The 57,671-nt window shown below is 35.6% G+C and carries 57 protein-coding genes, 2 pseudogenes, 1 riboswitch and 1 other annotated feature (1 of these 61 cut by a window edge); of the genes and pseudogenes, 39 read left to right on the forward strand and 20 right to left on the reverse strand.

The genetic code is table 11. The annotated features are described in order from the left end of the window. The first annotated feature begins 635 nt into the window (after positions 1–635). Positions 636–822: riboswitch (Lysine riboswitch) on the forward strand. 117 nt (positions 823–939) lie between these two features. From ACIQ7T_RS15965 to ACIQ7T_RS15980, 4 genes are all read left to right on the forward strand, one after another. Next, positions 940–1,806, forward strand: a complete 867-nt coding sequence (locus tag ACIQ7T_RS15965; protein WP_402871479.1) for a transporter substrate-binding domain-containing protein — start codon at positions 940–942, stop codon at positions 1,804–1,806. 171 nt (positions 1,807–1,977) lie between these two features. Then, on the forward strand, positions 1,978–2,703 hold the full coding sequence (locus ACIQ7T_RS15970) for an amino acid ABC transporter permease (protein WP_402871482.1): 726 nt from the start codon (positions 1,978–1,980) through the stop codon (positions 2,701–2,703). Between the two features lie 12 nt (positions 2,704–2,715). After that, complete coding sequence (locus ACIQ7T_RS15975) at positions 2,716–3,447, forward strand: amino acid ABC transporter ATP-binding protein (protein WP_402871485.1); 732 nt, start codon at positions 2,716–2,718, stop codon at positions 3,445–3,447. Positions 3,448–3,755: 308 nt separating this feature from the next. Further along, complete coding sequence (locus ACIQ7T_RS15980; RefSeq protein ID WP_402871488.1) at positions 3,756–3,953, forward strand: DUF6501 family protein; 198 nt, start codon at positions 3,756–3,758, stop codon at positions 3,951–3,953. Between the two features lie 57 nt (positions 3,954–4,010). On the opposite strand, the gene ACIQ7T_RS15985 is transcribed toward ACIQ7T_RS15980, so the two are convergent. From ACIQ7T_RS15985 to ACIQ7T_RS15995, 3 genes are all read right to left on the reverse strand, one after another. Then, positions 4,011–5,078: a toxic anion resistance protein gene (locus ACIQ7T_RS15985; RefSeq protein WP_370081501.1), complete on the reverse strand. Its 1,068-nt coding sequence runs from the start codon at positions 5,076–5,078 to the stop codon at positions 4,011–4,013. After that, on the reverse strand, positions 5,075–5,725 hold the full coding sequence (locus tag ACIQ7T_RS15990) for a 5-bromo-4-chloroindolyl phosphate hydrolysis family protein (RefSeq protein ID WP_370081499.1): 651 nt from the start codon (positions 5,723–5,725) through the stop codon (positions 5,075–5,077). Before ACIQ7T_RS15990 ends, ACIQ7T_RS15985 begins: the two co-directional genes overlap by 4 nt. A 584-nt stretch (positions 5,726–6,309) precedes the next feature. Then, the gene (locus ACIQ7T_RS15995; protein WP_370081497.1) at positions 6,310–6,756 is read right to left on the reverse strand and encodes a DUF4362 domain-containing protein; all 447 of its coding nucleotides are present in this window, start codon (positions 6,754–6,756) and stop codon (positions 6,310–6,312) included. 652 nt (positions 6,757–7,408) lie between these two features. Here ACIQ7T_RS15995 and ACIQ7T_RS16000 point away from each other — a divergent pair. From ACIQ7T_RS16000 to ACIQ7T_RS16010, 3 genes are all read left to right on the forward strand, one after another. Next, entirely contained in the window at positions 7,409–7,765 is a 357-nt protein-coding gene (locus ACIQ7T_RS16000; RefSeq protein ID WP_370081495.1) for a VOC family protein, read from the forward strand. A 465-nt stretch (positions 7,766–8,230) separates the two neighbouring features. Then, entirely contained in the window at positions 8,231–8,497 is a 267-nt protein-coding gene (locus ACIQ7T_RS16005) for a hypothetical protein (RefSeq protein WP_370081493.1), read from the forward strand. A gap of 175 nt (positions 8,498–8,672) precedes the next feature. After that, entirely contained in the window at positions 8,673–8,825 is a 153-nt protein-coding gene (locus ACIQ7T_RS16010) for a hypothetical protein (protein WP_370081491.1), read from the forward strand. Positions 8,826–10,262: 1,437 nt separating this feature from the next. Here the strand turns inward: ACIQ7T_RS16010 and ACIQ7T_RS16015 are convergent. Both ACIQ7T_RS16015 and ACIQ7T_RS16020 read right to left on the reverse strand, forming a co-directional pair. Continuing rightward, positions 10,263–10,544, reverse strand: coding sequence for an acylphosphatase (locus ACIQ7T_RS16015; protein WP_370081489.1), 282 nt, complete (start codon positions 10,542–10,544; stop codon positions 10,263–10,265). Between the two features lie 44 nt (positions 10,545–10,588). Continuing rightward, a complete protein-coding gene (locus ACIQ7T_RS16020) occupies positions 10,589–12,316 on the reverse strand; it encodes a methyl-accepting chemotaxis protein (protein WP_370081487.1) in 1,728 nt (575 codons plus the stop codon). A 127-nt stretch (positions 12,317–12,443) separates the two neighbouring features. Here ACIQ7T_RS16020 and ACIQ7T_RS16025 point away from each other — a divergent pair, with 127 nt between their 5' ends. Both ACIQ7T_RS16025 and ACIQ7T_RS16030 read left to right on the forward strand, forming a co-directional pair. Continuing rightward, positions 12,444–12,725, forward strand: coding sequence for a DUF1033 family protein (locus tag ACIQ7T_RS16025; protein WP_402871496.1), 282 nt, complete (start codon positions 12,444–12,446; stop codon positions 12,723–12,725). 225 nt (positions 12,726–12,950) lie between these two features. Then, on the forward strand, positions 12,951–13,151 hold the full coding sequence (locus tag ACIQ7T_RS16030; RefSeq protein WP_049665398.1) for a cold-shock protein: 201 nt from the start codon (positions 12,951–12,953) through the stop codon (positions 13,149–13,151). Positions 13,152–13,407: 256 nt separating this feature from the next. On the opposite strand, the gene ACIQ7T_RS16035 is transcribed toward ACIQ7T_RS16030, so the two are convergent. Then, positions 13,408–14,211: a S1C family serine protease gene (locus ACIQ7T_RS16035; protein WP_402871499.1), complete on the reverse strand. Its 804-nt coding sequence runs from the start codon at positions 14,209–14,211 to the stop codon at positions 13,408–13,410. A gap of 314 nt (positions 14,212–14,525) precedes the next feature. After that, entirely contained in the window at positions 14,526–15,521 is a 996-nt protein-coding gene (locus ACIQ7T_RS16040; protein ID WP_402871502.1) for a S66 family peptidase, read from the reverse strand. Positions 15,522–15,741: 220 nt separating this feature from the next. On the opposite strand from ACIQ7T_RS16040, the gene ACIQ7T_RS16045 reads away from it, so the two are divergent. Next, positions 15,742–16,215: a DinB family protein gene (locus ACIQ7T_RS16045; RefSeq protein WP_402871505.1), complete on the forward strand. Its 474-nt coding sequence runs from the start codon at positions 15,742–15,744 to the stop codon at positions 16,213–16,215. A gap of 428 nt (positions 16,216–16,643) precedes the next feature. On the opposite strand, the gene ACIQ7T_RS16050 is transcribed toward ACIQ7T_RS16045, so the two are convergent. Further along, positions 16,644–17,252 (reverse strand): TetR/AcrR family transcriptional regulator, encoded by a 609-nt coding sequence (locus ACIQ7T_RS16050; RefSeq protein WP_370081477.1) that lies wholly within the window; start codon positions 17,250–17,252, stop codon positions 16,644–16,646. Positions 17,253–17,421: 169 nt separating this feature from the next. On the opposite strand from ACIQ7T_RS16050, the gene ACIQ7T_RS16055 reads away from it, so the two are divergent. Further along, the gene (locus ACIQ7T_RS16055; RefSeq protein ID WP_402871508.1) at positions 17,422–19,002 is read left to right on the forward strand and encodes an AMP-binding protein; all 1,581 of its coding nucleotides are present in this window, start codon (positions 17,422–17,424) and stop codon (positions 19,000–19,002) included. A gap of 20 nt (positions 19,003–19,022) precedes the next feature. Continuing rightward, positions 19,023–20,366: an MFS transporter gene (locus tag ACIQ7T_RS16060; RefSeq protein ID WP_402871511.1), complete on the forward strand. Its 1,344-nt coding sequence runs from the start codon at positions 19,023–19,025 to the stop codon at positions 20,364–20,366. A gap of 90 nt (positions 20,367–20,456) precedes the next feature. On the opposite strand, the gene ACIQ7T_RS16065 is transcribed toward ACIQ7T_RS16060, so the two are convergent. Further along, the gene (locus ACIQ7T_RS16065; RefSeq protein ID WP_370081471.1) at positions 20,457–22,061 is read right to left on the reverse strand and encodes an ABC-F family ATP-binding cassette domain-containing protein; all 1,605 of its coding nucleotides are present in this window, start codon (positions 22,059–22,061) and stop codon (positions 20,457–20,459) included. A 265-nt stretch (positions 22,062–22,326) separates the two neighbouring features. Between ACIQ7T_RS16065 and ACIQ7T_RS16070 the strand changes: the two genes are divergently transcribed. From ACIQ7T_RS16070 to ACIQ7T_RS16085, 4 genes are all read left to right on the forward strand, one after another. After that, positions 22,327–22,716, forward strand: coding sequence for a hypothetical protein (locus ACIQ7T_RS16070; protein WP_402871514.1), 390 nt, complete (start codon positions 22,327–22,329; stop codon positions 22,714–22,716). Between the two features lie 79 nt (positions 22,717–22,795). Further along, positions 22,796–22,975, forward strand: a complete 180-nt coding sequence (locus ACIQ7T_RS16075; RefSeq protein ID WP_370081467.1) for a hypothetical protein — start codon at positions 22,796–22,798, stop codon at positions 22,973–22,975. Positions 22,976–23,052: 77 nt separating this feature from the next. Next, a complete protein-coding gene (locus ACIQ7T_RS16080) occupies positions 23,053–23,547 on the forward strand; it encodes a riboflavin biosynthesis intermediates N-glycosidase (protein ID WP_370081465.1) in 495 nt (164 codons plus the stop codon). A 29-nt stretch (positions 23,548–23,576) separates the two neighbouring features. Then, a complete protein-coding gene (locus tag ACIQ7T_RS16085) occupies positions 23,577–23,747 on the forward strand; it encodes a hypothetical protein (protein ID WP_370081463.1) in 171 nt (56 codons plus the stop codon). Between the two features lie 402 nt (positions 23,748–24,149). Here ACIQ7T_RS16085 and ACIQ7T_RS16090 read toward each other — a convergent pair whose 3' ends face one another. Beyond that, a complete protein-coding gene (locus tag ACIQ7T_RS16090) occupies positions 24,150–25,103 on the reverse strand; it encodes a serine hydrolase domain-containing protein (protein ID WP_402871519.1) in 954 nt (317 codons plus the stop codon). Between the two features lie 346 nt (positions 25,104–25,449). Here ACIQ7T_RS16090 and ACIQ7T_RS16095 point away from each other — a divergent pair, with 346 nt between their 5' ends. Then, on the forward strand, positions 25,450–25,599 hold the full coding sequence (locus tag ACIQ7T_RS16095; protein ID WP_402871522.1) for a hypothetical protein: 150 nt from the start codon (positions 25,450–25,452) through the stop codon (positions 25,597–25,599). 771 nt (positions 25,600–26,370) lie between these two features. Here ACIQ7T_RS16095 and ACIQ7T_RS16100 read toward each other — a convergent pair. The 3 genes and pseudogenes from ACIQ7T_RS16100 to ACIQ7T_RS16110 all read right to left on the reverse strand — a co-directional run bounded on the left by ACIQ7T_RS16100 (position 26,371) and on the right by ACIQ7T_RS16110 (position 28,427). Then, positions 26,371–26,565 (reverse strand): sigma factor, encoded by a 195-nt coding sequence (locus tag ACIQ7T_RS16100; protein WP_370081457.1) that lies wholly within the window; start codon positions 26,563–26,565, stop codon positions 26,371–26,373. Between the two features lie 286 nt (positions 26,566–26,851). After that, the gene (locus ACIQ7T_RS16105) at positions 26,852–27,253 is read right to left on the reverse strand and encodes a YhfM domain-containing protein (RefSeq protein ID WP_370081455.1); all 402 of its coding nucleotides are present in this window, start codon (positions 27,251–27,253) and stop codon (positions 26,852–26,854) included. A gap of 140 nt (positions 27,254–27,393) precedes the next feature. After that, positions 27,394–28,427 (reverse strand): annotated as a pseudogene (locus tag ACIQ7T_RS16110) (IS1595 family transposase). A gap of 207 nt (positions 28,428–28,634) precedes the next feature. Here ACIQ7T_RS16110 and ACIQ7T_RS16115 point away from each other — a divergent pair. From ACIQ7T_RS16115 to ACIQ7T_RS16125, 3 genes are all read left to right on the forward strand, one after another. Continuing rightward, on the forward strand, positions 28,635–29,663 hold the full coding sequence (locus ACIQ7T_RS16115; RefSeq protein ID WP_402871526.1) for a hypothetical protein: 1,029 nt from the start codon (positions 28,635–28,637) through the stop codon (positions 29,661–29,663). 80 nt (positions 29,664–29,743) lie between these two features. Further along, positions 29,744–29,964, forward strand: a binding site (T-box leader). Between the two features lie 337 nt (positions 29,965–30,301). After that, a complete protein-coding gene (gene argS, locus ACIQ7T_RS16120; protein ID WP_402871529.1) occupies positions 30,302–31,981 on the forward strand; it encodes an arginine--tRNA ligase in 1,680 nt (559 codons plus the stop codon). A 92-nt stretch (positions 31,982–32,073) separates the two neighbouring features. Next, positions 32,074–33,303 carry an MFS transporter gene (locus ACIQ7T_RS16125; protein WP_402871532.1) on the forward strand — a complete coding sequence of 410 codons (1,230 nt, stop codon included), beginning with the start codon at positions 32,074–32,076 and terminating at the stop codon, positions 33,301–33,303. Positions 33,304–33,423: 120 nt separating this feature from the next. On the opposite strand, the gene ACIQ7T_RS16130 is transcribed toward ACIQ7T_RS16125, so the two are convergent. Both ACIQ7T_RS16130 and ACIQ7T_RS16135 read right to left on the reverse strand, forming a co-directional pair. Then, complete coding sequence (locus tag ACIQ7T_RS16130) at positions 33,424–34,413, reverse strand: alpha/beta fold hydrolase (protein WP_402871534.1); 990 nt, start codon at positions 34,411–34,413, stop codon at positions 33,424–33,426. A gap of 3 nt (positions 34,414–34,416) precedes the next feature. Then, a complete protein-coding gene (locus ACIQ7T_RS16135) occupies positions 34,417–34,965 on the reverse strand; it encodes a MarR family winged helix-turn-helix transcriptional regulator (protein ID WP_402871537.1) in 549 nt (182 codons plus the stop codon). Positions 34,966–35,378: 413 nt separating this feature from the next. Between ACIQ7T_RS16135 and ACIQ7T_RS16140 the strand changes: the two genes are divergently transcribed. After that, on the forward strand, positions 35,379–36,539 hold the full coding sequence (locus ACIQ7T_RS16140) for a TcaA NTF2-like domain-containing protein (RefSeq protein ID WP_402871540.1): 1,161 nt from the start codon (positions 35,379–35,381) through the stop codon (positions 36,537–36,539). 8 nt (positions 36,540–36,547) lie between these two features. Then, positions 36,548–38,323, forward strand: a complete 1,776-nt coding sequence (recQ, locus tag ACIQ7T_RS16145; RefSeq protein WP_402871543.1) for a DNA helicase RecQ — start codon at positions 36,548–36,550, stop codon at positions 38,321–38,323. A gap of 72 nt (positions 38,324–38,395) precedes the next feature. On the opposite strand, the gene ACIQ7T_RS16150 is transcribed toward recQ, so the two are convergent. The 3 genes from ACIQ7T_RS16150 to msrA all read right to left on the reverse strand — a co-directional run bounded on the left by ACIQ7T_RS16150 (position 38,396) and on the right by msrA (position 41,492). Further along, a complete protein-coding gene (locus tag ACIQ7T_RS16150) occupies positions 38,396–38,743 on the reverse strand; it encodes a VOC family protein (protein WP_370081439.1) in 348 nt (115 codons plus the stop codon). Positions 38,744–38,882: 139 nt separating this feature from the next. Further along, positions 38,883–39,983, reverse strand: coding sequence for a saccharopine dehydrogenase family protein (locus tag ACIQ7T_RS16155; protein WP_402871547.1), 1,101 nt, complete (start codon positions 39,981–39,983; stop codon positions 38,883–38,885). A gap of 987 nt (positions 39,984–40,970) precedes the next feature. Further along, positions 40,971–41,492: a peptide-methionine (S)-S-oxide reductase MsrA gene (msrA, locus tag ACIQ7T_RS16160; protein WP_402871549.1), complete on the reverse strand. Its 522-nt coding sequence runs from the start codon at positions 41,490–41,492 to the stop codon at positions 40,971–40,973. A 176-nt stretch (positions 41,493–41,668) separates the two neighbouring features. On the opposite strand from msrA, the gene ACIQ7T_RS16165 reads away from it, so the two are divergent. The 12 genes and pseudogenes from ACIQ7T_RS16165 to ACIQ7T_RS16220 all read left to right on the forward strand — a co-directional run bounded on the left by ACIQ7T_RS16165 (position 41,669) and on the right by ACIQ7T_RS16220 (position 50,614). Beyond that, entirely contained in the window at positions 41,669–42,619 is a 951-nt protein-coding gene (locus ACIQ7T_RS16165) for an LCP family protein (RefSeq protein ID WP_402871552.1), read from the forward strand. A 64-nt stretch (positions 42,620–42,683) separates the two neighbouring features. After that, the gene (locus ACIQ7T_RS16170; RefSeq protein ID WP_370081431.1) at positions 42,684–43,883 is read left to right on the forward strand and encodes an AI-2E family transporter; all 1,200 of its coding nucleotides are present in this window, start codon (positions 42,684–42,686) and stop codon (positions 43,881–43,883) included. Positions 43,884–44,023: 140 nt separating this feature from the next. Beyond that, positions 44,024–44,389 (forward strand): cupin domain-containing protein, encoded by a 366-nt coding sequence (locus ACIQ7T_RS16175; RefSeq protein WP_402871555.1) that lies wholly within the window; start codon positions 44,024–44,026, stop codon positions 44,387–44,389. 179 nt (positions 44,390–44,568) lie between these two features. Further along, positions 44,569–45,522, forward strand: a complete 954-nt coding sequence (locus ACIQ7T_RS16180) for a helix-turn-helix transcriptional regulator (RefSeq protein WP_402871558.1) — start codon at positions 44,569–44,571, stop codon at positions 45,520–45,522. Positions 45,523–45,586: 64 nt separating this feature from the next. Then, the gene (locus ACIQ7T_RS16185) at positions 45,587–46,150 is read left to right on the forward strand and encodes a GyrI-like domain-containing protein (protein ID WP_402871560.1); all 564 of its coding nucleotides are present in this window, start codon (positions 45,587–45,589) and stop codon (positions 46,148–46,150) included. Positions 46,151–46,250: 100 nt separating this feature from the next. Continuing rightward, a complete protein-coding gene (locus tag ACIQ7T_RS16190; protein WP_402871563.1) occupies positions 46,251–46,670 on the forward strand; it encodes a DUF1801 domain-containing protein in 420 nt (139 codons plus the stop codon). Positions 46,671–46,699: 29 nt separating this feature from the next. Further along, a pseudogene (locus tag ACIQ7T_RS16195) lies at positions 46,700–46,798 on the forward strand (hypothetical protein); the annotation flags it as partial. A gap of 248 nt (positions 46,799–47,046) precedes the next feature. Next, positions 47,047–47,574 (forward strand): TetR/AcrR family transcriptional regulator, encoded by a 528-nt coding sequence (locus ACIQ7T_RS16200; protein WP_402871566.1) that lies wholly within the window; start codon positions 47,047–47,049, stop codon positions 47,572–47,574. 73 nt (positions 47,575–47,647) lie between these two features. Next, positions 47,648–48,841, forward strand: a complete 1,194-nt coding sequence (locus tag ACIQ7T_RS16205; RefSeq protein WP_370081419.1) for an MFS transporter — start codon at positions 47,648–47,650, stop codon at positions 48,839–48,841. A 278-nt stretch (positions 48,842–49,119) separates the two neighbouring features. Then, entirely contained in the window at positions 49,120–49,359 is a 240-nt protein-coding gene (locus ACIQ7T_RS16210; RefSeq protein WP_370081417.1) for a DUF2798 domain-containing protein, read from the forward strand. 364 nt (positions 49,360–49,723) lie between these two features. After that, positions 49,724–50,104, forward strand: coding sequence for a hypothetical protein (locus ACIQ7T_RS16215; RefSeq protein WP_402871570.1), 381 nt, complete (start codon positions 49,724–49,726; stop codon positions 50,102–50,104). 39 nt (positions 50,105–50,143) lie between these two features. Beyond that, complete coding sequence (locus tag ACIQ7T_RS16220; protein ID WP_402871573.1) at positions 50,144–50,614, forward strand: NUDIX hydrolase; 471 nt, start codon at positions 50,144–50,146, stop codon at positions 50,612–50,614. Between the two features lie 30 nt (positions 50,615–50,644). Here ACIQ7T_RS16220 and ACIQ7T_RS16225 read toward each other — a convergent pair whose 3' ends face one another. Further along, on the reverse strand, positions 50,645–51,820 hold the full coding sequence (locus ACIQ7T_RS16225) for an aminotransferase class I/II-fold pyridoxal phosphate-dependent enzyme (RefSeq protein ID WP_402871576.1): 1,176 nt from the start codon (positions 51,818–51,820) through the stop codon (positions 50,645–50,647). Between the two features lie 222 nt (positions 51,821–52,042). Here ACIQ7T_RS16225 and ACIQ7T_RS16230 point away from each other — a divergent pair, with 222 nt between their 5' ends. Further along, positions 52,043–52,858, forward strand: a complete 816-nt coding sequence (locus ACIQ7T_RS16230; RefSeq protein WP_402871579.1) for a hypothetical protein — start codon at positions 52,043–52,045, stop codon at positions 52,856–52,858. 46 nt (positions 52,859–52,904) lie between these two features. On the opposite strand, the gene ACIQ7T_RS16235 is transcribed toward ACIQ7T_RS16230, so the two are convergent. Further along, positions 52,905–53,699 carry an enoyl-CoA hydratase/isomerase family protein gene (locus tag ACIQ7T_RS16235; RefSeq protein WP_402871581.1) on the reverse strand — a complete coding sequence of 265 codons (795 nt, stop codon included), beginning with the start codon at positions 53,697–53,699 and terminating at the stop codon, positions 52,905–52,907. Between the two features lie 344 nt (positions 53,700–54,043). On the opposite strand from ACIQ7T_RS16235, the gene ACIQ7T_RS16240 reads away from it, so the two are divergent. The 4 genes from ACIQ7T_RS16240 to fdhA form a co-directional block, all read left to right on the forward strand. After that, on the forward strand, positions 54,044–54,919 hold the full coding sequence (locus ACIQ7T_RS16240) for a tyrosine-type recombinase/integrase (RefSeq protein ID WP_370081405.1): 876 nt from the start codon (positions 54,044–54,046) through the stop codon (positions 54,917–54,919). A gap of 548 nt (positions 54,920–55,467) precedes the next feature. Next, positions 55,468–55,956, forward strand: coding sequence for an RNA polymerase sigma factor (locus tag ACIQ7T_RS16245; RefSeq protein WP_402871584.1), 489 nt, complete (start codon positions 55,468–55,470; stop codon positions 55,954–55,956). Next, on the forward strand, positions 55,943–56,599 hold the full coding sequence (locus ACIQ7T_RS16250; RefSeq protein WP_402871585.1) for a zf-HC2 domain-containing protein: 657 nt from the start codon (positions 55,943–55,945) through the stop codon (positions 56,597–56,599). Before ACIQ7T_RS16245 ends, ACIQ7T_RS16250 begins: the two co-directional genes overlap by 14 nt. Positions 56,600–57,031: 432 nt before the next feature. Further along, positions 57,032–57,671 carry the 5' portion of a formaldehyde dehydrogenase, glutathione-independent gene (gene fdhA, locus ACIQ7T_RS16255; protein WP_402871588.1) on the forward strand. 575 nt of this gene lie beyond the right edge of the window, so only the first 640 of its 1,215 coding nucleotides appear in the window; the start codon lies at positions 57,032–57,034; the stop codon falls past the right edge of the window.

Consider the following 57,671-nt stretch of genomic DNA (forward strand, 5'->3'; position numbering starts at 1 on the left):
AAGAGCTAAAGTGACGGATAAAGCATTCATAGCGACGGAAAGAAAAGCTGAATCGACGGAAAGAAAAGCCAGAGCGACGGTAAGAAAACGAATCGATGGATAGAAGAGCTAAAGTGACGGAAAAAGTATTCATAGCGACGGATAGAAGAACCAAGGTGACGGAAAGAAAAGCCAAAGCGACGGAAAGAGAACGAATCGATGGATAGAAGAGCTAAAGTGACGGATAAAGCATTCATAGCGACGGAAAGAAAAGCTGAATCGACGGAAAGAAAAGCCAGAGCGACGGTAAGAAAACGAATCGACGGATAGAAGAGCTAAAGTGACGGAAAAAGTATTCGTAGCAATACGGATTTTCCAAAGAATCGGCTTTTCATTTACATTATTATAACTGCATCCAAGTATATAAATTGGGTAAAGTTCGTATAAAGAAGCATAGGCGACTTTACGGATTCTTTCGGCAATGCGACAGTCTTAATTATTTTCAACTTTGCAAAAGTGTATATAAGGCATTAAAAGGATAAAAAACCCTAATATTGTAATTAATCAGAAAAGTAATAAAATTATCTTGACGAACACATTAACTTTATAGTAGTATCTTAATATCAATTAAATATACAAACCTCACATTTATCCTATTGTGAGGTAGAGGCGCGGTATTTATTAGTTCATTGTTGAGTACAAGCAAACGAAGACGCAATGGAGAAGGAACTATCGCCGAAGTATAAAAGGAGCTCGTACTTTTATGCTGGGTCTGCAGTGAATAAGTGCAGGACTGTCCTAGTAAATTACTTTCCAGGTTTACTAGGTTGTGCTATCTCGGAATGTTTGGAATTATAGTGAGGATTTGGGCAACTGTTAAAAAAGATAAGACCTAAGTTCAGAACTTAGGTCTTTTTTGGTACAGTTGTCTTATTTTTTTACAGAAAAGGGGAGATTTACATGAAAAGAAAATGGTTGGTATTAATGTTGACCGTCATGACTGCAATTTTGCTAGCAGCTTGTGGTGCTGGTGACAAAAAGGCTACGACGTCATCTAGTAATGACGGTAACAAGACGAGTACGGAAGAAGGCGGCGGCCAATTCCGTATTGGGATGGAAGCTGGTTATGCTCCGTTTAACTGGACACAGCAGGGTGATGCAAATGGCGCAGTAAAAATTGCGGATAATGCAGAATATGCGGGTGGTTATGATGTGCAAATGGCGAAAAAAATCGCTGAGGGCTTAGGAAAAGAATTAGTTATCGTAAAATTGGAATGGGATGGCTTAGTACCAGCACTACAGTCCAATAAAATCGATGCAATCATTGCTGGTATGTCACCTACTAAAGAGCGTAAGCAAACAGTTGACTTCACTGAAAACTACTATACATCTGATTTTGTTATGGTCATAAAAAAAGGCAGTAAATATGAAAAAGCAACTTCTATCCAAGATTTCTCTGGTGCTAAAATTACATCACAATTAAATACATCTAACTACAATGTTATCGATCAAATCAAAGATGTAAAAAAACAAACTGCAATGGATAACTTCCCAGCAATGCGCGTTGCATTAGAAGCTGGAAAAATTGACGGCTATGTAGCTGAACGTCCAGAAGGTATTTCAGCTGCTGCTGCAAATGATAAGTTCGCGTATGTGAAGTTTGAAAAAGGCTTCAAAACAGATATTTCAAATACATCCATTGCAGTTGGTTTACGTAAAGGCGATGCAAATCTTGAAAAAATCAATGAGATCTTAAAAGGTATTTCTGAAGATGATCGCCAAAAAATTATGGAAGAAGCCATTCACCAACAACCAGCAGCACAATAACATGATGGCACGGGCTATCTGCTAGTCCGTGCCATCTCATTACAATTTATAATCTTTCTAAATAATAATAATGTCTGAGCTAAAAGTTTCATAAAATAAAAGAAACAAAGGCTCCATCCAAGACAGGATACTGTAACGAACAAGCAACACGACGTTGTTAGGAGGAACATCATGAGTTTTGATTGGATTATTTCTATTGTTGAGAACAACTGGCAAATGTTTTTACGAGGTGCGTATTATACATTACTTATTTCTATTAGTAGTACAATTATTGGTGCACTTATCGGATTTTTCATCGGAATTATGCATACCATTAAGGTTCGTAAAAAAGGTGTAAAGTTCTATAGCTTAAAGCTCATTAATTTTATACTAACATGCTATGTCGAATTTTTCCGTGGTACACCAATGATTGTACAAGCAATGGTTGTATTTTTCGGATTAGATATTGCATTTGGCATTGATATGCACTTTATTACGGCAGGTATTTTAGTTGTTTCATTAAACACAGGTGCTTATATGACTGAAATTGTTCGCGGTGGTATTGTATCCATTGATAAAGGGCAGTACGAGGCTGCATCGGCAATTGGTATGAACCATTTTCAAATTATGCTACATGTTGTATTACCACAAGTTGCGCGAAATATATTGCCTGCAACAGGTAACCAATTAATTATGAATATTAAAGATACAGCAGTATTAAACGTTATCGGGGTTACGGAATTGTTCTTCCAAACAAAATCGATCGCGGGTAATAACTTCCGCTATTTTGAATCCTTCTTTATAGCTTGTGTCCTTTATTTCATCATGACATTCACAGCATCGAGAATCTTACTGTATATTGAAAAACGACTGGACGGACCAGATGCCTACCAAAAAGAACAGAAAGAAGCAGTATAGGGGGACGAACAAGTGACAATTATTAAAATAGAGCATTTAAGTAAATCATTTGGTCGTAACCAAGTGTTAAAGGATGTAAATTTCCAAGTAGAAAAAGGTGAGGTTGTCTGCTTAATCGGTTCTTCTGGATCAGGTAAATCAACATTACTACGCTGCATTAATTTACTGGAAACACCAAGTGGTGGTCAAATTATTTACAAAGGTGAAAACATTTTAGATGAAAAGCATAATATCCAAGAATACCGTACACATTTAGGTATGGTATTCCAGCAATTTAACTTATTCAACAATCATAATGTGCTAAAAAACTGTACAGTTGGTCAAATGAAAGTATTAAAGCGTTCAAAGGCAGAAGCCGACAAAGTTGCTTTAAAATATTTGCAGATTGTTGGTATGGATCAATACGTCAATGCCAAGCCACGACAACTATCTGGCGGTCAAAAACAGCGTGTAGCGATTGCACGAGCATTGTCAATGAGCCCAGATGTAATGCTGTTTGATGAACCGACGTCAGCACTGGATCCAGAGATGGTCGGTGAAGTGTTGAAGGTAATGCGCCAGCTAGCGGATGCCGGGAATACGATGTTAATTGTTACACATGAAATGGAATTTGCCAAAGAAGTAGCGGATCGCGTCGTATTTATGGATAAAGGTGTAATTGTAGAGGAAGGACCACCATCACAGGTATTAGTAAACCCTCAGAATGAACGGACAAAAGAGTTTTTAAAACGAACATTAAAATAACGTTCGATTACAATAACAAAAAAAGTGAGTCCAAATTAATGGGCTCACTTATTTTCTAGAATTCCATTCTGCGTATAAAATAAAGCAAATTGCAAATGCAACGGCTAGGATAAAAAACCATTGCGGTACACTACCAAAGCTCATAGAAACACCTCGAAGTAAAAATTTTTATTATGGATATGGTTAAAAAACGATAGTTATGGAGAAAATATGATCTTCTATGGTTTTTTTCTCCACAAAAGTTCAAAAATATTATAAAATAAGCAGTAGACATTAGCTTCGTGCTAGTAAAGAGAGGTAGAGAGATTATGTTACATTTAAAATGGAAAGATGCTCCAACAGTACGCACAGTTACTTGTAAGCATACTAATGCATCAAAATATTTAGTTTCAAACGTATTAACAGTAGGGAAACAATATGATGTGAGAAATGAAACAGAAGAATTCATTTTTATTATCGATAACACTGGTAATATCGGTGGCTACTATAAAGATTATTTCGAATAAAAATCAAAGGGTGGTTCAGATTTTTCTGAGCCACCCTTCTTTGTTGGAAAAAAGGAATCATTCCTTCTTAAAGGTCTTCAAGTCAGCTACATCCTGTAATTGCTGTTTTTCCTGTTCTGTAGCTGTATGAAGGGCGAAGACGTCTTTGATAGCTGTCTTCAGCTCATGTTGTGTTTCTTTGAATTTCGATACTTGCTGTTCAAAGGAAGGACTCGTAAATCGATCATTTGTACGAGATAATCTTTCTTCTAGCTGCGCGTAGTGATGATCCATATGCATAGATAACATCATGGCCAACTGATTTTTCCAAAGCGGAATAAGGGTAACAATTGAAAATTCAATTTTTTCCGCTAACGATTGATTAGACTGCTGAATCATCCGGATTTGTGGCGCAGTTTGTAAGGCAACTTGCTGCGATACTTGTAAGTCATAAATACGTTGATCTAGACGTTCGATTTGAGCGGCAAAATCATTAAGCTGTTGGATAGCTAGTGGCTGTTTCGTTGCTTGTACACTAGTCACTTTTTCAGGAAGCTCAACTTCAATGGCTTGCTGCTTCTTCATTTGTCCGGCTGCAATAGCAGTCGCTAACTCCTCAAAGAATCCTCGATTATGTGAATAAAGTCCTTCTAACATTTCCACATCTCTTATCATTTGAAGCTGTGCACGTTCGAGCTGAACACCAATGCGTTCTACTTGGATACTAATACGTTCAAACTCCGTTAATGTTTGCTTAACAGTTGGCCCAATTTTACCAAACATTTTTTTAAAAAAGGACTGCTTTTTTGGTTCTAATGCGTTAGGGTCCACACGGTCTAACGTTTGCATTAATGAGTCTAACATTTGGCCAATTTTTGTGACGTCTTTTTGTTTTACTTGTGCAAGCATTCGATCAGCAAATTGAGAAAGGGATCGCTGTGAATCCTGCCCTAAAGACAGGACTGACTCGAAGTTTGTTAGATCAAGCTGACTAGCGTATAGAAGTGCACGACTTTGTGCAAGAGGCGATAGCGTATCATACGTCGCCATCGCCTCATTATTTGGAGTTGTTTCTAAATAAGTTTGCACAAGTGGGGAAAGACCTTGTATTGTATTTAGTTGAAATGCGTGATCATTTGCTGTCATTTATCATCGCCTCGCCACTCCAATTGTTCTTTTCGTCTTAAATTGGAACGATTCGCAAATTCGATCTCCATTTGAAGATGGTCAATATCGTTGGAAAGCGCATCCTTTAAATCAATTTGAATCGTATCATTTAAATCTGTAAGTGTTTCTCTTGTTTTCGATAATGTAATTTGGATTTCCTTGTCCTTCACAGGCTGTCTCGATAACATCGTATATTTATCCGTTAATTCGACAGCGGAAGGGAGATGTGCATAAAAAAATTGTTCAACATTATAAAATTTTCGTGGATCTGTTTTAACTACTTTCACGATATTTTTTGAAATACGTGTCATTTCAAGTAATTGCTTAAATGCAGAAACAGAACGTACACGTAAGTAGTTTTGACTTAATGTTTGAATATTTTTATTGGCTGCTGTAAGTTGTGTATCAATATGTTTGTATTCTTCTTTTGTTATACCTGCTATTTGCATGAACTTCTTTTTCTGTCTATATTTCAACAACGCCGTACTCGACGCGTATGTTCCAGCAAATAATAAACCACCAAGGAAGTATCCTGGACTTGCCGCAATTGCTGTGATAGAAACAGTTGTGAGAGAAATTAAGAAGCTAGCGGTATGTCTAGAGAAAAACTGTCCGACACTGAGCATGTTTCTTCCTCCTAGCATTTAAATATGTCTATATTCTTATACGAAATAATCGACATAAAGTTTCAATGAAATAATAATCCTTACATAAATTTTACTGCTATTTGTAAAGTTTCTCAATGATATTACTTAAGAACAAGAAAATCCTTTACTTATTAGAAAGAAAAGGGGACAGACGAATAAGAAATCGAACTAAGTTTCCGGCATTGCTGTTTCATCTATTACTCGGGTAAGTAATAAAAGGCTTATTTGGATTAATCGATTTCATTATATATATTGTATTCAAAATTATAGTAATTCGCGAATTGCTTCACACGTTGTTCGTCAATTTTTTCTCTCTTAATAGGTTAAACATTAGTATTGTTTTTTCGTCTGTTGTTGATTCCTCGACATGAGCGTTAAAATTATTTTATAAAATTAAAAAGCGTATTCGAGATTTTATTCTCAAAATACGCTGAGTAGTGATACTCGTTAATTTTAAGTCATTCATTAGATTGAAAATGTTTTAATTGTTCTGTCGAAAGAGTCGTCCCATCCACCTGCTTGAGGAAGTAGAATTCTTTCGGTAAATTCGTTAAAAAACACACCTATTTTTCAATTACTAAAATAGAGCTATTTTCTATTGGAGGCTCACAGTCTCTAAGAAGATAATTTGTACTTTCATTCGTTTCAGCGGTATCAATTAAAGAGCATGCTGAATGAATGATACTTCCTTGACCAAATTGATCTCTGCGGCTGTCATACGTTGATTTTATTATTTTCCCATCGTACTTAAGTTCATGAAGTATTGGGTCACCTTCTATAGTATATTTAACCACTCTAATACTATCTTCTTTCCCTAGTTGTACATTACGGAAAAAATCTTCAAACCTTTCTAGATTTTTTATTTCACCATGCGTGTCTACAATATCTTCTGGAGTTGAAATGTAAGGTGAAGGTTCATCATTAACATTCATATCAATATCAGTCGAGCTATTTACACGATCGCAACCAGCAATTAAAAGTATAAAAAATAAAACGGTTAGCTTTTTCATGGCTATACACCCCTTCATGTATTTAGTCGTTTGTTCATAAAAAAATGTTCCATACCCGTATCAGTCAAAATAAAAAAGACACCGTTTCAAATAGTAACGTGAATTATAGTGGGGCGGTTAAAATATTTATTGAGCTAAGGTTATGCAATTAGTAAAACATATGTCAACAATAAGAGGAAATCCCTTCCTTTTGTCGAAAAATAGAAGTGAAAGGGGAATAGCTTTATGAAATCGATATTAATTAAAATTAAAGAACAATTCAAAACTAGTTCACCAAAAATCCCTAATAATGCATGTTATTTTTGTAAACGCAAAGCACCAGATTTACGAAATTACAGAAATGAGAAGAACAAAAAAATTAAGGTGTGTTATTTATGTGTTGAATATGCTGAGAGACGAGCTTTTCGTAAATAAAATTTTGCCATTGCCCTTCTGCATTAATTGTGGAAGGCTTTTTTATTCAATGAAGGAAGAAATGTAATGGGAAAATAAAAGCACGTTATTAGAATTAACTTTTAGTGCATATGAATTGGATGGTTTGGACATGGTCGAAACCGCTGAATTTGTCTTAAGAGTTGAAAAATATTACCATATATTCTATTGTTTTTTATATACCTAAAAGGTAATTACAGGAATAATAGGGGGATGAATTATGAGTCAAGTTTGTGTGATCAGCATCTATGTACCTAACATTGAAAAAGCAATTGATTTCTATACGACTGTTTTAGGTTTTGAGGTAAACAAACAATACGGACCCAAAATCGTGACACTTGTTCACGGAGATTTACCTTTAGTTTTAGAAGAAGCGAAAAACTCTAAATCCATTCCAAAAGATACTTTAGGTGTGGTTTTAGCTTTAAAGACAGAGGACATTCATCAAACAGTCAATAAGTTAAAATATCATAATGTTGAGTTCATTACAGATGAGCCGGTGGATTGTCCTCCTGGAAAAGTTATTAGCTTCAGAGATCCTTTCGGGAATGTCTTAGAGTATTTACAATTTATTTAGATAATATATAGATTAAAATATTTCAGGAAGTCACATCTAACAAGGTGTGGCTTTTTAACAGTGTTTTATGTAGCGAAAGAAAATCAAGGCAATCGGAAAGGAGCTAATAAAGGATGTTAGCCTAAATCATCACATCCATGCGATAACGGCAAACTGACCTGCATCGTGTTGGCCTAATCATAAAGCCAATCCCGTACAACATTGTTTATCTGCGCGAAAGCTAAGGGTCAGTGGCAAATGTTTTCTGTGCGAAAGCGAAGCGTCAGCGGCAATTTTGCCTAGGTATAATTGATTTTCATTTGAATGAAAAATAACATTGTTAAATATGTTAAACAACTTTATAATAGTGTTAATTAAATCCAATTGTTAAAATTTTTTCATGTCCTAAGGTGTTTTTCAATTTCTCACGTAACAAAGATTGCGCCATAAAGATGACTTCATAGGTAAAAAGGGAGAGTCTACCATATGCAAAAAAACACAAACAATAAGATTGAGCTCATTGATACTAAAATAATGTTAGAGAAATACAAGGAAGAAATAGAATTAATTCAAAAATCATTAAAACAACTTGAGTTGGAAATTAGTAATTTGCAAAGTGAAGGTTTAGTTGAAATAGAAAAGTTGACAAACGACTTAAGTAAGTTACAGTTACTTTCAACGAGTATAAAATTTAAAGCTAAATGTCTTACCTGTAATAACAGTAAAACCATAGAGACATTAACGACTAAATAGAATATTGATATCAAGTCACATTTAATTTGTTGTGGCTTTTTATTACGCTTTATATTTCTGGTGATGACATTTCGTTCCATGTATTCTATGATTAGTGTGGAAGGTGGTGCCAAAAATGAGAGGAAATTTAGAACAGATTACAATCAGTTTTTGTGAACAAAACGGAGATGTAATTATGACGTATGACATCAACAACTCTCTATCAGCTCTGATTCCGAACGTTGGTGATGTAGTTAATATTGATGATAATTACAGGGCAGTAAGTGAAAGAGCTTTTACTTACAGTCCAAGAAGTATTACAGTTACAATCTATTTAGAAGAATTATAATCAGGACTTCAAGGTCACACTCATTATGGTTGTGGCTTTTTTTATGCAGGTAACTATAAATTACTGGCGGAGCGAAGCAATACCTGCGAAAGCAAGGTAAATACCCGCGGAGCGAAGCAAGGCGAATACTCGCGGAAGTAAGGTAAAAACTCGCGGAAGCAGAGCGAATACTCGCGGAGCAAAGCAATACTCGCGGAAGCAGAGCGAAAACCCGCGAAAGCAAGGTGAATACTCGCGGAAGCAAGGCGAATACCCGCGAAAGCAAGGCAAATACTCGCGGAAGCAAGGCGAATACTCGCGGAAGCAAAGCAAATACCCGCGGATCCAAACGAATAACATCCTTAGTCACATCTAACAAGGTGTGGCTTTTTATTGTGCAGACAAAGTCCAACGGAGGATATATTGAGTGGATTTTGCGAGTAGAATTATGAGTAGTAGGGAACAAAAGCATAGGGAACGACTGGTCGTTTTATAACGGTTAAATTAGTAGATCTAAAATAGATAATTTGCTAGAATGGCGAATGTGACTAAAATAGAAATAATAGTTATAATATGGAATCTGTTTTCATTTCTCCCGAGTATAAGAAAACCTATGTGAAAGAAGTCGGACAAAATTAATTATTACTGTAAATGTCAAAATAACAATATACATTTTTGCTCATCCAAGCATGTACGTTTTCGATTACTTTTCTATTTAAGTGTGTGAATAATTGCAACTTCGCACGGAGCGTGTACTCGCATGATTCGATTGACTGAACTCATCTATATTAAGGGCTGGTTAACCGGTCAAAGCAATCCATGCTCGCCATGATGGGTGAACACCTTTTTTAATAAAAATAGCGCATTATGAAATACCACCTGTTATTAATCAATACGGAAGTGTCCTACATGCGCCAATGATTGCATACAGTGTTTGGAAGTATACATTTGAAAGGATGTGAGGGCAAATGAAAGTAACGGTTAAAGAATGGCGTGTAATGTCTGATCACAACAAACAATTACTTTTAAATGCGGTAGCAACTAAATAAAACATAGATGAAAAGAGGAATGAGAACATGCTGCAACAAACACAACACGTACTTAGAAAAAGTAGTGCTAGAAAGTAATAACAATGTTGATAGTTTATCTGCACAAATAGTTCAATGAATAGTTGTCCAATAGGCAACGACTCATTCATTTAATAGATAAAAATAATGAAATCACTCATAAAAGTTGGCATAAGAACAGTGGAATGGTGTGAGCAGCCACTTTAGAAATTCAAGATACATTAAAATTATTTGCATTTGCTACGGAAGGGTATTCCCAATCCAAATTAATAAAATATAATTTTGCCCCCAGCAACGTCATTTTAGATAAACCGTATTCATTCAATGTTAAAAATAGACGAAAAGCTTGATAAACTTTAGTATTACAACAATACAAAAAAGAGGAGCCAGACTAAACAATGTCTGACTCCATGCGTGTATAACCTTTTAAATCATCAAAAAGCTCTAAAGTAAATGAATTGGAATCTGCTTGAGGGCTAACACCCTTTTGAACGAATACTAAGAATTCATCTATCGCTTTTTTTGATCCTTCTACTTCAACCTCAATTTGATCTTGATTATTTAGTTGACAGTATCCTTTTAATCCTAGCTCAATCGCTTTCTGTTTAATGAAAAAACGATAGCCAGTCCCGTAAACATCACCGAAAAATTTAATTAGCGCTCGCTTGTTCAAGCTAACACCTCCTACTAGTTAAGAGGGGAAAACCCCCTTGGTGCTTAGTGCATTACACGTTCTTTTTCTAAATATGCAATTAGATTATTGATAAAATAGAGAACTTGCTTAGAAGCTTGATCTACTTCTTTTAAATGAACTTCTGCCTGCTGAATATTCCCAGCCTTATAAGCCACCGCTGCTAACTTCGCCGATTCATGAACACGTAAATGATAGGCGTCTAATTCACGGTACTCCTGTAAGTGTCCGAAACGTTCTACGGTGCGAGCAGATGTATACCATTTACCAAGACGGCAGTCTGTATGTGAAGAAACATCACTTGGTTCGACATTTTCAAGACCGAGGAACATATTATAAATTCGCCATTTCCATAAAATATGATCGGCCTTTGATAATTGTAAAAGTGCAATGGACGAAAGCTGAACATTATTATTCTCAATAATATCATTGCGGAAACGATTAATTTCTTTCCCTAATGAATGAATATCACTAGATGTGTTATGACTATATTCGCGAATGTCATCTTGAAGGTTAGAAATCTCAATCATTCTTGCTGATACTTCATCAATAGCTGCAGCCTGTTCCTGTGATATCGCAGCTGTATTTGTGACATCCAGATTAATACCTTCAATGGCACTAACTATCGCATTTAATAATGGTAACGATTCTTTAGCCTCTACAGTTGCATCTTTAATAATTTCAGTCGTTTCTGTTATTGAGTTTGACACATCGTTTGAATAGCTCTTTAAATGATGTACATTTGCAGTTACTTCACTTAGCGCTGATACCGTTCCTTCAGCAAGCTTTCGAACTTCCTGCGCAACTACGGCGAAGCCTTTACCATGTTCACCTGCTCGTGCAGCCTCAATAGAAGCGTTCAAAGCAAGTAAATTCGTTTGATCGGCAATTTGGTTTATTAACGTTACAACATTTTCAATATCATTTACCCGCTTTTGTAATTCTGAAAAGGATTCAACAATTGATGTAAATGTTTCTTCTGTTTTAAAGATTTCAGAAAGGGCATGCTCAATTGCATTTTTTCCTTGTACAGCATGATCAACAGATTCAGTTGTTTTTTCAGAAATACGAGAAGACATTCGAGCAACCTCGTTAATAGAAGCGGCAATTTCTTCAGTTGCTGCGGTAGAAGACTGGATTTCTTCGTTTTGTTTATCTAAGCTAAATACTAAATCTTTCATATACATGATTTTTGCGTTGACATCCATTAAAGAGGAAATTTCAGCGACAACATTTTCAATAGTACGTTCTGTTAACACTTCGATGAGTAATTCCTGGTCAACGTTAACAGCTGATTGGAAAGATTTCATATATTCAAATGCCTTATTAGGTTTTAAACCAAAATTATGTAAAATGTATGTAGTAATATAAAATGCAAATTGATTGAAGACGACGATTAACTTACCCGGCTCATATTGATTCTTTCTGAACAAATTGAAAAATTTAACGGTTTCATCCACATATTCATCATCACGAGTAGCTAGGAAAAATTGAGTTAAGTATCGATTAATATTTTCTTCACTAATCGTTAGCTGAGAGGAAAGAGAGATTTCTCTTAAATAGTTATTAAAAATTGCATTCATCGACGGCGTGATATCTTTTAATTTATTGTAGAGAGTTTTTAAATTCTCTTCATCTTGAGTATTGAAATGGTTAAATGCAAGTGTTTTATTAAAACGACCTGTAGCATTTAAATTTGTACCACGCTTTAATAATTCATCGAGTTCGGCCTTAGGTCGAATACTTGAAAACATAAAAAAAATACCTCCAAAAATTATGAATAATAAGGTAATAGTACCATAAGACAGAGTGTTTTAATAGACATTTCAAATGTGTTTGCTAAAATGAAAATATCTTATTACAGCAGGGAATGTGGCAAATATGTATACAATCATTTACATGAAAGCTGATTATGAGCCTTGGTGGAAGTTTGAAGGCTGGGAGGCTTTTATTCAAACAAATGAAACATTTGAATCGGAGGAGCAATTTGAGGAAGCCTTACAAAGAAAACTAAAGCACTTCCGTTTAACATATGACAATGAGGCAACGAAAGAAGAGGGGTTTTGGGCATTCTGGTCAGAGGATGAAAGTGTTTTTTGCGAAGCCTGTGATGATGATGTACAAATTTATCACGGTATTATCGCTTTGAGATCTGAGTCATAGAAATAAAATTTTGACATTTTAAAAAAAATATTTTTTCTTTATTTGACAAAATTATGAATGGCGGTTATACTTAGGTTAACAATTTAATTGCTTCACCGGTAACATGAATTCACATATTACAAAAAGTGATCGCGTTAGTTCGGTACTCTTTGTAATATGTGAATTTTTTTCATTCGCTGAAGAAATTACATATTGTTCACTTTTATTTTTTGGAGGTTTTCTTAAATGAAACAAGGTACAGTAAAATGGTTTAACTCAGAAAAAGGTTTTGGATTCATCGAAGTAGAAGGCGAAAACGACGTATTCGTACACTTCTCAGCTATCGGTGGCGAAGGTTTCAAAACTCTTGACGAAGGTCAAAAAGTGGAATTCGAAGTTGTAGATGGCAACCGCGGACCACAAGCTGCTAACGTAACTAAACTTTAATTCTCAGTAATTAAAATTACTTTCGTTAAATTAAGGCATCCTATTGATATAGGATGCCTTTTTTTTATGCTTCGAACATTTGAGAGTTACAACATATGATTATTAGTGACTTGGTATATGAAAGAGTGTAGATCCTACCATTCATGCAGATCAAAAATCAAGTTTCTCAATTCTGTACAAATAAAAAAATAATTTTATTATGTAAACAAAAGTAAGAGCTCGTCTCATTCATGAGGACAAGCATCTTTTAGGGGAATTATTTACTTAATATGCGTTGAAGCACTTCAACAGGTATAAACAAACCGACACGACCATATGGATCATTTTTCGCCGTTGCAAAGACGATTCCGATAACTTCACCAGCAGCATTAATGACAGGACTGCCACTATTTCCCCGATAAACAGGGGCTTTCATCATCATAACAGGCTCCTGCCAATCCTCAAGGTGTGTTGATTCCAGTAAAGTACCTTCATTTGCGATGCCTGTAAACGCTAGTGGATTACCAATGAAATAGACATGCTCATTTTTGCTATAGGTAGGATTTTCAGCGAGTGAGAGGGAAGGTAACTCATCACCCGTTACTTGTAATAATGCTAAATCTACGTCCGGGAAGCTTTGCAGTAACTTGGCACCCATTAAACCTTCCTCAGGGAAAATGACGAATAATGATTGAGCATCTTCTACTACGTGTGCATTGGTTACGATAAGTCCATCTGAAGAAATTGAAAAACCAGTGCCTTTACTAGAACCTGTAGATATCTCTACAACAGCTTTTTTATAGGTTTTTATATCTTCTTCCGCTGATAGCCGAGCAGACACCTTCAAAAATTCAAGAGCTGGAATGGAGTATATTTGAAAGATAAGTGCAAATGTATTCAAAAACAACACAAATGCCATACTCCAGACAATCCATTTGACAATCGGTTTTTGTTTTTTAGGCTTTTTTCCTTGCAGTTGTTCTTCTTGTGCCAATGCCTTTTGTTGTTCAGCGAGGACAAGCTCAATCAATTCTTCTTCTGTCAATTCTTCATCTGTTGTTGATCTATGTATATCATTCATAAAAACCCTCCTTACCCAAAATGAAAAGCGCCCAAGTAGGACACCTGTAAAGTAATTCTTATTCAATTTTTTAGGGTCGAGGAAATGACGAAAGGTCCTAATCAGTTGTCATCATTGTATATTTATACGATAAGGTCAATATTTTAACAAAATATTGCGTTGACGCCATTATCCTCTGAGTGTGTTAGCTGAATAACATCATAATAGACAGTAACTCCAGTAGTGATTGATGTCGTAGTTTAATTATGGTTCATACTTAGACTACTTCAACTATTTGTCTTCATTATACGCGAAGTATATAGGTTATACGAATGTTATGAAAACCAGGTTTCTAGAAAGGTAATCTCTTTGCTAGTTGCATTGACACGTACACGTAAACCGATGGGCATAGCATGCAGGGGATGAGTGTGACAGCAATCAACATCAGCGATAATAGGTATAGTACGTCCATCTAGCTGCTCTAGCAACACATCATAAGGCTTTCTTCCGGTTCCTAAATCATCATATTGTTCATGTTTACCTAAAATAATTGCAGAAGCTTTGTCGAAAATGCCGTGTAGCTTTAACATAGCAAAGTTTTTCTCAACAACCGCAATTGTTTTAGAAGTATCTTCAAGAAGTAAGATATCTCCTTCATTAACGTGAGGGAAGTAAGGTGTTCCAATGAAGCCGTACATCGTATTTATATTTCCACCTATTAAACGACCTTCAGCAATGCCAGGTTGTACGGTAATCCATGAATTATGATGTTGAGTTTTTTCAGTTGTTTTTTCTAACCAGTTTAGCCGGTCATCTGTCCAAATAGGTGGGATTGGCATGGTATAGGGAATTGATAATGAATGTAAAAACAAATCTTTAAAATATTGCTCCGTATAATGGACAAAAGGTGGAAATTCACCAAATGTAGAAGCAACAGAAGGTCCATAAAAGACAGGAACTCCAGTCTTTGCATACATTGCAAGGAGTATAGCGGTCACATCAGACAATCCTATAAGTATTTTTGGATTCTGCTTAAATGCTTCGTAGTCTAGATAGGGCAGCAGACTATTGGCGTTAGTACCACCCATAGTTGGTAAGATCATTTTGATGTGGGGATCACGAAGTAGGGCATTTAGCTCTGCTGCACGTTCTTTCGGTGTACCGGAGCGATAAAAATCTTCTCTTCCAGTTAACGAGCCTTCTTGTATAGTAAAGCCGAGTGCTTGCAGACGTTCCTTGCCTCGTTCATAGCGAGTCTTTGCAATAGTTGTAGCTGGTTTGGAAGGCGAGTAAATGCCAATGGTATCGCCTCTTTTTAATGGGGAAAACATAAAATACCTCTTTCAATTTAAGATAAAAGCTATTATACATGATTTTACAATTTAAAGAGTCGTATACTTGTTTTGACGAAAGAGATGTAAAAAGTAACTGAAATGAATAGTTATAACAGAGCTGAAAATAATAATATTATGTAAACTTTATGCTAGAAACTTGTAAGAGAGTTTAGAATTTAATATGATAGATATGAATTTATGAAATGGGGGCGTTTAAATGTATCGTCATGTAGATGACTTTTTAAATGAGTGGTCAGCATCAGCACAAGGTACTCTTCAAGTATTAAAAGCTATAACAGATGACAAGCTAGAGCAAAGCATAGTGGAAGGTCATAGCTCACTAGGTTGGTTAGGTTGGCATTTAGTTGGAGCTGCTGGTTATTTCAGTTATTTAGCAGGTTTAAAAGTGCCAATGACTCGACAAGAAGATCCAGTTCCATCTACAGCTGCTGAAATTGTAGCTGCTTATGAAAATGTAGCAAATAGTGTGAAAGAGGAAGCGGCAAAGCTATCAAATGAAGACTTGCTGGAGGAAGTAAAAGGATTCACTGGACCAATAGCTAGAGGTGCATTATTACGTGTAATGGTCGATCATCAAACACATCACCGTGGACAAATGACGGTGCTCCTACGTCAAGCCGGTTTACCAGTACCAGGCGTATTGGGGCCAACAAAGGAAATGCAAAAGTAAACGTAAATAGGCTGGGACAAAACTGTTCAAAACCTTAAGCGCGAGAAATCAATTTTCTCGCGCTTTTTTTTATTTTGCCTTGAAAATATGCTTATGTCTTAAGTGATGCAAATAGTGTCGCTTGAAGGTAGATATCGATATTTTTCGAAAGTTGGGTGATAAATTAAAAAAGTTGGTCAATAAACAATCAAAAGTTCTCGATATATCTTAAAACTGTAGCTAGCTCCTTAAAAATTATTGTCGCTGTCGTTCCGCTCCGCTGCCGCTGCACTTTCGCGACAGAAAAATTTTCTATAAAAAGATAGTTTGTGAGAATGAAGAACAATTAAATATAACGAGAAAATAGGCCAATCTAATTTGAAAGTGAATAGGAAATGCCTATTTTTGCTTTGAAGTAGAATAGGTAGCTTTTTATAGGCTACTTATTTTTAATTGGATTTCACCTTAGTTAACAAACCATCTAAAAATATTGCAATAAAGCCTTTGCTTTCTTGTAATAAATCAAAATCTTTTCCAAAGACTAACCAGTCATATAATGAACCTCGCATACAACGACTAATGTAAATTACGGTTTGTTGAATATTTATTTGTGCAGATAATTCTCCATCTTTAATAGCCTTTTGTATAAATGAGTTTAAAATTTTATACAATTCTCGTTCAGAATTGGAAAAGAAATTTTCTTCGTTTTCAATTAAGCCACTTTTGTAAACAGAACGCATTAAATCCATTCCTAAATCATCTTTTAAATATTTCATTTGTGCATCAATTAATGAGATGACCTTTTCCTTGAAGCAAAGATTGGCAGGCAGTGTTGCTGTAAATTCCTCGTAAAAGTGATCAATTTCTTTAAATTTTTCTAAGAAAATATCGTATTTAGAAGAGAAATGACCATAAAAAGCACCTTTTGAGCTTTTGCTTTTTTGCACAATTTCATCAACCGTTACTTGATCAAAGCCTTTCGTTTCGAACAATTTAAGTGCTGTTAAATAGATATGTTTTTTCGTTTCTTGAGCCTGCTGTTTTCGTGTCTTTTTCATTTTCTGCATCACCTATTTCCCACGAGATATTCTATTTAACTTTAGCATAATACTCGTTCATGTAATTATATTATTTTCAGAATTGTTAGAAAAAAATATTGACAAATAATTGTTTTGCCGATTAATATACAGACTATAGTCTATGAAACAGTTAAAGAGGGGGGATAACATGGATTTAATTGGGAATAGAACATTGCGCTCTGTTATAAGGGAGAGAATAGAGCAACAACCTGAAAAAAGTTTTATTCGATTTGAGGATAGTAAGGGAAACTATTTTGAAAAAAATTATGGGGATTTTTATCAGGAGGTTATTCGCTTAAGTAATGCACTTCTTAAGCTTGGTATCAAAAAAGGGGATCATGTTGTGTTACATTTACCAAACAATATGGAATTTTTCACAGCATGGTTTGCTTTAGCAGAAATTGGGGGCATTATGGTGCCAACTAACATTTTATCACCAGCAGATGAAATGGAATATATTATTTCTCATTCTGAAGCTGTCCTCATTATTACTGAAGAGGACTATGTCGAAAAGTTTGTCAGTATTAAGTCTAAAATACCGACTATACAAAATATTATTATTACGAGACAACAAAATAGCTCTGAAGGTATCTTATATTTCTCAGAGCTCATTAAAAATGCAAGTGATAACAATGTACATTTCCCAACAGTTTCGTCAGAAGATATTGTGGCATTGCTTTATACATCTGGAACAACATCAAGACCTAAAGGCGTTCAAGTGACACATGCCAATTATATTTACACGGGTGAGTTAATGGCTCGTTCAATAGCTTTAACACCTGAAGATCGAACATTTATTGTCTTACCGCTTTTCCATGGGAATGCCCAATACTATTCAACGATGTCAGCCATCGTGGTAGGGGCAAGCATTGCAGTTACTGAGAAATTTAGTGCTTCACGTTATTTTAAACAAGCAAAGGCATTAGGCGGAACAGTTGGTTCTTTATTTGCTGCTCCTATTCGTATGATTTTAGCAAAAGATTACGAAAAAGAGGCGAAGGATAATCCTTTACGACTTGTCCTTTTTGCACAGACAGTTGCAGAACGCCAATTAGTCCAGTTTGAGGAGCAATTTGATGTGAAGTTATTGCAACTGTACGGTTTGACCGAAACAGTGGGGATTCCACTGATAAATCCTCTATTTGGAATACAGAAAAATATGAGCATTGGTAGACCAAGCATTGGTTATGAGGTTCAGCTTGTAGATGAACATGGAATTCCTGTAAATCAAGGGGAGATTGGTCAAATTGCCGTTAAAGGGATACCAGGAAGAACCTTAATGAAAGGCTACTTTAAAAACAAGCAAGCGACAAACGACACTATCAAAGATAACTGGATACTAACTGGAGATAACGCACGAATTGATGAAGATGGTTATTTCTATTTCGTTGATCGAATAAAGGATATGATTAAACGCTCAGGTGAAAATGTGGCAGCGAATGAAGTGGAGAGTGTATTAACAGAGCATCCATTAGTATTTGAAGCAGCCGTCATTGGTGTACCTGATGACATGCGTGATGAAGCTATTAAAGCGTATGTTATTTTACAAGCTGGCGCTACTATAAGTGAAGAGGTATTGATTGCACATTGTCGGGAACGCCTCGCGAAATTTAAAGTGCCAGATAGTATTGAATTTGTGACTGATTTTCCACGTACTCCTGTTGGAAAAATTCAAAAGCATGTTTTACGTAACGCATTTTTAGTTGAAGTGAATGACATAAAAAATTGAATGTAGAGAGAAGGGATTCTATGAAAAATGTGAAGATATTATTAGCAAGTTTAGCAGGATCAGTCATTGAATGGTACGATTTTTATTTGTATGGTACTGCAACGGGATTAGTTTTTACAACGCTTTTTTTCCCTTCGACTAATCCGGCAATCTCGATTTTAATTGCATTTGCTACGTTTGGAGCTGGATATGCAGCTCGTCCAATTGGAAGTTTAATTTTTGGACATATGGGTGATCGTGTCGGAAGGAAAGCCTCGCTTATGCTTACTTTAATAGGAATGGGCGGTAGTTCTTTTTTGATAGGTTTATTACCTACATATGCACAAGTGGGATTACTCGCACCAACGCTTTTAGTAATTTTGCGACTTATTCAAGGGATTGCACTTGGTGGTGAATGGGGAGGTGCCGTGTTACTAGCTACTGAATCGGCTACAAAAGGGGTACGTGGCTTTTTTGGTTCTATTCCACAGCTTGGTGTACCAATCGGTTTAGTTTTAGGAACATTTAGTTTTACACTTATTTCTTCATTAACGACAGAAGCTCAATTTATGGCATGGGGTTGGCGTTTACCATTTCTATTTAGCGCAGTTTTAATAGTACTGGCTATATGGATTCGAAGCGGAATCGAAGAAACACCTGAATTTAAACGTAAAAAAGACAATGGTGAATTAGCTAAATTACCAATTGTCCAAGTCTTCAAATATAACAAAAAAGATATTTTCCGCATTATAGGATTAAAAATAGGGGATGGATTCTTTAATGTGTTTTTAATGTCATTTATTTTAGTGTATGCAACTACGTATATTGGCTACACAAGGGATGTCGCATTGTTTGCACTAACATTAAGCTGTGCAACAATGATTGTAACAATGCCCATTGTTGGATATTTTTCAGATTTTATAGGTCGAAAGAAAATTTATATTGGTGGCCTTATCACAATGTTACTGTTAGCGATTCCATATTTCGTATTGATTCCAATCAATTCAACTTATTTCTTTATGTTGCAAGTCATTTTACTTGGTGTCGTATGGGCAGCCATTTTCGCGACTCAAGGTACGTTTTTCTCTGAATTATTCCCAGCGAATGTTCGCTATACGGGGCTATCCTTTGGCTATCAAATCGCTGCGGCAATCGTCGGATTTGGACCAATGCTATGGACATCTTTAGCAACAGAATACGGGGCATCCCCGTATTTATTTGGTGGATTAATGATGGCGGGGCTATTGTTATCACTGCTACTTGCAGTATTTTCACCAGATACACGGATGATCTCACAATATGAAGAAACTGCCGAGAAGGTACAAGAACATGAACGCATGTCAGATGCTCAAGTGGAAGTAGCAATGACAACTACGTCAAAGTAATAGTTAACATTACAAGTGCGCCTAATAGCTAGACTCATTAATAAAATAACAGGGTTCTCCTTTTTGAATAGGAGAACCCTGTTTTGTTCATTAGTTTAAGCCTTGGCTATCTTTCCACTCTAGGAATTCATCATAAGTTAATAGTTTATCTAAAATTGTGCCGTCTTCACGGATTTCGATCACACGGTTTGCAATTGTTTGGATGAACTGATGGTCATGAGATGTGAAAAGCATCGCACCTTTGAAGCGCATAAGTCCTTCGTTTAGTGCTTGGATTGACTCAAGGTCAAGGTGGTTCGTAGGCTCATCCAGTAAAATAACGTTTGCTGTTGCAAGCATCATTTTTGACAGCATACAACGAACTTTTTCGCCCCCTGATAAAACTGAAGGAGATTTTTTCACTTCTTCACCAGAGAATAGCATACGACCTAGGAATCCGCGTAAGAAGCTTTCAGTTTCATCATCAGGAGAATATTGGCGTAACCATTCCACTAATGATTTCTCTGAACCTTCGAAGTATTTATCGTGATCATTTTCAAAGTAGCTTTGAGAAGTTGTTACGCCCCATTTGAACGTACCAGCATCTGCTTTTCTTTCGTCCATAAGAATATCAAGAAGAGCCGTTTTTGCCATTGGATTACCAAGTAAAATGATTTTATCTTCTTTGTTCATTGAAAAGCGAATATCTTTAAATAGTGTTTCGCCTTCATTGCTTGCTGTAAGGCCATCCACTGTTAACACATCATTACCGATTTCACGTCCAGTTTGGAAGTTGATGAATGGATATTTACGGCTAGAAGGTTTAATGTCGTCAAGCTCGATTTTATCCAGCATTTTTTTACGAGAAGTCGCTTGGCTTGATTTTGAAGCGTTCGCAGAGAAACGAGCAACGAATGCTTGTAGCTCTTTAATCTTTTCTTCTTTCTTCTTGTTTTGGTCTGCCATCATTTTTTGTGCTAATTGGCTAGACTCATACCAGAAGTCATAGTTACCAACATATAATTGGATTTTAGAGAAATCAAGGTCAGCAATATGTGTACATACTTTGTTTAAGAAGTGACGGTCATGGGATACGACAATAACCGTATTTTCAAAGTTAATTAAGAATTCTTCTAACCATTGGATTGCTTTTAAGTCAAGGTGGTTGGTAGGCTCATCTAGTAATAGAACGTCTGGTTTACCAAATAGAGCTTGTGCTAATAATACTTTGACTTTGTCAGAACCTTCAAGGTCAGCCATTAGCATATAGTGAAGCTCGTCGCCAATCCCTAAACCGTTTAATAATGTTGCTGCTTCTGAGTCAGCTTCCCAACCATTTAGGTCAGCGAATTCACCTTCTAATTCAGCAGCACGCATGCCATCCTCATCAGAAAAGTCTTCTTTTGCGTAGATAGCGTCTTTTTCAGCTTTTACTTCCCAAAGACGTTTGTTCCCCATAACTACTGTATCTAATACATTGAATTCATCGTATTCAAAGTGGTTTTGTTTAAGGACTGATAAACGTTCGTCCTTACCCATTGATACGTGACCTTCCTGTGCTTCAATTTCACCAGAAAGGATTTTTAAAAAAGTTGATTTACCAGCACCATTTGCCCCGATTAAACCGTAGCAATTCCCCGGTGTGAATTTTATATTTACGTCTTCAAATAGTTTACGATCGCCATAGCGAAGACCTACATTACTTACTTGAATCATGCAAGTTCCTCCTTTTTTCACAATGGCACTAGTATATCATGAAATATGTACCAGAGTCTATAAACATTATTAAATCAACGTTTAACGTTTATGGGTTGTCAGGTGTTTGAGTGGAATAGGGGAGGGGGGATAATGCGATTCGGAAATACGTATCGACAACAAAGTAAGGTTTTAAACGTTTCTAGGGGAAAGAACAGTAAGTAAATGAAATTGATTTATCCCTAATTTATTACCTTTTAATATTTTATTGAAAGGAAGATGCTAAATGTCTAGAAAAGTAAAAGAATTGAGAATGGATGATGTTGTTTTTAAGCCTAGCTTACAACCTAAGCAATCAGGAGGTAATACCACCAAACGTAAGCCCGATTCAATCCCAATAGATCAAGCACTTGAAATAGTAAACCGACAAATGCAATTACAAGGGCTAAGACATAAGACTTTGTTGACTTATAACCAGACGATGCAAAAATTTGTAGAGTTTTTAAAAATTGAGACGGTAGATGATATTAATAAAGAAGGATTTATGGATTGGTTAGAATCACTCAGTCATTTAGACAAGACAACTCAACTCAACTCAACTCAACTCAACTCAACTCAAGCTAACAGATTTATGATGAGTTGTACGCATGAACTTCTTGATAAGTTAGAAACTTAAAAGATTATAAAAGAGTATGAAGTGATTAAGTTAGATGAGAAACGTAAGCAACTATTATTTGAGGTGGAAGGATAGAGATATGGATAAAATGGTGGAATATATAAAATTAATTATTACAAAGAAACTATATGGGAAACAATTAGATGCTATTCATGATTACATGAAAGAACTAGAGTTATGGTCAATGTCAGATAAAAGTGGGTTACCAAGTAAACGTGAGGATGTTGATTGGCAGTTGTTTGAACCAAATGTAGTTTAATATTACTTACTAAATTTTATTATAATGACAAACACTTCCTATTAACTTACAATTGTGGGTAGATGGGAGGTGTTATTATGAAAGAAACTAATGAATTCGTATTCTTTTGGGGTAAACAAGATGTATTTTCAAATTTTTATTATTCACCATTCAAGCACCAAAATCAGTTATTCAAATGGAGCGAACAAGCAGTAATGTATCGTAAAGCTAAATTGTTTGGTGCAGAGAAGATTGCTCAACAAATTATCCGTGCACAAACTCCAGACGAATGTAAAAAGTTGGGAAGAAGTCGTCAAATTCCGTTTGATGAGAATATTTGGTCAGAAAATCGGGAGAAGATTTATTACGAAGTGTTGTTAGATAAATTCTCTAGCCCAAAACTCAAATCGATTATTCTTAATACAAAAGATAAAACTATGGTTGAAGCTAGTCCTTACGATAAAATTTGGGGCATCGGAATGGATTGTAATAATCCTAATGCTACAAATCCTTCAAAGTGGAAAGGATTAAACCTTTTAGGTAAAGTACTAGAAAAAGTAAGAGAAGAGCTAAATAAAAGGAATCAATTATAGAAAATACATAACTAAGAAGAAGATTAATTATGGAAAATGGAATTGTTTTTGTACAAAGTGAATTCATGAGAAATGAAAACGTTTATCGTGATGAAGTTTTAGAGAAGGTAAAAGCTGTTTCAATGATTGGTGAGAATTTAGAGGTTACTCTACAAATGGCTGCTGAATATTACGAAGTAAATGTAGAAACAGTTAGATAAGCAGTTAAGCGTAATAGAAATGAGTTTAATGATTACGAAGAACTAAGGTAATAAAGCCACACTCGTAATGAGTTGTGGCTTTTATGCAATATAATTCAATCTAATCGAAAGCTTTCTGATTCTCTTCTGATTCTGTTAAAATCATGCCTAGTCAATAATCCATGTCTGTTTAAAAGTTGTAATGAAGGTAGTGTAGCTAGGTCTGGTACATCTTGTACTAGACCGTTTAACTCCTTTTACACCTTACCTTTCAACAAGGTATAGATTTACACTTACATTAAGATTACAATATTTGTAACTGCGGATGGGAGTGTAAAGTATGTCTAGTGAAAAGAATCCATTTAAAGAATGGATTAAGGAACATGAAAATAAATTATCTTTTATCAAATTTGAGAAAAGGAATTAAAGTTTCTCTTCCCATATCCAAATTGGTTGCTGAAGAACGATGGATGTAAGATTACGGTTGATTCTTTTTGAATTAACTGTCATCTCATTGCTAAGAACGATCACAGTTAACTCCTCGTCATTTAGCCGTGTAACATAATGACGGAAACCGCTCGGATATCCTCCTGGATGTCCAACTGCTTTTTTCCCCATGACATCTTGAGTATACCATCCATAGCCATATTGATTCGGAAACTTTTTAGCATGGGTCGTACTAATCAGTTCTGATGTTTCTTTGTTTATCAATACATTATTACGCAAGGCTCTGTCAAACAGTTCTAAATCTTCAGCAGTAGAAATGATATCCCCAGCTGCGTACGCTGCAGAATTATGTATTAAGGGTCCGATTTTCCCATCTACATGTCCTTCCGCTTTCGGTATGCCAGCGGGAACCGTAAACATAGAATTAAACATGTTGCTCGGTTCAAAAATATTTTCTTCTATATAATTTGCATATGACTGTCCGCTGACTTTTTCAGTAATTAGCCCTAACATTACATAGCCAGTATTACTGTAACTAAAGCTTTTACCTGGGGTAAACTCTAATTCAGAATCTTTAATGGTATTTACAATATCATGTGGATTCCATTCTTTGCTGTAGTCAAATTTGAAATCCTTCTTTAGATAATCCGGAATTCCTGAGCTATGACTTAATAGATGACTTATTGTAATAGTCTCTCCATTCGGAAAGTCTGGGAAGTATTGCGAAATTGGATGATCTAAGTTTAGAAGATCCTTTTCTACTAATTGCATGACTGCTACTGCAGTGAATGTTTTAGATAATGAAGCAATCTGATAGAGCGTGCTTGGGCTATTAGGTAAATCAGTGGCTGCCAATCCGTAACCTTTTGTAAATAAAACTTCACCTTCCTTTGCAATTAGGACGGTTCCCTGAAATTTTTCATTTGTCAAATATTGATCAATTTTTTCATATGTATACCTCTCAATCTATTTCTTTATAGCTTATCAACAATTCCTATTATAAGACATAATTTTACAAAACGTACCAAAAGTTGAGGAAAATGTAGTTTTTATCATGTTGCAGATTGTTCGCTAAATAAAATAAAATAAACCGTACTAGTATTACAATCGAATAAATATTTACATATTGATTATGAATTATTTTTCTAAGTTTTTACTGATAAATGCAAGGTTAGGCAGTATACTAATAAAGTAAAAAGGATTACTTCAGTAAAATAAGGTATATTATATTTGTTGAATAGATTCTCTTTAAAGATAAGAAAAGTAGGTGAACAAAGTGGGGAAATATCAATTGGATACCAAAGGTCAGAAGGCTGTGACAAAGTATCATGAAAAAAACAAGCCTGCCAAATTTGATAAAAAGCAGCAACTAGAAAAAATACGTGCTGAGTATTTGAAAAAAAAGCAAAAACAAACAGATAAATAATATGATTGAAAACATAGGAAGAAAATAATTATCAAGACCAAAATCGAAAAAAGTTAAATAAATTAAAGGACCAAACATATTAGTCATATAAAATATGTTTGGTCCTTTTAAATACCTCTTTAAAATATCGAACTTTGTTGTTCTCCATCTGTATACTGATAATAAAGTTGTTTAATTTTTAATAAGGCCATATGGAATATAATAAAGTTATTTAAAAATATTAGCCATGCTATTCAACAAACGGGCCAGATTGTGGAATAACAACTTTTTATGAAAGATTACCAAACGGCGCTTTGGGAAAGCTTAATACCATTGAGAAAACAACCTGAAAATTGGTATAATAAACAATATATCAAAAAAAGTTGGTGTAACGAATGCTGAAAAAAATATTATTTTCAATAACATTTGCTCTTATTGTAATGATTTCTGTTTTTATCATAAATAGAATTTTACCTAATAATGATATACGATTTATTTTAATTGGCATTAGTATTACGATTATTCTCGGGTTTTCTCAATACTTAAGTGAAAAATGGTTTGCTAATAAAGAATAAAATTATCTTAGATACTATGAGTTTGGCGAACCCAACAGCCCCAGTCCAATTTCCTATTAATGATGCAATTTGTTTTTTAGTAATTGCAGCTCCGATAATTCCTCCGATTGCAATAACGCCACCATTTATGAAAGCAAAAGAAATATACAGGCTTAACCTTCCTTATGAAGTAGGACATGGTGATAAGGTGCGCACTATCCTTGTTTTTGTATTGACTTCAACTGGCATGCCCTTGATATGTTGAAAGGGCCTTATAACATTTGATAAAAATCTCTTGCGTCAAATCTTCAGCAAGGGCTGTATCATGTACATATGTATAAGCAAGCTGCAGAATCGCTTGACCATTACCGGTCATTAGCTCCTCAATCACCTGAGCTCGTGATAAGCCGCTTGCTGTTATTGTTTCCTCCATATCGTCCCTCCTTACGTGTTCATTCATTAGACGATTGCCAAATAATACTGGTTTTACTTTTATTATATTAAGGCTGTTTTCGTAAAGATTGTTGTTATTAAAACATAAAGACAGATTAAATCTACAAGATGTGTGGAGAATGAACTCTGTCTTTTTGTTTTGATATTTCGTAAACCGAATTTTTAACTAAAGCACTCAGTTAGTTTAAATATGACTTCTCATAAATTTTTGGATGTTCGTAATAAGTAGTTGATTTTCTTATTATTTACTCATTTTGTTCAGTAAATCATTTTTCTTCTTTATAAGACTCCAAAAGTTCAATTAATGCTGGAACGGCTTCTTCATTCAAAGAATACCTATCATTCATATAAAAGCTTCCTGTATTTGCACTCGCGTAATACCATATATCAATGATTTCTTTCGAGTTATCATCGTATATCACTTCAAGCTTATATAAAGGGCCTTCATCTGTATGAGGTTGTGATAATATAGTGGCATCTTGCATTGCATCTTCAAAAAGTTTTATTTCAGCGGCATTTTCAACTTCTTGTTTATCTAACTTAGCATTTGTTCCTTGTCCAATCACAATTATTTTTTGAATTTCACCTGCAAACTCAAAAGTTTTCTTCTCTTCATTATTACAACCTACAAGAAACAACAAAACGAATATTATAAACATTTTTTTCATTAGATCCCAGACCTCTCAATATTTGTTTAATAGATTAGACTTAAAATCTATTAAAAAGTTACAAACTGCCGAAATTTTCATTTACTGTACATTTCCTTTCAGATATTCATTCAACATAGCGATGAAACCACTGAATCTGCTTAAAAAACATCTAAAAAAAGATGCTTTTTGTTTTGTCTTAATGCTTCAACTGTAAAATAGTTAGATTTTTGACAAGCTGAAATAAGCATTTGCTCTACGCGATTTTCAAATGCTAAGTTTTTATGTATCTCAAGCCAGCGATACCAGTAGAGGTAATTATCCAAATAATACGTACCAACACCTTGAAAACGTTCCATCCATCCTTTCAAACGACGATGGAAGTTATTAACGTGTTGTATGTGGAATACCCCTTTTTTTACTCGTTGATTTTGATTAAGATTAATTGTTTCGTGTTGAAGATTTTTTGCTGCTGCAAATTTTTTATAGTTGGTAGCTGTATCCGTGCATAACAAAGAAGAATGAGCTATATAATCCCCGATAACCATATCAATTTCTTCTGCTTTCACACGACCTCTACCCGCCATCCTCGCAATAATATTGTTATTTCGATCTTGGGCTACAACTACAGCAACTTTCTGATTTGAAATTCCTCGTTTTTCATCCTTTTCTGCTCTTTTTTTGGTTTACGATGTGTAAATCTACGACCTTTTAAAGATTCACGAAAGAAAATCTCATCACTTTCAATGATGCCAGATAATTGATTGAAGCCGTGACTTCCTAAAGCATTTAAAATCTTGTGCCTCCAATAAAATGCGGTGGATATATGAATTTCCAAGGAGTCTGAAATTTGTGGTAATGTAACACCGTTTATCATCATTTTAATGTACTTAATCCATTTTTCCGGATAACGCGAACCTGAAAAAGGCGTATTTGTCATATCATTAAATGTTTTCCCACAATCCTTACATAAATATCTCTGTCTAGAACGATATTTACCATTACGTTTTACCGCAGTACTTCCACAATGAAGACAACCTAAACCAGACGAAAATCGAGACTCTTTGATCTTAGGAAGTAATTTTTCCATTTTATTTTCTTCTTTTGGATATAGATCTTGTTTCATTGCCTTAAATAAGGCTAGTTGATCTGCTTTTCCTAATTCTCCGACTGCTTCATACACATATCTCCACATTATTGAACGCCTCCTGAAAATGCATTATATTCAACCATATTCAGTATTTTCAATAGAGCAACAATCTATACGAAAACAGCCTATATAAAAACGTGGTATATCCCGTAAGCTAAATAATCTTCAGGGAGAGTTCTAGAAGGTAAGAGTGAGGGGTACTTTAAATAGTAGTATGAAATGGCAAACTTTATAGTAGAAAGGGAGGGAATCTTGAAGAGATTTACATTTATTTTGATAATTATCGTAATGATTTGCATTGTCTTTAATAAAAAAATATTTTCAATTGATGATCATAACGCATCTGAGTCTAATCTTTACATCAATGTGTTTGATCCTAAAAGTTTGAAGTTTACATTCTATCATTTTGACCAGATTCAAAATAAAAGTAAATTACTATTTAGTAAGGAAACGGCGGATTATACTGCTTTCGCTTATTCTGAACGTACTAATAAATTGTATTTTGCTGATGGCATATCAGATCATACAATACAATTATTTGAAAATGATCTAAACACGAATCAAATGAAACAGTTAACCACTTTATTTAATAACGTTGATTTTATCCAAATAGACAAAGACCAAAAAATTATCTTGATGAGAGTACTATTAAGAGATGAATTTAGAAATTTTCATATAGCTACGTACAATCTTCAAACAAAGAAAATACAAATATGGGAAGAAGACAATAAGGACAGAAGTGTTTTAGATTTTAATTATAACCCGAATAATAATCAATTAATTGTAGTCTCTTTCTCCGAGAACGAAGATCAGAAGAAACTTACAGAGGCTAATAAAAATCAAACGAAATTACAGCCGATTAAACACAGTTTAGATATTTATAATATAGAAGGTCAACAAATAAAACATATAGCCGATGTAGAGAGATTTATAAGTGGCGCATCATTGGCACCAGATGCTAGCTCTGTAATTATCAGTTATGATGAAGCTGTAGACAGTCCTATTTCGCATGTTGTAGAAATAGATATCCAATCCAACACCGTAAAGCCTTTACTAGATAGTAGTGGTATTTATTCGAAAATTCGCTCCGTTAAATTCGATGAAAAAAAAGAAGGGTTTTATTTCTTATCTAGTTTTATTGATGAAAAAAAGGGTTATAGTATTTTGGAAATACCTAAAGAGAGCGTACTCTCGTATTATGACATCAAGAAAAATAAGGTGCGAAATGTATGGAGGGCTGAAAGAAGTGTTATTGTTAATTATTCAGCAGAACATTTTTAATATACAATTTATTTCTTGATAATTCTGAAAAGGCTGTTGACTTCGATCTGGAGTTCCTGTAGAATGTTCTGAAATTACAGGTAAATTCGATGAAAAAGAGAGTAGTTTATGGAGCTACTGGAAAGCGAATTAGGGATGGTGTGAGCCTAATGCAGCAGCCATAAATGAAACGCACTTTGGAGAAGGTTCTCGAATTAGTAGTAGAGAATATCGGGGAGTCACCTCGTTAACAATGGAAAGTGGTCATATTGATATGGCAACTAGAGTGGTACCACGGGATAACTATGCTCTCGTCTCTATATTTAGAGACGGGGGCTTTTTTTATCTTCATTCAGTAGAAGTCTCTTACCTCTATTGGTACGAGATGAAAAGGAGCTGTGGTCCCTTTTCAGTGAATGTACAAACACCTACCGAAAATAGAGGAACTCAGTCTAAGAACGCCACGTCCTGTGGCAACGACTGAGTGACCAACATCATGTTGCTGACGCTACGTTAGCACTGCGCTTTCGCACAGAAAACATTTGTTGGCCTAAAGCCTCCGGCGGATGTCACAGATTTTCAAAGGAATGAATTGTGCGGGCACAATTCAAAATCCGGACGCAATTACGCCAAGGCGAAATTGATTATTTGAGAGGAGAATGAACATGCATACACAAATTGCGAAAAGTATCGCTGTGGCATTAAGTAATGAGTTATCTGTCAATGACATTCAAAGTTTACTAGAGAAACCGAAAAATTTGGACTTAGGGGATTTGGCATTTCCGTGCTTTACATTGGCAAAAAAATTAAGAAAATCTCCAAATAGTATCGCATCCGACTTAAAAAACAATGTAAGCTGTGAGTTCATACAAGAGGTTCAAGTAGTAGGTGGGTATGTCAATATATTTTACCATCAGCCAACGATTACACATCAAGTGCTTAGTCAAATAGTAAAAGAAGAAAATTTATACGGGACTCAGCAGGAATCGAAGGGGAATGTAGTGTTGGATTTTTCTTCACCTAATATAGCAAAGCCTTTTTCCATGGGTCATTTACGTTCTACTGTGATCGGCAATGCATTGGCCAACATTGCCGAGAAAAACGGCTATCAAGCAATTCGCATCAATCATTTAGGAGATTGGGGAACACAGTTTGGTAAGTTAATCGTTGCCTATCGAAAATGGGGAGACCCAAAATCAATTGAAGCTGCCCCAATCGAGGAACTGTTAAAAATTTATGTAAAGTTCCATGAAGAAGCGGAGCAGGATGAAACACTCAATGAACAGGCTCGTACTGCGTTTAAAGCGTTAGAAGATGGGGATGAAGAGTCATTAGCTTTATGGCAATGGTTTAGAGATGCATCACTCGAAGAATTCAAGACCATTTATCAACTACTAGGAATTAACTTTGATTCTTTCGCGGGGGAAGCATTCTACAATGACAAAATGACTGCTGTTGTTAAAGAGTTGGAGGAAAAAGACCTGCTTGTGAAATCCGAGGGTGCTTATGTCGTTGAAATAGATCATATGCCACCTTGCTTAATAACTAAAACAGACGGTGCTACGCTCTATGCTACACGTGATTTAGCAGCTGCTTTTTATCGTAAACACCAATATGACCCTAAAAAATCATTTTATGTTGTAGGAAATGAACAATCTCTTCATTTTCACCAACTATTTAAGGTCATTGAAAAGATGGGGTACGGTTGGGCAAAAAATTTACAGCATGTGCCGTTTGGAATGATCCTAAAAGAGGGTAAAAAAATGTCGACGCGTAAAGGAAAGATCGTTTTATTGGCAGATGTACTAACAGAAGCGATTGCCACTGCGAAGCGAAATATCGAGGAAAAAAATCCAAATCTAGTGGATAAAGAGAACATTGCACGCCAGGTTGGTGTAGGAGCGGTTATATTTAATGATTTGAAAAATGATCGTCTTCATGATATTGAGTTTTCGATTGAGCACATGATGCATTTTGAAGGTGAAACAGGGCCATATATTCAATATACGTATGCTCGTATCTCATCTCTTCTGGAAAAAGCAAATGAACAAAGTTACGAAGTATCGTTTGAAGCATTAGGGGAGCAAGCATGGCCAGTCGTTGTATTACTAGAACAGTTTCCGAATGTAATTGCCAACGCTTTTGAGCAAGCAGATCCATCACAAATTGCTAAATATGCATTGCAATTAGCGCGTGTATTTAATAAATATTATGCTCAAAATAAAATATTGGTCGATGACAACCAGAGAACATCACGATTAGCATTTTGTCATTGTGTAGCCATTGTTTTAAAAGAATCGTTAGCCTTACTGGGAATGGCTGCGCCTAAAAAAATGTAAGTAGAATAAGCCGCATCTTTTCATCATTAATTGCCATGAAATTGACCGATACTAGAAAAAATGGTAAAAGGGAATAGTGAGAATTCTGAGATTTGACGAATTTAGTTGAATTTTTAACCGTAAAAATAGAGAGAAGGTTTTTAGAAAGTATGGAGAAAAAGCAATGGCGTGTTTCCATGGTACTTGTGGTTGTTAGTATTTTCTTCGTTGCACTCAATATGCGCCCAGCAGTCACAGGAATAGGACCACTATTTAATGTACTTTTGGAATCACTCCATATATCAAATACAAAAATGAGCTTTTTAACTTCTATTCCGGTGTTTTGTATGGGTCTCTTTGCACCGTTCGCAGTACCATTACAAAGAAAACTCGGAACAAAAACAGCAATTACGCTCTTAATAATGACCCTAGCATTAGCAAATGGGCTGCGCTTTTTAAAAGAAAGTTATGTACTACTTGTAGTCACAAGTTTTGCTGCAGGATTTGCCATTGCACTTATTGGACCCATCTTAAATGCCTATATAAAGAAAAAATTCCCGAACCGTTTTACAACTGTTGTAGGTATTTATTCATTTGGAATAGGAACAGGGGCAACATTGAGTGCTGCGTTAACCGTGACATTTTATAATCATTTTCATGAGAGCTGGACGATGGCACTTGGCAGTTGGGCAATACTTGCTATCATTGCTCTTTGTATATGGTTACTTGCAATACAAAATCAAGAGCTGCCAGAGACAGGGGCATTGACAGAAAATGCGGCACGGAATCCTTGGAAAAATGCCCGTGCTTGGACCATTTTAATTTACTTTGGCATACAAACATCTTTGTTCTTCTCAATAATGTCATGGCTAGTACCGATAGTACAGGCTAAGGGCTTTTCTCTTGGGGCTGCAAGCTCTATGCTAACATTTATGTCTATTGTACAAATGATTGGAAACATTTTGGTTCCTATACTAATGGAAAAATGGTTCAGTCGAATCGGTTGGCTCTTTTCTTTAGGGTTCCTAGGCTTGATTGGCTTTGTGTTGCTATGGTTAGGCTCAGGGACTTTATTATGGATTGCAGTATTCATAATAGGCATCGTATTAAGTGGCTTATTTCCAATTGGGTTATTGTTACCATTGGATGAGGCAAGAAATGACGAGGAGGCAAATAGCTGGTCATCTATGGTGCTTTCAGGTGGCTTTATGATAAGCTCCATTATCCCTATACTGATTGGTTATTGCTATGATGTGACAGGTAACCATACATTTACCTATATGATTTTTATAATATTAATGACTGGCATAATAGCTACTACAATTATGCTTAAGAAAAAATAATGCGGAGACATGCGCTGATATACGAGCATGTCTCTTTTTCGAAGCTACAACTATAGGACACGAGAAAGCCGATTTCACTTTGTGTATTAAAAATCGGCTTTTCTTAGTTCTCATTTTTTATTATGAACTTTTATAAGATGTGGACACTTCCTGTTCATTATTAAATATCTGCAATAATGCATCAGAAAACAAGGTGGTTTGGTCCATCATAATTCGATGACCGGCATTTGGAATGATAAATAATTTTTTATGGGGAGCAATAATTTTAGTAAAATATTCTTCGGCAATAATGGAGGGAGCCTGCCAATCATTTTCACCTAAAATATAATAAACGGGAACTTTATAATCTGAGGAGTCTGCCGTCAGGTCAAAGTCTTCTAAAAATTCATGTACCTTGCTATTTGCTTTCAGTCCTTTTGAAAATGCGGAAAGATCCGATAATTTAAAAATAGGACTTTTAAACGCTGATATAAATACAGGAAGATCACTCTTCGCAGCTAAACAATATTTCCCTTGAAGTTTTCGTATTTTCATACATTTCTTTAAAAACTCTCGATCAAATTTTATTTTTTCTCCAGGATAAGTTCCTATAGCTTCAAGCTTTTTTAAAGCTTTCTTATCATTTGCTTTAACTATTTGTTCCTTCATTTTTTCATAAGCAACACGCTCATTTTCAAGAAAGGAGACAACTTGTGCCACGCCAATATAATAAGAAATGTCTTTAGGATATTGCTTAATAAATATACTTCCTAAAATAGTGCCCCAAGACCTTCCGAGTAAAACGATCTTTTCCTTCTTATATTTTTTCTTTAAATATTGAATAATTCCATATAAATCTTCTAGCATGACATCAATTGTAGGATATTTATCTGGGTTTTTAGTAAGTGTTTTTCCAGCACCACGCTGATCCCAATGAACAATCGTAAAAGTTTCTTCTAATTTATCTTGAAAAGCATGGGCAAAAAGAGATTCAACACTACCAGGACCACCATGTAAATAAAGTAATACTGGGTTATCATAATTAGTACCTGAATGAAATAAATAATGATTTACACCGTTAACCGAGACAAATTCTTCGATATTAATTAATTTCTCGGATTTATTTTTCATTTCTCATTCTCTCTCTATATGATTTCTTCGTCTTTCAAACTCCTTTAAAACCTTCAGCTGAACGTCATTTTGATTTTCATCCATTGTTAAATTACTGTGCTCTTCAAAACCATCCTGTTCTTCACCATCAAAACTATATAATTTCTTTAATAGACCCCACATTGTCTCTAGTTCATTAGTAGAAAAATTTTTAAAAAGATCTGCTAAAAAATATGTTCCTTTTTCTCCTGCCTCTAACGCAACTTGTTTACCAAACTCAGTAATCGTCGTGTTGACCGCACGTTTATCATGCTGACTAGGGGCAATTTCTACATATCCTTTGTTTTTCATAGTAGTGACTAGTTGTTTTACATTCTGTTTAGTCGTTCCTAGTTTTCTTGCGATATTGTTGAACGATGCTTGATCTTCAGGTAAATGAGCAATAGCTAGGATTACCATAAATTGTCTAGATGTTAATTTTTCTAAATATTGATCGGATTGTACTTGAATTTTATTGCCAACAGAAAAAAGGGCTGAATATATTTGTTGCATTAGAAATAAGTCATTGTTCATAAAGATATCCTTTCTTTTAGACAATATATTGTCTAAAATCATCATAACAAAATGGACAATGTATTGTCTATAAAATTAATGAACGAGAAGACTTCTTTTTTAAATAACATTTTAACCGCGAATTATAAGTCATTTTTCATAGCAAACCTAAAAAAGATCCGATTTTTTTAGGTATATCGGATTGAGTAAAAGGAGAGGGCAATATTTTTATAACACCTGTTCATAAATAATATTATTATGTAAACTTGAAACGTTTAGTAACCTTGTTTATGATAGTAAAGAAAGATGTTTAACTTGCATTCAGCACAGGTGATGAGATGAATGCGAGTGAGGTTACTTTTTAGCGGTGTAAAAATATCCGCTGAGGTAGAGTAACTCAGGCCATGTACTTCACATTTTGTGAGAATACCTGTGTGACCAACATCGTGCCATATGCAAAGGCAGATTTGATAGAAAGTTTTGGTGAACGTATGCGGAAAAAGGTGCTCATTCTTGGAGCAACAGCTTTATTATTAACGGGCTGTGAAAATGAAACATTGGCAGAAGTGTTTCATATTAAAAAGACCGATGTGAAATCGGAAAAAGTTGTGACGAAGCAGCAAGAAAAAATTGTACCGGAAGTAAAAGTAGTTGGGGAGAACGGAATTGGTGCAGGAGTTATTATTAAAAAAGAAGACGCTAAGCTCTATATTTTGACAAATGGTGCGCTCGTCGCTTCAAAGCCAGCTGCTCTCGTGCAATTTAACAATGATAAACTTATGGAAGCTGATGTGCACTATATATCTACAGCTTATAATATAGCCATTTTAGAAGTACCATATAATGCATCGGTTAAGATGCCGACCATCTATAACGGTGAATTAAATCAGTTAGCTGTTTATGTCGATAGCTTACCGCACATCATTAAAAAATATAGTGACGGCATAGCAGCTTATTACATAGATGCAGAAGAAAATACACTAATAGGGAGCCCGGTTCTAGAAGCAGAGAATGGTGAACTTGTGGGCATCTTTTTTAAACGCAAGCAAAACGGTGTATCACAGCCATTTATATTGCCATATAAAGATATTGTACAGTTATTGGATGACTGGATTTCAGGTACAATGAAGACAAGTGATCGACTAACTCAATCCCAAAACTTAAATCCATATATTGAACATGGCGATAAAGAAGCAGTTCAGCAAGCTATTGAACAATACGGAAAGAATATTTTTGCTTATAATGCCGATGAGATAAAGCTATTTTTAGATACATTTTATAAGCATCTAAAGGCAGCTGTTGAAAATCATGATGCTAGTGTTATAAAGCCTTTTGTAGGTTCAGACGACTTGCAAAGCACGCTGGATAATATGGTAGCGAATTACGCATCGAAACAAGCGAAAATTCGTTTTTACGATACGTCGATTAAAAACATCAGTATGAAGGGCCAAAATATTGTAGTTCGTGCCAAAATAGAATATGTACTAACAAATTCTGCTGGTCAAGAGGCACTTACGAACTCTATGATGGTATATGAAATAAATAAAAATGAACAGGGCGAGTATAAGCTTATTCGCCTAACAACTGAGGAGTGAAAAGTTGGATGGAGCAAGCAAGACAAATGCTACAACATCATTTTGGCTATGATTCATTTCGCAATGGACAAGAACCAATTATTGAACAAACATTACGAGGTCAATCAAGTCTTTGTGTGATGCCAACTGGCGGAGGTAAATCAATTTGCTATCAAATTCCGGCACTCATGCTAGATGGCCTCACAGTCGTCATATCTCCTTTAATTTCTCTTATGCAAGATCAGGTAGAAGCATTACGTGCTGCAAATATTCCGGCCGCGTATATAAATAGTACTTTAACCGTGCAAGAAGTGAATGAAACGATGCAGCTAGCGAGTGCAGGTTATTTAAAGCTTCTTTATATAGCGCCAGAGCGATTAGAGAGTGCAACATTTTTACAGGTACTATCGAATTTATCAGTACCTTTACTTGCTGTGGATGAGGCACACTGTATTTCCCAGTGGGGGCATGATTTTAGACCAAGTTACCGAGCAATCCAAAAATTATTTACATTGTGGCCACAAAAGCCAACTGTCTTAGCACTGACAGCAACAGCTACACCAGCTGTTTGTGATGATATTAGACAATTGTTAGGAATTGACGAGCATTCGACGGTGATTACCGGCTTTTCGCGCGATAATTTATCTTTTTCAGTGTTAATTGGTGAAAACAAAGAGCGTTATATTAAAAACTATTTAGTGAAAAATAAAAATGAAGCGGGCATTATTTATGCAGCGACACGAAAGGCTGTAGACGCAATTTATGAGCTTTTAAGTCGCTCGGGCGAAGCTGTGGCAAAATACCATGCGGGCCTGTCAGAGGACATGCGTATGTCAGAGCAGGAGCGCTTTTTAAAAGATGAGGCACGCATAATGGTAGCTACCAATGCATTTGGAATGGGGATTGATAAGAGTAATGTACGCTTTGTTATTCATTATCAAATGCCGCGCAATATGGAGAGCTATTATCAGGAAGCAGGACGTGCAGGACGAGACGGCTTGCCAAGTGCCTGTATTTTGCTTTATGCATCAGGTGATGTTCAAACACAGCGCTTTTTAATTGAACAGACCCAAGATGAAACACGTATATCACAGGAATTAGCAAAGCTGCAAACGATGGTTGATTATTGTCATACTGAAGGTTGTTTACAAAATGCTATTTTAACGTATTTTGACGACGAAGCGGGGGCTCCTTGTAGTCGTTGTAGTAATTGTAATGATGGACGGGAAGTCAAAGATGTAACGGTAGATGCACAAAAGGTGTTAGCTTGTGTTGTAAGGATGGGACAAAAATTTGGTAAAACAATGGTGGCCCAAGTGTTAATTGGTTCCAAAAACCAAAAGGTATCGGAATTTGGCTTTGCAAGGCTGTCTACCTATGGAATATTAAAAGGACAATATTCCTCAAAGGATGTCTCAACCTTTATTGAGTTTTTAATTGCTGAGGGCGTTCTTGCCGTTAAACATGGCACGTTTCCAACCATTTATGTATCAGAAGAAGGCAAAGAAGTTCTACTGGGGAATCGACAGGTCATGCGAAAAGAAGCTGTTACTGTGCGTAAGCTTGTAGATAATGATCCGTTATTTGAGCACTTACGATTACTGCGTAAAGAGATTGCAGATGAGGAAAAGGTACCACCATTTGTGGTGTTCTCTGATAAAACATTGCGTGATTTATGTGACAAAAAGCCAACAGAGCTAGAAGACTTACGTCATGTAAGTGGTATTGGTGAAGTAAAATTCGAAAAATACGGTGAGCGTTTCTTCGATGCTCTTCAGTCTTTTTTGAAAACAACATCAAACTAAAAGGAAAAAGGGAAGTGCTTAATTCTATAGAATTAGGCACTTCCTTTATATTTGCAACGTATTTACAACCCACTATTTCTCCCAAAGCTCGACTAGTCGACCATCTGGATCTTCAATCCAAATAAACTTTCCAAATTCACTAATCTCTTGTTCCTTTGCAAGAGGTACACCCATTTGTTCAAGATGCTTAATCATCTCGTTTAGATCATGTACTTGGAAATTTAACATTACTTGTTGTTCTGTTGGAAAATAACTGTCATCTTCGGTAAAGAAAGAAAAAATCGTCTCATTTCCTGATTGGGGTTTAATCATAGTCCCATTCCAATTTTCTATTTCAATCTTCAATACTTCACTGTACCATTTTTTTATAACATCAAGATTCTTAGTTCTCCAAAATATTCCTCCGAAACCTTTAATCATCGTAGCAAACTCCTGTCTGTCTTAAAATTTTTAGTTTTTCGATTTCATATTTAGTTCCTTCATCAACTATACCGCTTGAATAGTTTAAGTACAATTTTTCACATCGATATTTGGATAGCTACTTCATGTAAAATGCTCGTTAGTTGAAGGATTTGATTTCGTACTTAAAAGTTATTTCTTCATCAAGAATTGATAATATATCGTCTAAGTCAAAAAGCTGTTCTATGTAGTGTACACCTGCTGAATAATTATTTTGTATTAACTTATTCCCTAATATTGAGGCTACATTACCTGTTATCTCTGTATTATTTGAACCAAATAATACAGATTCAATGGTTCCTTCTTTTCCCTCGATTTCTCCATGTACTTCCGCTTTAATTAAATAATCATTTGAGCCTATTTTTAATTTATCAAAAATATGTAAAGCTCCCACAAATATATTTATAAAAATATTATTAAAGAATTTATATTTTAATAGCTTAAAAGTTCCTAACTTTTTAAGTATTGCTAATTCTTTTGTTGCAAGGTCCGAATCATAAAAGAAGCGAGAAGATACGTTTTTTAAATTAAGGGTTTTAGTGAGAATATGTTGATCAGCCAGATTAAATCTATACGCAACCCTTTTCCCATATTTTTTAGGTAACTCTACATATTTACCATCAGTAAAACTACTTACATTCTTATTTTGACCATTTTCATATATCGAATAATTAGTGTTTATATTATTTAGCAACCATTCTACTCCGTCATTTCCGTGCTTTTCACCAATTCCAAGCATTAGATATGTGTCCGTACTGTTAACTTTATTAAACTGATTGACTAAATTTTTGACCATTAGATTTGATAAACCTGGCGCTAAACCTACACCTAATACTAAAGTTGTTCCTAATTCAATGGCTTTACTATGTAAGCTTTCAATTTTTGATAAGATAGTATAGGAAGGGGAAATATCAATATAATGAACTTTATTTTGTATACACATTTCAACGAAATTAGTATCTTTTTGGTCAAGGCACATTATTACTAACTGTGTGTGTGTAAATACTTCATGGGATGCCTCCAAATTATAAATATCTAGTTTCAACGGCAGAACCTTGTTATTCATAGACAAAGAAAACCTTTTTGCCTTTTCAAAATTTCTACCAGCCGCGATAACTTTTCCAGGGTAAATCTGAGATAAAGATTTACAGATTACGGTACCAACTTGACCATAACCGCCGATTACTAAAATATTTTTCACTTGAAAACCACCTTCGCATAGTTTAAAAAAACTTACTCAATTTTAATAAAATATCCCTGTTGAAAAACTAACAGTAAAGCGTTTTTTTTTATCTTAACATATATATCCATTTTCCATTTTTTGAGTTAAGGTATTTGGCTTTTTCTTGTCGAAGATTTTCCGGAATATTGGCGGTACCGCTAGCAGTACCAAAACAAAAAAATAACCCGGAATTAATATTCCGGGCTTGATTCACACTTACTTATAGTGCTCCATGACACACTGCCTCGCTTCCGCATAGATCTTAATTTTTTAAGACAACTGTGCTTTAGCTTCATTCAGCTTTGATGGTCCTTCTGAGTTACCGGTCAGCCCCACTCATCGGGTTAACCCTCCTTGTCATTGGATTTGAAGTGAAATCTTTAATAGTATAGATCGTTCATTATTTTTTATACACATTATTTAAAGATTACCTTGAAGAATAACTAGCGAAGTGATTTTTTAACAAAGCTATAGTACCAAAACAAAAAAAGAACCCGGGATATTATTCCCGGGCTTGATCCTCACTTACTTATAGTGCTCCATGACACACTGCCTCGCTTCCGCATAGATCTTAATTTTTTAAGACAACTGTGCTTTAGCTTTTCAGCTTTGATGGTCCTTCTGAGTTACCGGTCAGCCCCACTCATCGGGTTAACCCTCCTTGTCATTGGATTTGAAGTGAAATCATTAATAGTATAGACCGTTCATTATTTTATATACACGTTAATAAAAAAGTTTCAATTTCAATAAGATAAATTATAAAAGGATCATCTGATGCTTTTAATCAGATGTTTTTCAAAGTAGCCAATTTACGGGGCATTAATATAACAAGTAAATAAAAAGGTCGAATCCTTCACGTACGGGAATTCGACTTTTTTAGGTTGAAACCTATATCTTATTATGAAAAGAACATTTCGAGAACAGATATATTCTGAGTAGGCTATCGAAATAAATGATTATATTTAGCTATTTCCCCCAATTCTCAGCGATAAACTGATCTCGACCAGAAAGCGCTCGGTCCTTCTGATAGTGCCCCGACTCTTTTTTATAAAAGTCCTGATGATAATCTTCTGCAGGGTAGAAGTACTTGGCATCGCGAATTGTGGTTACAATAGGTTTATCAAAGCGACCACTTTTTGCTAGCTTTTCCTTGGAAGCTTCTGCAATGCGCTTTTGTTCCTCTGAATACGTAAAGATTGCTGTCGTATATGATTCACCACGGTCATGGAATTGACCATAAGCATCTGTTGGATCAATTTGCATCCAGTAAATATCAAGGAGCTGTTCATAACTAAAAACGCTAGGGTCGAATTCAATTTCGACTACTTCTAAATGGCCAGAAGTTCCTTTTTTGACATCCTCATAAGTAGGGTTGTCTAAATGGCCACCCATGTAGCCCGAAGTGACCTTATGTATACCATCCCATTCAACAAATGGCTTTACCATACACCAAAAACAACCGCCAGCAAACGTAGCTTTCTCGATCATATTCATCATCCTTTCTTTTGTGAAAATATTATAGCATTATTTTGTTCATTACTGGCAAAAAGGGTGTAAAATAACCTATAAATAGTTGTTGATAGGATTCGAAACATCATATAAAATGAACCTTTCTTTATATGGAATCGTTACATTAACTATAAAAAATAGAGGAGTTAACAGTTATGGAAGAGCAAGATTATTCAAGACGCTCACAACGTCCAAAAAAACGTCACTTGCGTAAAGGGAGAGCATTGTTCACATTGTTATTACTTTGTGTCATTGTGATTGCAGGTTATGCCGTTATGCAATATCGGAGTGGCCTAAAATTGGCAAGTGAAACAAAGGTAGCCCAAGAGGATTTCACCGGGGATCCAGTAAAAGGCGATGTTGAAAACTATTTATTATTAGGGATCGATACTCGTGGTGAAGAAAAATCACGTACAGATACAATGATGGTATTATCTTGGAATAAGAAAACAAATGATGTTAAGCTCGTGTCATTAATGCGAGATATTTATGCGGATATTCCAGGTTATAAATCCTATAAGCTTAATACTGCTTACTATTTAGGCGGTGTTCAATTATTAAAGGATACGATTGGTAATATGTTTGGACTGCCGATTAATCATTATGCAATTATCGATTTTAAAAATTTTGAATCACTTGTAGATATTATTGCGCCAAATGGCGTTGAAATCGATGTAGACAAAGATATGTCTGAAAAAATTGGCGTTTCATTAAAACAAGGTGTGCATAACTTAAACGGTAAAGAATTACTTGGCTTTGCCCGTTTCCGTCACGATGAAAAAGGTGATTTTGGTCGAGTGGAACGTCAGCAAAAAGTTATCGAAGCCTTAAAGAATGAAATTTTATCGCCTCAAAATATGTTGAACTTACCAAAATTCGTTGGTGCAGCGCAAGGTTATATTACATCGGACTATTCATCAGCAGGGGAGATTCAACAAGTACTGAAAATGGTGTCGAAAGGTAAAGTCAAATTAGAAAAAGCAACTATTCCAGTTGAAGGTAGTTATAGTTTCAAAAGCTTTAGTGGTGTCGGTGATTCAATTGTAATTGACGTAGAAAAAAACAAAGAATTTTTACGTAATTTTTTAGGCATTTCCCTAGAGTGATTTTTCGCAAAATCCAACATATTCCTGTACTATATGAATATAGGATTTGTATTGGGGTGAGTAGATGGAAAAAGAAAGACCAAAAGAGCGTTCGAACTTCTTTTCAACGAAGTTTATTCGCTTTTTAGGTGGTAAAAACTTATTTTTTACACTGATTATTTTATTATTAGTAGCATGTGTTATTTTTATGTTCCAAAAGGTTTCCTTTATATTTACCCCGCTAAAAGTTTTATTTGAGGTAGTTATTCTACCAGGGGTACTTGCCATTATTGGGTATTATTTATTACGCCCAATAGTAGGGCTATTCGAAAGATGGCGTATCCCAAGAGTTTGGGGTATCTTTCTTCTATATATCATTCTAATTGGTATAATTACGTTATTAGTAGTACTTGTCTATCCGTTTTTACGAGACCAGTTTACTAATTTAGCGCAGGAATTCCCAGGATATTTTATGGCGTTTACACAAAATATTGCTGATTATCTGAATAATGCACGTATCAACGAGTACCTAGATAAAATTAATTTAAACTATGACGCAATGGTGAAAAATTTTACTACGGATATGGTGGAGACGGTAAAAGATACGGCTGCGAATTTAGCACAAGGCGTGGCTTCTGGTATTACTGGCTTCGTTTCAGCCTTAACAGGAATTGTTCTATCATTAGTAACGGTGCCATTTATTTTATTTTACTTACTTAAGGATGGCGAAAAACTACCAAGCTTTATTTTAAAAATGTGCCCGCCACGTATGCGTAAAGAAGTACACGAAATTTTCCATGACATGGACAAGCAAATTAGTTCCTATATCCAAGGACAAATTTTAGTGTCAATGTGCATAGGTTCCATGGTGACTATTGGCTTTTTGATTATCGGTATGAAATATGCCTTATTGCTTGGATTCCTTGCTATGATCACGAGTGTGGTTCCATACTTAGGACCAGTTATCGCCATTACACCAGCGGTCATTATCGCTCTTGTAACATCGCCATTCATGCTTATTAAGCTAGCCATTGTTTGGACGGTCGTGCAGCTCATTGAAGGGAAATTCATTTCTCCACAAATTATGGGTAAATCACTTAGTATCCATCCAATTACAATTATTTTCGTGTTATTAACGGCTGGTTCTTTATTTGGCGTTCCAGGTGTCATTTTAGGGATTCCGGGCTATGCCATTATTAAAGTGCTTGTAACACATTTATTCAAGCTATTTAAACAGCGTTATAATCGTTACGAGGATGAGATGCATCAAAAATATGATGTGTAAGAAGAAATAGCTACTGCGAAAGTGCAGTAGCTGTTTTTTTATTAAATTGATCCTTGCATTAACGATAAGAATCTTCCACTTAAGAGGTGTCAATATGTTAACCTTATATTAGGGTCGCAAAGAGGATGAGGGAATAGAGAATGAATTCTATACCGATTAATTTACAAGAGAAATTAGCTAAATTCCAAGATCACTGGTCTCCAAAGGTTATTGCTGAATTGAATGATTATCAATTTAAGTTAGTCAAAGTACAAGGGGATTTTGTTTGGCATAAACATGAAGATACAGATGAAGTCTTTATCGTCATTGAAGGGAATTTAATCATTGAATTTCGTGATGGAAAAGTTACTTTGAAGGAAGGGGAAATGTTTGTTGTTCCACGAAATGTCGAGCATAAACCTTACGCTGCATCCGAATGTAAAATTATGCTTGTAGAGCCTAAAGGTGTTGTGAATACTGGACAAGAACAAACAGAGCAAACAGCAGAAAATGATGTTTGGATTTAACTCTTCATTATGAAAAATTAATATACGCAACAGTACCCTTCCAACCATTAAAGTTAGAAGGGTTTATGTTGTTTATATGATTTTTTTGTGGTGTAGCTTGCACTTGTGCTAAACGATTAACATCATCTAATCAAATATTCTCTAAGAATTACTTAACATCGAAATGGAGGTTACATATTTTGAAACTGGAAAGGCTCTTATCTATTATTATTATTCTACTGAACCGTCGAAAAGTGCAGGCTAAGGACCTGGCGGAGCAGTTTGAGGTATCCATTCGGACGATATACCGAGATATTGACTCCATTAATGCAGCCGGCATCCCGATCGTCACCTATCAAGGAACAAACGGTGGCATTGGTTTGGCAGAAGGTTACCGTTTGGATCGAAATTTGCTAACAAATGACGAGCTTGCTACTATCGTTACTGCTCTTCGCAGTATCTCCACTTCATACGGCAAAGAGCAACATCAATTACTTATGGAAAAAATAAATAGTGTCGTACTACCAGCACATGAAGAAGAATTTCGACATAAGACAAATCGCATATTAATCGATTACTCTCCATGGGATGGTATTGAACGTCTCCGTAAGAAGCTACAACTATTAGACGAAGCAATAGATAGCTGTGAATTAGTCAACTTCACCTATTCGAATGTAGAAGGTGAAGTATCCAAGCGAATAGTAGAACCACATATGCTTATTCTCAAAGGAAGGCAATGGTATCTACAAGCTTATTGTCTAGAAAAAAAAGAGTTTCGCCTTTTTAAACTAAAAAGAATGAAAGGGCTCGAGGTAGATCGTGAAAGAAACTTCATTCGTCGAGATCCAGCTACTCAGAAGCATGTCGAAGGCAAGCGTAAATTCAAGCCATCCGATGTACCCGAAGTTGTCTTTCGATTCCAGGATGAAGCTCGGCATTTAGCAGAAGAGTGGTTTGGTATTGAAGAACTTTTGCCAGTTGAGGATGGCAGTTGGCTAGTAAAAAAGGCGTATCCAGAAAATGAATGGCTCTATAGTTTCATTCTTAGCTTGGGACATCATGTAGAGGTGCTTGAGCCTCAACATTTACGGGAAATCATTGCTAGTCGTGCGGAAAATATATCGATAATTTATAAAAATGACAAAGCAACATGACAATCAGTTGTCAGGTTTATTGTTTTATACTGGTTTCATTCTATAATAAGGAGAATGATTTTGGATGAAACAAAAGGAACAAAAAAGTATGACTGACTGGAATCACGTATCGTCTGAAGATAACATTACTACGAAACGAATTGAACCTAGCCGAATTGAGGTATTATCCTCCTTCACGTTAGCTGGAATTAGTACCGTTACAACAAATGAAGCCGAACAAAGCCAAGATGGCAAAATTGGTAAGTTGTTTGAAAATTTCCATTCTCAAAATATTGGTAAGAAGCTAGGAGCTCATATCCAAGAGGATGGTCATTATAGCTGTTACTTCAACTATGAACAGGGAGATGCGGGACTTTATGAAGTAATGGTCAGCGTACATATAAAGGAAGAATTACAACTTCAAAACCTAGATATGATAAAAGCATTTACTGTTCCTGCTGCAAAATATGCTGTATTCGTCACAGAACGTGGACCAATTATAGAAATGGTTCAGCGTACTTGGGCTGATATTTGGCAATGGTCACAGCAGCCAGGCAATAACCGAGCATTCACAGGTGATTTTGAATATTATAACAAGGGTATTAACCCAGAGGACGGACAAGCAGAGATTTATATTTCGATAAAATAGCTTTCGGGTTGTATTAGACAATTTGAATTGCTTGTAGAAATTTATTAATCGTACGATTGAGTGTTGATTAGTTTGTTATTTTAAAAAAGGAATGATGAATATGAGTACAATCGAAAATACCAAGGTGGAGGAAGTATTCAAACAGTATCCTAAACACATCCAGTCGAAACTATTGATTCTTCGCCAGTTAATTTTGGATACGGCAATAGAGACTGAAAGCGTAGATCATGTGGAAGAAACGTTAAAATGGGGAGAGCCAAGTTATATCACAAAAAAAGGGAGTACAATTAGATTAGGTTGGAAACAGGCACGCCCAGATCAATTTGCCATGTATTTTAACTGTAATACGAAGCTAATTGATACGTTCAAAGAGGTGTATAGAGATGTATTCAACTATGAAGGTAATCGAGCGATTGTATTTGCTGGAAATGATGAAATACCAGTAAATGAATTAAAACAGTGCATTGCATTGGCACTCACTTATCATACTCGAAAACATCTACCAATGCTTGGGATATAATAAAAAGACGTGTAAATTATAAGAAGAGGATTCCGGGCTACGCCATTATTAAAGTGCTTGTGACACATTTATTCAAGCTGCGTTATAATCGTTACGAAGATGAGATGCATCAAAAATATGATGTGTAAGAAGAAATAGCTACTGCGAAAGTGCAGTAGCTGTTTTTTTATAAGGCTAGATATATACGTATAAGGACGAAAGAACAAAACGAGCAGCGACAATTTCGAATAATGCTGGAACGAGGGCTAGAAGTATTTAGTTAAAAAAAAATACTGGACTATTCGTTCCGAAAATATTATATTATTGTTATGGAAAGGAGGAATTTACCATCGGACGTTCAAAAGAGTTTGACAAGGAGCACGTACTACATAAGGCAATGTTAGTATTTTGGGAAAAAGGCTACGATGCAACGAGTATACCGGATTTGTTAGAGGCTATGGAATTAAGCAGATCAAGTTTATACGAAACCTTTACGGACAAACAGACACTTTATATTGAGGCTATACACCAATACAAAAAATTCAATCAAAATAAACGCAATCTCTTGGTAAATGCACCGTCTGCGAAAGTTGGAATACGGCAGTATTTTGATCAGCATATTTCTTCTGCATTTGATGATGATTTGCCCAAAGGTTGTTTGATTACAAAGGCAAGCATCGGTTTGGATACACCTGATGAACAACTTAGTAAATTGATACGAGACAGCTTTGAGGAATTAGAACAGTCTTTTTATGAACTATTAAGTATAGGACAGCAGGTGGGAGAAATCGACCCTAAGAAAGATATAAAGGCTTTATCACATTTACTACTTAACCTTAATCACAGTATCAAAGTAGTTTCCAAGGTGAAAAACAACAAAAAAATTATTAATGACATGATGAATACTGTAATTGAGATGCTGTAGACAAATTTTTTTAACATTACTGGAATGATCATTCCGGTAAATACGACTTTAATAAAGTGAGGGAGAGTTTTCTATGAGTTTAATCGCAAAACAAAAAATGGAGAAACCTGTTTCATCGTGGATTATACTCATTTTGGCCATAGCTTGTGGCGTGATTGTTGCTAATCTCTATTATGCGCAACCTTTAGTAGGACCCATCAGTTCTACACTCGAATTATCTTCCGGGGCAGCTGGCCTCATCGTCACGCTGACTCAAATTGGATACGGAATCGGATTGTTATTTATCGTTCCTCTGGGAGATATCCTGGAAAATAGAAAACTTGTTGTTACTTTATTGCTCTTCACTGCAGTCGTGTTGGCGATTGCTGCAGTGGTTAAAAGTGCTACGCTATTTCTTGCAACTTCACTGTTTATCGGGGTAGGCTCAGTAGCAGCTCAGGTACTAGTACCGTATGCAGCTCATCTTTCACCCGATGCCACACGTGGTCGCAATGTGGGGAATGTTATGAGTGGTTTGTTACTTGGTATCATGCTCGCTCGTCCCATATCAAGTATTGTGGCGGAGTTTATGGGCTGGCGCGCTATATTCGTCTTTTCCGCTGTAATAATTTTTATTCTGGCTTTTGTATTAGTAAAGTTACTTCCAACAAGGCAACCAATGACAACAACACAATATTCAACACTGCTGATATCTATGTTGCATTTACTCAAATCGACACCAGTCCTACAACGTAGAGCAATCTATCACTTTTGTGTGTTCGGAACTTTTAGTTTGTTCTGGACAACTGTTCCTATGTTATTGACCAGTCCGATTTTCAATTTTTCGCAAAAAGAAGTTGCGTTGTTCGCATTGGTAGGAGTATCTGGAGCGGTTGCTGCACCTGTGGCAGGTCGTCTTGCTGATAAAGGTTGGGTTCGACCAGCTACAGGATTAGCTTTAGCTTTAGTTATCATTTCTGTCATTCTACCCCTTATGATTCAAAGAGGCTCGACATTAGCATTAGTAATATTGGTAGTTTCGGCAATTCTTTTAGACATGGGGGTTTCTGCTAATCTAGTCCTTGGTCAACGCGCTATTTTCTCATTGGGAGCAGAGTTTCGAAGCCGACTTAATGGATTATACATGGCCATTTTTTTTGGAGGTGGTGCTATTGGTTCTGCGACAGGAGGATGGGCATACGCCATGTTTGGTTGGAAAGCAGCATTTTTGATTGGAATAGCTTTACCGACCATTGCGATGATTTATTATGCGACCGAGAAAAAGTAATTAAACTATATGGATGTTCATTCAAATAGAAAAGAAGCTTTAGCAGATACAGATGACATACAACATAATTATTTAAAGAAAAGAGTAAACGAAAAAATAATAAATGAATATAGTAATTACATTCCTTCGAATATTTTTATTCGGGGGTTTTTTGTAAGGTTATTCTTTAAAATTGCTATTTGCAAAGCAAAACAACCTGGACAACCTAAATTTTAGACTGTAAGATTAGATGTTGATTAAATTTGATAGCATAGAATAGATAGAAAAAGGTGTAAATTTTGAAAATCAATAAAAAATTCGAACCATTAATTTTTAGTGTCCTTATGATTTTAGGTATATCCAGTATTATCTCTTTCGTTATGACTTCAATGAATGTTGGATATACATCTTTATTCTTTAAATCATGGATGAAAGCATGGGGAATTGCTTTTGTGGTTGCATTTTTAGCTTCTAACTTACTACCTTTTGTAGTTAAAAAGATAATGAAAATATTCACATTTATTGAGAACGAAGCTTAAGAGTAAAGTGAAATACTATGTCGTCTATAGATAAATCATCATCACTTTATTTTAAATCATTGGACTCGTCCCCCAAACCTTGAGAAAAACAACATAAGCGTGTAAATCGGTTTCACATACTCATTTCTTAATGCTACTTTCATAGATCAGCACAAACTGTTGATCCTTGAAAGTCTGATTATTCTTCCACTCCCAATATTATATTAACCTCCACTAAATATTTTGATTCACTATATTACTTTTGTATTTCACTATTCTGATCGACATTAGAAAGATATGCTGAAGCGGTATCCATACAATTTAAATCTGCTGTAAAATAGGAGAGAAAATTTGTTGATGGATATTTGTAGAAGGAGGTGTTTTTATGAAGAAGATGTTATTAACAATCGGAATAATAATTATCCTTGTTGGAGCATTCGTATTTTACAACAAACTCTATCTTCCACCACTCCCTATAGAAAATCTAAGCAAAAAAGCTGTTATAGAAAAAATAAATGATACCGAGAAACAACTTGTTAAATTGTCGAATGAAAACGGTTATGAGTGGTATGTAATAAATGAACGAAATATATCAGTAGCAGATGATATGATCAAGAAAATGGTTAGCCAAAATGGTTGGATTTTCAAACACAAGGATGGTAATGGACTCTTCTTTGAAAGACATGGTGAAAATTTGATTGTAGTGACACAAAAGTGGACTGGAGACTATTTGTTAGTGAAAATACCAGTCAATTTTAACGATTAAGGGAGTTGAATAGGAGCCTACGTATTAAAGGAGGATTGTATGGGATATATAAAGGATTTGCGTAAAGTAGTTGGAACCAGACCATTAATTATGTGTGGTGCTTGTGTATTAGTCATAAATAGTCGTAATCAGGTTTTATTACAACTTCGGATAGATAATGGATGTTGGGGGTTAATTGGGGGATCGATGGAGCTGGGTGAAACATTAGAGCAAGTTGCCCATCGAGAATTATTTGAGGAAACAGGACTGAAGGCAAAAAGTCTACAATTAATCAATACGTATTCTGGACAAGATTTTTATTATCAATATCCGCATGGTGATGAAGTTTATAACGTTGTTACAGCATTTGAATGTAAAGAATATAGTGGCAGCCTTGTTCATGATCAAAATGAGGCAACAATGCTACAATTTTTCTCTTTAGATGATTTACCCAAAAATATTAGTCCTCCTGATAGACCGATACTTGAAGATTACATAATAGGCAATAGCAAAAACCCTTCCAACTATTAAAGTTAGAAGGGCTTCATGTTGTTTATATGATTATTTTTGTGATGTGACTTGCACTTGTGCTAAACGATCAACAGCTTCCTGTAACAATTCTTTTGGTTGTACTAAGGCTAAACGTAAATAGCCTTGTCCAGCTGAACCAAATACTGTACCAGGGACTGTCACGATACCAACTTGTTCAATTATTTTAAAGGCTAGCTCTGTGCAATCAATATCGTACGGATATTTTGCCCAGACGAACATGCCACCGTCAGAAGGGGCTGCATCCCATCCTAAGTCACGTAAGCCGTTCATTAATGTTTTATGGCGTTCTGAGAATGTTGCACGTAGGCCTGCAGTAATTTCCTCTGCGTTATCAAGTGCTACGACTGCCGCATCTTGAATTGGCTCGAAAATACCGAAATCTAAATTTGATTTTAATTGTTTTAAAATCGAAATCATCTCAGCATTACCTGCGATATAAGCGATTCGTGTACCAGCTAGGCTAAAGCTTTTCGATAATGAGTTAATCTCCATGCCAACTTCTTTTGCGCCAGAAGCGGCTAGGAAGCTAATTGGACCATCTCCTGTAAAGTAGAACTCAGAATATGCTGCATCATGTAGAACGATGATGTTATATCTTTTCGCAAAGGCAATGACTTTTTCAAAATAGGCCATTGAAGGCATTGCAGGCACTGGATTACCTGGTAAGTTTAAAATTAGTAGTTTTGCTTTTTGCGCAATATCTTCAGGAACAGCGTCTAAGTCTGGTAAATAATCGTTATCAGCTGTTTGAGGCATATAGTAGGGAGTTGCACCTGCTAGATGAATTCCTGCATCATAGGCAACGTAAGCTGGGTTTGTGGATAATACAATATCTCCTGGATCACAAAAGGCGATTGGTAAATGTACTAAACCTTCTTGAGAGCCAATTGTTTGAATGATTTCAGAAGCGGGATCTAAATCTACATTGCTACGACGTTTATAATAACGACTAACAGCTTCATAAAAACGTTGCGTGCCTGTTAATGTATACCCGTAGGATTCTGCTAAGCCTGCTCTATACGATAAATGCTCGCGAATTTTAGCGTCAGGGGGGAGGTCTGGACTACCTAAGCTTAAGTCAATCAATTTCATGCCTTTTGCTTCCTGTAGCTTGGCATGATTTTTTAAATCTCCGAAGATTGCTGCTGTAAATAAAGACATTTTTTTAGATGGTACGATTTTCAAACTAGTACACTCCTTATAGTTCTATAACAGAATAGTAGTTCACATTTTATCATACTAAAGCACATAAAGGGAAAGTTATTCTGAAAAAAGAATATATTTCTATAATGAAGAAGATGTGTGCGTAGACTAGCGGAAATATTTTAACTAATGATGGAAACAATATTATATGACGGAAAAACTGTTACGTTTCTGCTATCATGAAATGAAAAGGAGCTGTTAGTCATGAACGTTTATTCTTTAAGTGGTCCAAGTGGAACAGGGAAAAGTACAAGTGCACTTGTTTTCGCTCATAAAATCGGAGTAGAGGCTCTTATTGATGATGGTCTTCTCATTGTCGATGGTGTGAAAGTAGCGGGAATCTCCGCAAAATTTGAGAAAAATACGATAACAGCCGTTCGTCGAGCTATTTTTACAGATGATACACATCGCGAGGAAGTAAAAAAAGCACTTGATACATATAAAGTACAATCGATTTTACTGATCGGAACATCCGATAAAATGACAAAAACGATAGCTCGACAGCTAGAGCTTGGTCCTATTGATCAATATTACTATGTTGAAGACGTACGTTCCCAAAAAGAAATTGCCAAAGCTCGCTTTATTCGACAGACACAAGGTAAGCACGTCATGCCAATACCGTATCGACAAGTCGAACAAAACTTTTTTATACGACTCGTTCAAAGAGGGATGGAGATTTTCTCTTCAAAGCGTGAAAAAATAGGGGAGACGACGATTGTTCGCCCTGATTTTCAACAGGAGTATATCGATATTGGAAAACATGTTTACGTGCAGTTACTAACATATTGCTGTGCCAAGCATGATATTGTACACAAAGTCGAGCACGTACAATTCGCATTAGGTGATCTAGCACAAGCAACAATTACATTACAGCTAAAGCTCCCCATTAATTATTCCTTACCAGATCGATTGTATGCATTACAAAAAATGATACAAGAGGAATTTCATCAACATTTTGGTTATGAATTAGATGCGGTTCATCTCAACATTAAATCGGTAGTGCTAAAGCGGAAATCTTAACAAACAGGTACTCCATTCGCATGAGGGCGAGTAGAGTACCTGTTTGTTATTTTGATTGACGCGTAAAGTGAGGTTGACGTTTTTCTACAAAGGCACGGCAGCCTTCTTCAAAATCTTTACCAACAAACGGTGTTGAACCTTGCCATAATGATGGGGCGCTGTCCACGCATTCTTGCACAGATTTCTTTACAGCTAGTAAAGATTCAGGAGACATTCCGGCAACAAGCTTACCCATGCGAATCATGTATTTATTTAAATCTTTTTCAGTGACTAAATAGTTAAGCATGCCTAGCTTGAAGGCTTCTTCAGCTTTAAACATACGACCGGTAAATACTAAATCCTTCGTTGTAGAAGGGCCAACTAGTTGAACTAAACGCTGAGCAAATTTGTTATTTATGGTGATCCCTAATTTACCGACCGGGATCCCAAGCTTTGCTTTTTCTGAGCCAATGCGTATATCGCAAGCTAATGCAAGTTCTAAGCCAGCGCCCATTGCGGGTCCATTAATGACGCCAATCGTTGGAATCGGTAAACGCTCAATTGTGGATATCGTTTTTTCCATATGTACAAATGCTTCTTCGGCTTTTTCAAGGGAAATAGCGTTGAATTCTTTAATATCAGAACCTGCCGTAAAGTTTTCGCCAGAGCCGCGTAAAATCAATACTTTATTTTTCGGATTATCTAATACTTGTAGGGCAATTTTAGCTAATTGATCCCACATATTTGCTGTTAGCGCGTTTTTAGCCTGTGGGCGATGGATCGTAATAATCGCTAGGCCAGCTGTTTCTTGATAAATAATCTTTGCGTCTTCTGCTTCAAGTCGAGTTGTTTTTACTTGCATACTTGAAAAGCCCCCTACATTTTATAGTTGATACGTTTATTATATAACACAAATGATAATAAACACTAAATTATACGAATTTTCATGTAAATAAGCCCTGTTATACAAGAATAGGGTCATTTCAAAGAAATTGTACTACAACAGAGTGAGGGGGGATTACTATTGTAAGAAAACAAAAGATATGAGACACTGCTAGCGGACCATTTGAACAGTGGAAGCAGGATCGTATATGAATACTACAGATTATCCGACATTAAAATTTATATAAATTAATAATAAACGTACGCACCCAAAATATAGTAAACTAAAGTAAAAACACGCACAGTTAATAAGGAGGTAGCCAGATGGTCACGCTAGGGGAAGCATGGAACAGTTATTTATTACTTTTAAATTCTTTAAAGAAAAGCGCAGCTACTAAAAAGCAGTACAATATCGATGGACAGCAATTTTTAGTGTTTGCTCATGACAATAACTACTTGTATGTGGATCATCATTTAAAAGAATTGTTATTTGTATATAGTAATTATTTAAAAGAGACTTATGCAAATGTCAACACGTTTAATCATAAAATTGCTACAATACGAGGCTTTGTAGACTTTGTCTTTTTAAGAGAGTGGGTGGAGCCATTTGACTATGAGGGCATTTTACAGCCAAAAAAGAGGCAAAAAGAAGCTTTAACATTACTGACTAATAAGCAATTGATGCAAATTGCGAATATCTGGCCAACTTATTTTCAATACGCCAAAACTGTGGAGCATGCATGGTTGGCAAGGCGTAATGGCTGCATCGTCCAAATACTGATGGAAACAGGATGTAAGCCAGCAGAGCTTGTACGTATGAAATGGGCTCATATTAACTTTGATTCATCTGTAGTTTACATTGCTAACAATAATGGACGTAGAGAAATAAAGCTTTCGCCGATATTAATGGACATGCTCGCGTACTATAAAGAGGCAACAGAGGAGTTACATGAAGGAAAGTTAGGAGAATGGCTTTGGGTTAGCGAGGCTAGTCAATCAAAAGCCATTTCAACGAAAACAATTGAGCGAATTTTCCAAACGATGTCAAAGGATATCGATACGAATGTGAGAGCTACGGATTTGCGCTACACCGTCATGCAAAAGGCATTTCAAAGTGAAAAAACAATCGAAAATATTCAAGAAAAGATGGGTTATGTTCGAAAGTGGGTGCTTACTGAAAGACAGGGGCGTTTTGAATAAAGATGGATTTTTTATAAAAATGTTCAACTTTTTTCAACGAGTGTCCAAACACCCGCTAAAAAGTAACTTAAACCCACATTCATCTCACCCTCTATAGAGATGAGAGACTTCTTTATCTGTCGCTTCGCTTTCGCTACAAAGAACATTTTCTGAAAGAAGTTAATATATGCACTTTGCATCACTCCTTAAATAAAATGTCTGTTTTATCATTTAACAATAAAGATAGGCGTACGATCGAAAATAGGTATTACGTTTTCATATTAGTTTCGATGAACCGTATCATAAGTAAGTGCGGTTTTTAGAATTGAGAAAAATTATGTCTTTACTGTAGATAAAGTGTAAGTATCAAAAGGTAGTAGCCAGGGTTGGTAGCTCACATATTACTTTCCTTTTTTCAATCAGTTAGAAGCACATAATATTTATTATAAACTTACGGAAATTTGACAGGCATATTCAGATAAAATGAATATGTCTATTTTTTATGCAATGAAAATTTTTTGTAACGGAATACAAGTTCAATAGTTATATAAGTGAAGGGAGTGAAAGCTATGGACTTTGAGGAAATCTATCAAATGTATTTTCATGATGTGTATTTATATATGAAATCATTATCGGTAGATGAAAATATTGCGGAAGAAATAACGCAAGAAACGTTTTTTAAAGCATTGAAGTCCATTCATCAATTTGATGGGAAAAAGGATATTCGGGCCTGGCTCTTTACAATCGCGAAAAATACATATTTTACGCATTACAAAAAGCAGCAACGTCAAATCAATCAGATGGAAGAATCAGTACTAGATGTTCAAATCGTGGAGCATTTAATGGATGAAGAACAGGCTTTTGCCATTCATCATTATTTACACACGATGGAAGAACCGTATAAAGAGGTCTTTTCACTTCGCACATTTGGCGAACTATCTTTTGAGAAAATTGGTCAACTTTTCGGTAAAAGTGCTGGCTGGGCTAGGGTGACGTTTTATCGTGCAAAAAAGAAAATAGTAGCGCATATGGAGGCGAGACAAGATGGAAGAAATTAAATGTACAATTATTCAAGACCTGCTACCGCTTTATGTAGATGAGGTCGTGAGTGAAGATACGAAAGATCTAGTAAATCAGCATTTAAAAGCATGCAAGACTTGTCAAAAAGAATACGAACAAATGACGCAAACGATGTATGTACCGATTGAAAATAATGCAACTTTATTTGAAAGAATCAATAAAAAATGGAATCGTAAAAAAATCATGCTTATTTGTGGTTCGGTTATAACGACTACTCTATTGTGTTTGGCTATATTTTCATATGTGTTTTATTATCAAAAAACGATTCCTTATTCAAAGGATTTATTTGCGATTGAACAACAGGAAGATGGGACACTCGTTTCTAATTATTTTGGGAAAAGTCATGCAGGGACTCATATGACGCATCCGATGAAGGTTGAAATAGATGGAGAAATGAAAAATATTAGCTTAATTTATTATGTTGAAACAATGGCTAACTCTCCTACGAGCAATTTTCTACGAGAAGATGAAAGAATAGGTCCCGATCGTTTTGAGTTACCGGACAGCCAATCTGTTGATGCAGTATATTATGGACAGTTTGATTTTGAAAAAGTAATCATCACAAAAGAGCAAACATGGGACGAACTTTTGCAAGAGATGACTTTAATTTGGGAGAGATAGAGAGAGCTAAACATTTATGTTTTATTCTAATTCATCATTTAATCATTAAATTACTCAATAAATAAAGCCTCACTTTTACTAGTCACGGTGAACCGTACCACAAGTAAGTGAGATTCTATTCATTTAATGGAGCGTTGATTAAATAGAAAAAATAGACCTAATAGTATGAACTAAAAGAAGAGAGTCAGTTCTTTATGGACTAACTCTCTTCTTTTAGTTCATATGCAGTTTGCAAGGAAAAAAATCTCTACTTAATCGGAATGGGTGAATTCAATTGTAAAGTAGAGAAATAGACGTGAGAGATAGAGCCATTTCGTTATACAAGAAATGAATAATTTGAACGAACGAATAATATTTTTCATAAGAATGATTAGGACAAAGTGGCAATATATATAGATTGTATGAATTTATGATATAGGGGAGGAATTGCAAGTGGTTGGAAATAGAGCTGTGGCCTATATGGGCTCCGGAAAAGTAGAAGTGCAAGATATTGGTTTTCCAGATTTGGTTTTACGAGATGGACCAGGGGTAAATCCACTTAATGTAGGACGCAAATGTGATCATGGTGTTATTTTAAAGGTAGTAACAACTAATATTTGTGGAAGCGATCAGCATATGGTGAGGGGGAGAACTACAGCTCCGACAGGATTAGTTCTAGGTCACGAGATTACAGGAGAAGTGATTGAAGTAGGCCGAGATGTTGAATTTATTAAAAAAGGTGATTTAGTTTCTGTTCCATTTAATATAGCTTGCGGTCGGTGCCGTAGCTGTAAGGAGCGGAATACTCATATTTGTGAAAATGTAAATCCAGATCGTCCTGGTTCAGCATATGGTTATGTCGATATGGGAGGATGGGTTGGAGGTCAATCTGAGTATGTAATGGTGCCATATGCCGACTTCCAATTATTAAAATTTCCTGATAAAGACCAAGCAATGGAGAAAATTAGAGATTTAACAATGCTTTCAGATATATTTCCAACTGGATATCATGGTACCGTAAGTGCAGGTGTGAAACCGGGATCAACTGTGTATATCGCAGGTGCAGGTCCAGTTGGTCTCGCTGCTGCCCATT

The organism is Lysinibacillus sp. NPDC096212 (assembly GCF_044763105.1).
GTDB lineage: Bacteria > Bacillota > Bacilli > Bacillales_A > Planococcaceae > Lysinibacillus.

Bases quoted from the DNA above. Each gene is read 5' to 3' on its own strand.
- ACIQ7T_RS16190 (WP_402871563.1), top strand. From the start codon at position 46,251: ATGAGTACAATCGAAAATACCAAGGTGGAGGAAGTATTCAAACAGTAT.
- ACIQ7T_RS16100 (WP_370081457.1), bottom strand. From the start codon at position 26,565: ATGGAGGAAACAATAACAGCAAGCGGCTTATCACGAGCTCAGGTGATT.
- ACIQ7T_RS16250 (WP_402871585.1), top strand. From the start codon at position 55,943: ATGGAAGAAATTAAATGTACAATTATTCAAGACCTGCTACCGCTTTAT.
- ACIQ7T_RS16230 (WP_402871579.1), top strand. From the start codon at position 52,043: ATGAACGTTTATTCTTTAAGTGGTCCAAGTGGAACAGGGAAAAGTACA.
- ACIQ7T_RS16005 (WP_370081493.1), top strand. From the start codon at position 8,231: ATGCAAAAAAACACAAACAATAAGATTGAGCTCATTGATACTAAAATA.
- ACIQ7T_RS16055 (WP_402871508.1), top strand. From the start codon at position 17,422: ATGGATTTAATTGGGAATAGAACATTGCGCTCTGTTATAAGGGAGAGA.
- ACIQ7T_RS16030 (WP_049665398.1), top strand. From the start codon at position 12,951: ATGAAACAAGGTACAGTAAAATGGTTTAACTCAGAAAAAGGTTTTGGA.
- ACIQ7T_RS16025 (WP_402871496.1), top strand. From the start codon at position 12,444: ATGTATACAATCATTTACATGAAAGCTGATTATGAGCCTTGGTGGAAG.
- ACIQ7T_RS16010 (WP_370081491.1), top strand. From the start codon at position 8,673: ATGACGTATGACATCAACAACTCTCTATCAGCTCTGATTCCGAACGTT.
- ACIQ7T_RS15970 (WP_402871482.1), top strand. From the start codon at position 1,978: ATGAGTTTTGATTGGATTATTTCTATTGTTGAGAACAACTGGCAAATG.
- ACIQ7T_RS16240 (WP_370081405.1), top strand. From the start codon at position 54,044: ATGGTCACGCTAGGGGAAGCATGGAACAGTTATTTATTACTTTTAAAT.
- ACIQ7T_RS16050 (WP_370081477.1), bottom strand. From the start codon at position 17,252: ATGAAAAAGACACGAAAACAGCAGGCTCAAGAAACGAAAAAACATATC.
- ACIQ7T_RS16035 (WP_402871499.1), bottom strand. From the start codon at position 14,211: ATGAATGATATACATAGATCAACAACAGATGAAGAATTGACAGAAGAA.
- ACIQ7T_RS15980 (WP_402871488.1), top strand. From the start codon at position 3,756: ATGTTACATTTAAAATGGAAAGATGCTCCAACAGTACGCACAGTTACT.
- ACIQ7T_RS16060 (WP_402871511.1), top strand. From the start codon at position 19,023: ATGAAAAATGTGAAGATATTATTAGCAAGTTTAGCAGGATCAGTCATT.
- ACIQ7T_RS16235 (WP_402871581.1), bottom strand. From the start codon at position 53,699: ATGCAAGTAAAAACAACTCGACTTGAAGCAGAAGACGCAAAGATTATT.
- ACIQ7T_RS15985 (WP_370081501.1), bottom strand. From the start codon at position 5,078: ATGACAGCAAATGATCACGCATTTCAACTAAATACAATACAAGGTCTT.
- ACIQ7T_RS16245 (WP_402871584.1), top strand. From the start codon at position 55,468: ATGGACTTTGAGGAAATCTATCAAATGTATTTTCATGATGTGTATTTA.
- ACIQ7T_RS16045 (WP_402871505.1), top strand. From the start codon at position 15,742: ATGTATCGTCATGTAGATGACTTTTTAAATGAGTGGTCAGCATCAGCA.
- ACIQ7T_RS16205 (WP_370081419.1), top strand. From the start codon at position 47,648: ATGAGTTTAATCGCAAAACAAAAAATGGAGAAACCTGTTTCATCGTGG.
- ACIQ7T_RS16130 (WP_402871534.1), bottom strand. From the start codon at position 34,413: ATGAAAAATAAATCCGAGAAATTAATTAATATCGAAGAATTTGTCTCG.
- ACIQ7T_RS15965 (WP_402871479.1), top strand. From the start codon at position 940: ATGAAAAGAAAATGGTTGGTATTAATGTTGACCGTCATGACTGCAATT.
- ACIQ7T_RS16170 (WP_370081431.1), top strand. From the start codon at position 42,684: ATGGAAAAAGAAAGACCAAAAGAGCGTTCGAACTTCTTTTCAACGAAG.
- ACIQ7T_RS16165 (WP_402871552.1), top strand. From the start codon at position 41,669: ATGGAAGAGCAAGATTATTCAAGACGCTCACAACGTCCAAAAAAACGT.
- ACIQ7T_RS16150 (WP_370081439.1), bottom strand. From the start codon at position 38,743: ATGATTAAAGGTTTCGGAGGAATATTTTGGAGAACTAAGAATCTTGAT.
- ACIQ7T_RS15990 (WP_370081499.1), bottom strand. From the start codon at position 5,725: ATGCTCAGTGTCGGACAGTTTTTCTCTAGACATACCGCTAGCTTCTTA.
- ACIQ7T_RS16220 (WP_402871573.1), top strand. From the start codon at position 50,144: ATGGGATATATAAAGGATTTGCGTAAAGTAGTTGGAACCAGACCATTA.
- msrA (WP_402871549.1), bottom strand. From the start codon at position 41,492: ATGATCGAGAAAGCTACGTTTGCTGGCGGTTGTTTTTGGTGTATGGTA.
- ACIQ7T_RS16040 (WP_402871502.1), bottom strand. From the start codon at position 15,521: ATGTTTTCCCCATTAAAAAGAGGCGATACCATTGGCATTTACTCGCCT.
- ACIQ7T_RS16020 (WP_370081487.1), bottom strand. From the start codon at position 12,316: ATGTTTTCAAGTATTCGACCTAAGGCCGAACTCGATGAATTATTAAAG.
- ACIQ7T_RS16185 (WP_402871560.1), top strand. From the start codon at position 45,587: ATGAAACAAAAGGAACAAAAAAGTATGACTGACTGGAATCACGTATCG.
- ACIQ7T_RS16200 (WP_402871566.1), top strand. From the start codon at position 47,047: ATGTTAGTATTTTGGGAAAAAGGCTACGATGCAACGAGTATACCGGAT.
- ACIQ7T_RS16105 (WP_370081455.1), bottom strand. From the start codon at position 27,253: ATGAAAAAAATGTTTATAATATTCGTTTTGTTGTTTCTTGTAGGTTGT.
- ACIQ7T_RS16065 (WP_370081471.1), bottom strand. From the start codon at position 22,061: ATGATTCAAGTAAGTAATGTAGGTCTTCGCTATGGCGATCGTAAACTA.
- ACIQ7T_RS16075 (WP_370081467.1), top strand. From the start codon at position 22,796: ATGGATAAAATGGTGGAATATATAAAATTAATTATTACAAAGAAACTA.
- ACIQ7T_RS16000 (WP_370081495.1), top strand. From the start codon at position 7,409: ATGAGTCAAGTTTGTGTGATCAGCATCTATGTACCTAACATTGAAAAA.
- recQ (WP_402871543.1), top strand. From the start codon at position 36,548: ATGGAGCAAGCAAGACAAATGCTACAACATCATTTTGGCTATGATTCA.
- argS (WP_402871529.1), top strand. From the start codon at position 30,302: ATGAACATGCATACACAAATTGCGAAAAGTATCGCTGTGGCATTAAGT.
- ACIQ7T_RS16085 (WP_370081463.1), top strand. From the start codon at position 23,577: ATGGAAAATGGAATTGTTTTTGTACAAAGTGAATTCATGAGAAATGAA.
- ACIQ7T_RS16215 (WP_402871570.1), top strand. From the start codon at position 49,724: ATGAAGAAGATGTTATTAACAATCGGAATAATAATTATCCTTGTTGGA.
- ACIQ7T_RS16175 (WP_402871555.1), top strand. From the start codon at position 44,024: ATGAATTCTATACCGATTAATTTACAAGAGAAATTAGCTAAATTCCAA.
- ACIQ7T_RS16080 (WP_370081465.1), top strand. From the start codon at position 23,053: ATGAAAGAAACTAATGAATTCGTATTCTTTTGGGGTAAACAAGATGTA.
- ACIQ7T_RS16070 (WP_402871514.1), top strand. From the start codon at position 22,327: ATGTCTAGAAAAGTAAAAGAATTGAGAATGGATGATGTTGTTTTTAAG.
- ACIQ7T_RS15995 (WP_370081497.1), bottom strand. From the start codon at position 6,756: ATGAAAAAGCTAACCGTTTTATTTTTTATACTTTTAATTGCTGGTTGC.
- ACIQ7T_RS16135 (WP_402871537.1), bottom strand. From the start codon at position 34,965: ATGAACAATGACTTATTTCTAATGCAACAAATATATTCAGCCCTTTTT.